The sequence below is a fragment of the Neorhizobium sp. JUb45 genome (assembly GCF_004343585.1).
Lineage (GTDB): Bacteria > Pseudomonadota > Alphaproteobacteria > Rhizobiales > Rhizobiaceae > Neorhizobium.
The window spans coordinates 1-56,181 of sequence record NZ_SLYW01000011.1 but is presented as its reverse complement, the minus strand read 5'-3'; the positions used below and the strand labels follow the sequence as shown (position 1 = coordinate 56,181).

At 59.8% G+C, this 56,181-nt stretch carries 55 protein-coding genes, 1 tRNA gene, 3 pseudogenes and 1 riboswitch (1 of these 60 only partly in view); of the genes and pseudogenes, 25 read left to right on the top strand and 34 right to left on the bottom strand.

Features of this window, described 5'->3' with window-relative positions:
• The 8 genes from ugpC to EDF70_RS26105 all read left to right on the top strand — a co-directional run.
• Nucleotides 1-664, top strand: the 3' portion of a protein-coding gene (gene ugpC, locus EDF70_RS26140; protein ID WP_132279963.1) for a sn-glycerol-3-phosphate ABC transporter ATP-binding protein UgpC. It extends 407 nt beyond the left edge of the window; 664 of the gene's 1,071 nt are visible here — the last part of the coding sequence; the start codon falls outside the window, past its left edge; the stop codon is at nt 662-664.
• Between the two features lie 429 nt (nt 665-1,093).
• Nucleotides 1,094-1,978 carry an AraC family transcriptional regulator gene (locus EDF70_RS26135; protein ID WP_132279960.1) on the top strand — a complete coding sequence of 295 codons (885 nt, stop codon included), beginning with the start codon at nt 1,094-1,096 and terminating at the stop codon, nt 1,976-1,978.
• Between the two features lie 108 nt (nt 1,979-2,086).
• Nucleotides 2,087-2,998: an ABC transporter substrate-binding protein gene (locus tag EDF70_RS26130; RefSeq protein WP_132279957.1), complete on the top strand. Its 912-nt coding sequence runs from the start codon at nt 2,087-2,089 to the stop codon at nt 2,996-2,998.
• Nucleotides 2,999-3,065: 67 nt separating this feature from the next.
• On the top strand, nt 3,066-4,568 hold the full coding sequence (locus EDF70_RS26125; protein WP_132279954.1) for a sugar ABC transporter ATP-binding protein: 1,503 nt from the start codon (nt 3,066-3,068) through the stop codon (nt 4,566-4,568).
• Nucleotides 4,558-5,544 (top strand): ribose ABC transporter permease, encoded by a 987-nt coding sequence (locus EDF70_RS26120; protein ID WP_132279951.1) that lies wholly within the window; start codon nt 4,558-4,560, stop codon nt 5,542-5,544. The genes EDF70_RS26125 and EDF70_RS26120 overlap by 11 nt, the downstream gene beginning before the upstream one ends.
• Nucleotides 5,545-5,585: 41 nt before the next feature.
• Nucleotides 5,586-6,317, top strand: a complete 732-nt coding sequence (locus EDF70_RS26115) for an SDR family oxidoreductase (protein WP_132279948.1) — start codon at nt 5,586-5,588, stop codon at nt 6,315-6,317.
• A 72-nt stretch (nt 6,318-6,389) separates the two neighbouring features.
• Nucleotides 6,390-8,024 (top strand): FGGY-family carbohydrate kinase, encoded by a 1,635-nt coding sequence (locus tag EDF70_RS26110; protein WP_132279945.1) that lies wholly within the window; start codon nt 6,390-6,392, stop codon nt 8,022-8,024.
• 30 nt (nt 8,025-8,054) lie between these two features.
• Nucleotides 8,055-8,780: an SDR family oxidoreductase gene (locus tag EDF70_RS26105; protein ID WP_132279942.1), complete on the top strand. Its 726-nt coding sequence runs from the start codon at nt 8,055-8,057 to the stop codon at nt 8,778-8,780.
• Between the two features lie 75 nt (nt 8,781-8,855).
• Here EDF70_RS26105 and EDF70_RS26100 read toward each other — a convergent pair whose 3' ends face one another.
• Genes EDF70_RS26100 through EDF70_RS26080 form a run of 5 tightly spaced genes read right to left on the bottom strand, consistent with a single transcriptional unit; the run spans nt 8,856 to nt 13,391 of the window.
• Nucleotides 8,856-9,809 carry an aliphatic sulfonate ABC transporter substrate-binding protein gene (locus EDF70_RS26100; protein WP_132279939.1) on the bottom strand — a complete coding sequence of 318 codons (954 nt, stop codon included), beginning with the start codon at nt 9,807-9,809 and terminating at the stop codon, nt 8,856-8,858.
• Nucleotides 9,810-9,858: 49 nt separating this feature from the next.
• Nucleotides 9,859-10,563 (bottom strand): ABC transporter ATP-binding protein, encoded by a 705-nt coding sequence (locus EDF70_RS26095; RefSeq protein ID WP_132279936.1) that lies wholly within the window; start codon nt 10,561-10,563, stop codon nt 9,859-9,861.
• Nucleotides 10,560-11,399 carry an ABC transporter permease subunit gene (locus EDF70_RS26090; protein WP_245519370.1) on the bottom strand — a complete coding sequence of 280 codons (840 nt, stop codon included), beginning with the start codon at nt 11,397-11,399 and terminating at the stop codon, nt 10,560-10,562. The genes EDF70_RS26095 and EDF70_RS26090 overlap by 4 nt, the downstream gene beginning before the upstream one ends.
• Complete coding sequence (locus EDF70_RS26085) at nt 11,392-12,525, bottom strand: LLM class flavin-dependent oxidoreductase (RefSeq protein WP_132279933.1); 1,134 nt, start codon at nt 12,523-12,525, stop codon at nt 11,392-11,394. Before EDF70_RS26085 ends, EDF70_RS26090 begins: the two co-directional genes overlap by 8 nt.
• A 2-nt stretch (nt 12,526-12,527) precedes the next feature.
• Nucleotides 12,528-13,391 carry an ABC transporter substrate-binding protein gene (locus EDF70_RS26080; protein WP_348639738.1) on the bottom strand — a complete coding sequence of 288 codons (864 nt, stop codon included), beginning with the start codon at nt 13,389-13,391 and terminating at the stop codon, nt 12,528-12,530.
• A 124-nt stretch (nt 13,392-13,515) separates the two neighbouring features.
• On the opposite strand from EDF70_RS26080, the gene EDF70_RS26075 reads away from it, so the two are divergent.
• Complete coding sequence (locus EDF70_RS26075) at nt 13,516-13,917, top strand: metalloregulator ArsR/SmtB family transcription factor (RefSeq protein WP_245519369.1); 402 nt, start codon at nt 13,516-13,518, stop codon at nt 13,915-13,917.
• Between the two features lie 21 nt (nt 13,918-13,938).
• On the opposite strand, the gene thiD is transcribed toward EDF70_RS26075, so the two are convergent.
• The 8 genes and pseudogenes from thiD to EDF70_RS26035 form a co-directional block, all read right to left on the bottom strand.
• The gene (thiD, locus tag EDF70_RS26070) at nt 13,939-14,739 is read right to left on the bottom strand and encodes a bifunctional hydroxymethylpyrimidine kinase/phosphomethylpyrimidine kinase (RefSeq protein ID WP_132279927.1); all 801 of its coding nucleotides are present in this window, start codon (nt 14,737-14,739) and stop codon (nt 13,939-13,941) included.
• The gene (gene thiE / locus EDF70_RS26065) at nt 14,736-15,395 is read right to left on the bottom strand and encodes a thiamine phosphate synthase (RefSeq protein ID WP_132279924.1); all 660 of its coding nucleotides are present in this window, start codon (nt 15,393-15,395) and stop codon (nt 14,736-14,738) included. Before thiE ends, thiD begins: the two co-directional genes overlap by 4 nt.
• Nucleotides 15,385-16,122: a hydroxyethylthiazole kinase gene (locus EDF70_RS26060; RefSeq protein ID WP_132279921.1), complete on the bottom strand. Its 738-nt coding sequence runs from the start codon at nt 16,120-16,122 to the stop codon at nt 15,385-15,387. Before EDF70_RS26060 ends, thiE begins: the two co-directional genes overlap by 11 nt.
• A 2-nt stretch (nt 16,123-16,124) precedes the next feature.
• Nucleotides 16,125-17,069: an ABC transporter substrate-binding protein gene (locus EDF70_RS26055; protein ID WP_132279918.1), complete on the bottom strand. Its 945-nt coding sequence runs from the start codon at nt 17,067-17,069 to the stop codon at nt 16,125-16,127.
• Between the two features lie 16 nt (nt 17,070-17,085).
• On the bottom strand, nt 17,086-17,850 hold the full coding sequence (locus tag EDF70_RS26050; RefSeq protein ID WP_132279915.1) for an ABC transporter permease: 765 nt from the start codon (nt 17,848-17,850) through the stop codon (nt 17,086-17,088).
• Nucleotides 17,851-17,986: 136 nt separating this feature from the next.
• Nucleotides 17,987-18,089: riboswitch (TPP riboswitch) on the bottom strand.
• Nucleotides 18,090-18,226: 137 nt separating this feature from the next.
• Nucleotides 18,227-19,336: pseudogene (locus tag EDF70_RS26045) on the bottom strand (glycosyltransferase family 4 protein).
• A 72-nt stretch (nt 19,337-19,408) separates the two neighbouring features.
• Nucleotides 19,409-20,836 (bottom strand): mannose-1-phosphate guanylyltransferase/mannose-6-phosphate isomerase, encoded by a 1,428-nt coding sequence (locus EDF70_RS26040; protein ID WP_132279912.1) that lies wholly within the window; start codon nt 20,834-20,836, stop codon nt 19,409-19,411.
• Nucleotides 20,837-20,899: 63 nt separating this feature from the next.
• The gene (locus EDF70_RS26035) at nt 20,900-22,318 is read right to left on the bottom strand and encodes a phosphomannomutase (RefSeq protein ID WP_132279908.1); all 1,419 of its coding nucleotides are present in this window, start codon (nt 22,316-22,318) and stop codon (nt 20,900-20,902) included.
• Between EDF70_RS26035 and EDF70_RS26030 the strand changes: the two genes are divergently transcribed.
• On the top strand, nt 22,317-22,592 hold the full coding sequence (locus EDF70_RS26030) for a hypothetical protein (protein ID WP_132279905.1): 276 nt from the start codon (nt 22,317-22,319) through the stop codon (nt 22,590-22,592). The genes EDF70_RS26035 and EDF70_RS26030 overlap by 2 nt on opposite strands.
• Nucleotides 22,589-23,602: an NADP-dependent oxidoreductase gene (locus EDF70_RS26025; protein ID WP_132279902.1), complete on the top strand. Its 1,014-nt coding sequence runs from the start codon at nt 22,589-22,591 to the stop codon at nt 23,600-23,602. Before EDF70_RS26030 ends, EDF70_RS26025 begins: the two co-directional genes overlap by 4 nt.
• 67 nt (nt 23,603-23,669) lie before the next feature.
• Here the strand turns inward: EDF70_RS26025 and EDF70_RS26020 are convergent, their stop codons facing one another.
• From EDF70_RS26020 to EDF70_RS26010, 3 genes are all read right to left on the bottom strand, one after another.
• Nucleotides 23,670-24,083 (bottom strand): carboxymuconolactone decarboxylase family protein, encoded by a 414-nt coding sequence (locus EDF70_RS26020; protein ID WP_132279899.1) that lies wholly within the window; start codon nt 24,081-24,083, stop codon nt 23,670-23,672.
• Complete coding sequence (locus EDF70_RS26015; RefSeq protein ID WP_132279896.1) at nt 24,083-24,892, bottom strand: cyclase family protein; 810 nt, start codon at nt 24,890-24,892, stop codon at nt 24,083-24,085. The genes EDF70_RS26020 and EDF70_RS26015 overlap by 1 nt, the downstream gene beginning before the upstream one ends.
• Before the next feature lie 468 nt (nt 24,893-25,360).
• Nucleotides 25,361-25,546, bottom strand: coding sequence for a hypothetical protein (locus tag EDF70_RS26010; protein ID WP_132279893.1), 186 nt, complete (start codon nt 25,544-25,546; stop codon nt 25,361-25,363).
• 291 nt (nt 25,547-25,837) lie between these two features.
• On the opposite strand from EDF70_RS26010, the gene EDF70_RS30095 reads away from it, so the two are divergent.
• The 4 genes from EDF70_RS30095 (at nt 25,838) to EDF70_RS30090 (ending at nt 29,325) form a co-directional block, all read left to right on the top strand.
• The gene (locus EDF70_RS30095; RefSeq protein ID WP_165932140.1) at nt 25,838-26,014 is read left to right on the top strand and encodes a hypothetical protein; all 177 of its coding nucleotides are present in this window, start codon (nt 25,838-25,840) and stop codon (nt 26,012-26,014) included.
• Nucleotides 26,011-26,340, top strand: a complete 330-nt coding sequence (locus EDF70_RS26005; protein WP_245519368.1) for a hypothetical protein — start codon at nt 26,011-26,013, stop codon at nt 26,338-26,340. Before EDF70_RS30095 ends, EDF70_RS26005 begins: the two co-directional genes overlap by 4 nt.
• A gap of 690 nt (nt 26,341-27,030) precedes the next feature.
• Complete coding sequence (locus EDF70_RS25995) at nt 27,031-29,076, top strand: response regulator (protein ID WP_245519367.1); 2,046 nt, start codon at nt 27,031-27,033, stop codon at nt 29,074-29,076.
• A gap of 81 nt (nt 29,077-29,157) precedes the next feature.
• Nucleotides 29,158-29,325, top strand: a complete 168-nt coding sequence (locus EDF70_RS30090; RefSeq protein ID WP_165932139.1) for a hypothetical protein — start codon at nt 29,158-29,160, stop codon at nt 29,323-29,325.
• Between the two features lie 403 nt (nt 29,326-29,728).
• Here EDF70_RS30090 and EDF70_RS25990 read toward each other — a convergent pair whose 3' ends face one another.
• A complete protein-coding gene (locus EDF70_RS25990) occupies nt 29,729-30,532 on the bottom strand; it encodes an AraC family transcriptional regulator (protein WP_245519366.1) in 804 nt (267 codons plus the stop codon).
• Between the two features lie 241 nt (nt 30,533-30,773).
• On the opposite strand from EDF70_RS25990, the gene EDF70_RS25985 reads away from it, so the two are divergent.
• Nucleotides 30,774-31,373 (top strand): hypothetical protein, encoded by a 600-nt coding sequence (locus tag EDF70_RS25985; RefSeq protein ID WP_132279887.1) that lies wholly within the window; start codon nt 30,774-30,776, stop codon nt 31,371-31,373.
• 8 nt (nt 31,374-31,381) lie between these two features.
• Here the strand turns inward: EDF70_RS25985 and EDF70_RS25980 are convergent, their stop codons facing one another.
• From EDF70_RS25980 to EDF70_RS25950, 7 genes and pseudogenes are all read right to left on the bottom strand, one after another.
• A complete protein-coding gene (locus EDF70_RS25980) occupies nt 31,382-32,362 on the bottom strand; it encodes an alpha/beta hydrolase (protein WP_132279884.1) in 981 nt (326 codons plus the stop codon).
• 167 nt (nt 32,363-32,529) lie between these two features.
• Nucleotides 32,530-34,128, bottom strand: a complete 1,599-nt coding sequence (locus EDF70_RS25975; protein WP_132279881.1) for an MFS transporter — start codon at nt 34,126-34,128, stop codon at nt 32,530-32,532.
• Nucleotides 34,125-34,568, bottom strand: coding sequence for a DoxX family protein (locus tag EDF70_RS25970; RefSeq protein ID WP_132279878.1), 444 nt, complete (start codon nt 34,566-34,568; stop codon nt 34,125-34,127). Before EDF70_RS25970 ends, EDF70_RS25975 begins: the two co-directional genes overlap by 4 nt.
• Nucleotides 34,569-34,753: 185 nt before the next feature.
• On the bottom strand, nt 34,754-36,736 hold the full coding sequence (locus EDF70_RS25965) for an amidohydrolase (RefSeq protein WP_132279875.1): 1,983 nt from the start codon (nt 36,734-36,736) through the stop codon (nt 34,754-34,756).
• Complete coding sequence (locus EDF70_RS25960; RefSeq protein WP_132279872.1) at nt 36,736-37,026, bottom strand: XapX domain-containing protein; 291 nt, start codon at nt 37,024-37,026, stop codon at nt 36,736-36,738. The genes EDF70_RS25965 and EDF70_RS25960 overlap by 1 nt, the downstream gene beginning before the upstream one ends.
• Nucleotides 37,027-37,090: 64 nt before the next feature.
• Nucleotides 37,091-37,783, bottom strand: coding sequence for a hydrolase (locus tag EDF70_RS25955; protein ID WP_132279869.1), 693 nt, complete (start codon nt 37,781-37,783; stop codon nt 37,091-37,093).
• 126 nt (nt 37,784-37,909) lie between these two features.
• Nucleotides 37,910-38,074, bottom strand: a pseudogene (locus EDF70_RS25950) (ring-cleaving dioxygenase); the annotation flags it as partial.
• A 215-nt stretch (nt 38,075-38,289) separates the two neighbouring features.
• Here EDF70_RS25950 and EDF70_RS30745 point away from each other — a divergent pair.
• Nucleotides 38,290-38,514 (top strand): annotated as a pseudogene (locus EDF70_RS30745) (LysR family transcriptional regulator); the annotation flags it as partial.
• A gap of 41 nt (nt 38,515-38,555) precedes the next feature.
• Here the strand turns inward: EDF70_RS30745 and EDF70_RS25945 are convergent.
• Nucleotides 38,556-39,176: a TetR/AcrR family transcriptional regulator gene (locus EDF70_RS25945; protein WP_245519375.1), complete on the bottom strand. Its 621-nt coding sequence runs from the start codon at nt 39,174-39,176 to the stop codon at nt 38,556-38,558.
• Here EDF70_RS25945 and EDF70_RS30460 point away from each other — a divergent pair.
• The gene (locus tag EDF70_RS30460; protein WP_245519377.1) at nt 39,084-39,344 is read left to right on the top strand and encodes a hypothetical protein; all 261 of its coding nucleotides are present in this window, start codon (nt 39,084-39,086) and stop codon (nt 39,342-39,344) included. The genes EDF70_RS25945 and EDF70_RS30460 overlap by 93 nt on opposite strands.
• 9 nt (nt 39,345-39,353) lie before the next feature.
• Here EDF70_RS30460 and EDF70_RS25940 read toward each other — a convergent pair whose 3' ends face one another.
• The 9 genes from EDF70_RS25940 to EDF70_RS25900 form a co-directional block, all read right to left on the bottom strand.
• Nucleotides 39,354-39,941 (bottom strand): metallophosphoesterase family protein, encoded by a 588-nt coding sequence (locus EDF70_RS25940; protein WP_245519365.1) that lies wholly within the window; start codon nt 39,939-39,941, stop codon nt 39,354-39,356.
• Nucleotides 39,942-39,972: 31 nt separating this feature from the next.
• The gene (locus tag EDF70_RS25935) at nt 39,973-40,461 is read right to left on the bottom strand and encodes an ATP-grasp domain-containing protein (protein ID WP_132279857.1); all 489 of its coding nucleotides are present in this window, start codon (nt 40,459-40,461) and stop codon (nt 39,973-39,975) included.
• Between the two features lie 136 nt (nt 40,462-40,597).
• A tRNA-Lys gene (locus EDF70_RS25930) sits at nt 40,598-40,673 on the bottom strand.
• 138 nt (nt 40,674-40,811) lie between these two features.
• On the bottom strand, nt 40,812-41,522 hold the full coding sequence (fhuF, locus tag EDF70_RS25925) for a siderophore-iron reductase FhuF (protein ID WP_165932138.1): 711 nt from the start codon (nt 41,520-41,522) through the stop codon (nt 40,812-40,814).
• Nucleotides 41,519-43,504, bottom strand: a complete 1,986-nt coding sequence (gene fhuB, locus EDF70_RS25920) for a Fe(3+)-hydroxamate ABC transporter permease FhuB (protein ID WP_132279851.1) — start codon at nt 43,502-43,504, stop codon at nt 41,519-41,521. Before fhuB ends, fhuF begins: the two co-directional genes overlap by 4 nt.
• Nucleotides 43,497-44,402, bottom strand: a complete 906-nt coding sequence (locus tag EDF70_RS25915; protein WP_132279848.1) for an ABC transporter substrate-binding protein — start codon at nt 44,400-44,402, stop codon at nt 43,497-43,499. Before EDF70_RS25915 ends, fhuB begins: the two co-directional genes overlap by 8 nt.
• A 5-nt stretch (nt 44,403-44,407) precedes the next feature.
• Entirely contained in the window at nt 44,408-46,846 is a 2,439-nt protein-coding gene (locus EDF70_RS25910) for a TonB-dependent siderophore receptor (protein WP_132279845.1), read from the bottom strand.
• A 114-nt stretch (nt 46,847-46,960) separates the two neighbouring features.
• Nucleotides 46,961-47,944, bottom strand: a complete 984-nt coding sequence (locus EDF70_RS25905; protein WP_132279842.1) for a DUF4880 domain-containing protein — start codon at nt 47,942-47,944, stop codon at nt 46,961-46,963.
• Nucleotides 47,945-48,031: 87 nt separating this feature from the next.
• Nucleotides 48,032-48,544, bottom strand: a complete 513-nt coding sequence (locus EDF70_RS25900) for a sigma-70 family RNA polymerase sigma factor (protein WP_165932137.1) — start codon at nt 48,542-48,544, stop codon at nt 48,032-48,034.
• A 515-nt stretch (nt 48,545-49,059) separates the two neighbouring features.
• On the opposite strand from EDF70_RS25900, the gene EDF70_RS25895 reads away from it, so the two are divergent.
• The 7 genes from EDF70_RS25895 (at nt 49,060) to EDF70_RS25865 (ending at nt 55,840) form a co-directional block, all read left to right on the top strand.
• Nucleotides 49,060-50,073: a substrate-binding domain-containing protein gene (locus EDF70_RS25895; RefSeq protein WP_132279836.1), complete on the top strand. Its 1,014-nt coding sequence runs from the start codon at nt 49,060-49,062 to the stop codon at nt 50,071-50,073.
• A gap of 220 nt (nt 50,074-50,293) precedes the next feature.
• Nucleotides 50,294-51,445: an extracellular solute-binding protein gene (locus EDF70_RS25890; protein WP_132279833.1), complete on the top strand. Its 1,152-nt coding sequence runs from the start codon at nt 50,294-50,296 to the stop codon at nt 51,443-51,445.
• 59 nt (nt 51,446-51,504) lie between these two features.
• Nucleotides 51,505-52,326 (top strand): ABC transporter permease subunit, encoded by an 822-nt coding sequence (locus EDF70_RS25885; protein ID WP_245519374.1) that lies wholly within the window; start codon nt 51,505-51,507, stop codon nt 52,324-52,326.
• Nucleotide 52,327: 1 nt separating this feature from the next.
• Nucleotides 52,328-53,152 carry an ABC transporter permease subunit gene (locus EDF70_RS25880; RefSeq protein ID WP_132279827.1) on the top strand — a complete coding sequence of 275 codons (825 nt, stop codon included), beginning with the start codon at nt 52,328-52,330 and terminating at the stop codon, nt 53,150-53,152.
• 8 nt (nt 53,153-53,160) lie between these two features.
• Nucleotides 53,161-54,201 (top strand): ABC transporter ATP-binding protein, encoded by a 1,041-nt coding sequence (locus tag EDF70_RS25875; RefSeq protein ID WP_132279824.1) that lies wholly within the window; start codon nt 53,161-53,163, stop codon nt 54,199-54,201.
• The gene (locus tag EDF70_RS25870; RefSeq protein ID WP_132279821.1) at nt 54,198-55,034 is read left to right on the top strand and encodes a glycerophosphodiester phosphodiesterase family protein; all 837 of its coding nucleotides are present in this window, start codon (nt 54,198-54,200) and stop codon (nt 55,032-55,034) included. The genes EDF70_RS25875 and EDF70_RS25870 overlap by 4 nt, the downstream gene beginning before the upstream one ends.
• Nucleotides 55,031-55,840, top strand: coding sequence for an inositol monophosphatase (locus EDF70_RS25865; protein ID WP_132279818.1), 810 nt, complete (start codon nt 55,031-55,033; stop codon nt 55,838-55,840). Before EDF70_RS25870 ends, EDF70_RS25865 begins: the two co-directional genes overlap by 4 nt.
• The last annotated feature ends 341 nt before the right edge of the window (nt 55,841-56,181 follow it).

Genomic DNA, 56,181 nt, shown 5'->3' with positions numbered 1-56,181 from the left:
CGGCCAGCGCCAGCGCGTGGCAATGGGACGGGCGATCGTTCGTAACCCCGCCGTTTTCCTGTTCGACGAACCGCTGTCGAACCTCGATGCCAAGCTGCGCGTGCAGATGCGATCCGAGATCAAGACCCTGCACCAGAAGGTCAAAACCACGTCCATCTACGTCACCCACGACCAGATCGAGGCGATGACGCTGGCAGATCGTATCGTGGTGCTCAATCAGGGAAGGGTGGAGCAACAGGGCACGCCGATGGACCTTTACAAGAACCCTGCCAATCTTTTCGTGGCAGCTTTCATCGGCTCGCCCGCCATGAACCTGCTTGATGGCACGATCGATGCCGAGGGTGGGGAGGCCGCCGCACGACTGTCGGACGGCACGGCAATTCGCATTGCTCAGGATCGCAAGGTGCAGCGTGGTCAGTCGATCAAGATCGGCCTGCGGCCTGAACATCTGGCTCCAGGAAAAACCGGCACGGCACTGACGGGCCAAACCCTGCTTGTCGAACCGACAGGCGCCCAGACACACGTGATCTTCGACCTTGCCGGCCAGCCGGTCACCGCGATCGTCGATGGAGAATATCCGCAGCGTTATGGTTCGCTGTTCAAGGCAAGCATTGCTGCCGAACAGGTGCATGTGTTCGATCGGGAAACTGGAATAGCTCTGTAATTCGTTTGATCGAACCGGATTGTCGATTGAAGTCGGCGGGCTGTCGCGTCTGCCGGCGCATGTTTGACATACACTGTCGGCAGGACAGCACTGCCCCCAATTTATCGCATCGCAACGCGCTTCTCGTGCCGTCGGATCGTGTTCCGACGCATCCACCTTCGCGATGAAATCCCTCGTTTTTTAACCTGATCTACCGTCGATTTCGTTTGGCCACATGGCACGCGGACCCGTCAACGGGTGCGCCGCAGCATCGGATAAAGATGTGCAATGATAGCTGCGAGAGCGTCAAAAAAGTATCATCTTAATTTGCGCACTGATGTAGAGATGCCGGTGTTTCAGTGCTTATGATCCTGGCAACGATCAAATTTGCAAAATCGGAGGTTTGCAGATTTCGGTCGCTAATGTGTGCGCTCGGTAGGAGGAGACGCTGTGCAACCCGATCTGGAACTCGTCCATATCCGCAAAGGCGAATCCTTCGCCGCGTGGACGCACGGCTATCCTTTTCGGACGGTTCGCTGGCACTATCATCCTGAATATGAAATTCACCTCGTCGTCGCGACCTCCGGCCGCTTTTATATCGGCGACCATATCGGTCGCTTCGAACCCGGCCAGTTGATCGTCACCGGCCCAAATTTGCCGCAGAATTGGATTTCCGAAATCGAGCCGGATGAGATTGTGCCGGCCCGCTCGCTTGTCATCCAGTTTCCGCAGAAGTTCATAGACGACAGCATTGCCGGCATGGTGGAAATGGAGGCTATGGTTCCGCTTCTCGAGCGCAGCCATCGTGGCCTGCTGTTCGACAAGGCGACCAGCAACACAGTGCGTCCTATAATCGAGCGGTTGATCGAAACGCGGGGCATAAGGCGGCTGGCGCTGTTTTGGGAAATCCTCGACGTGCTGGCGACCGCGCCGGAGCCGGAGGTGCTGGCAAGCCTCAGCTATGAACTGGATCTGTCCAACATCAACGAGAGCGGCATCAACCGCGCCATCGCCCATCTGCGCGAACATCTGACCGACGAGGTCGATGAGCGTGATCTGGCGGATATGGTCGGCCATAGTCCGAGCTCGTTTTCGCGGGCCTTCAAGCGCCATACGGGCACGACGCTGGTCCGCTACAGAAACCAGTTGCGTATCGATCTCGCCTGCCTGGCGCTGCTGACACGGCCCGAAGTGAAGACTGCCGAGATCTGCTACGAAATCGGCTTCTCCAATCTTTCGAATTTCAACCGGCATTTCCAGAAGACCAAGGGAATGTCGCCCTCGCAATTCCGCGCGACCTTTGCGGCCAACGGAGCGTTCAAAGCCGCGGAATAGAGCAGTCAACTGAATCCCCCGTTTCGGGGAAATGCAATTCGGAAAGCGTGGTGCTTTCCGGAAACGGCCGGGCTGTGCCTGATGTCGTCCAAAGGGAGGAATACTGGGATGAAAAAGACTCTGACCATGCTGTCGATTGCCGTCGCCACGCTTGCTGCAAGTTCGGCGCTTGCGCAGGATGCGAAACTCAAGATCGGCATGACCTTTCAGGAAATGAACAACCCTTATTTCGTGTCGATGAAGGAAGCGCTCGACGAGGCCGCCAAGTCGCTCGGCGCCGAAGTCGTCGTCACCGATGCCGCCCATGACGTTGCCAAGCAGATCTCCGACGTCGAGGACATGCTGCAGCAGAAGATCGATATCCTGCTTCTCAACCCGACGGATTCCGCCGGTGTCGAGGCTGCCGTCAATGCCGCCAAGGCTCAGAATGTCATCGTCGTTGCCGTCGATGCCAATGCCAATGGCCCGGTCGATACGTTTGTCGGCTCCAAGAACAAGGATGCCGGTTACCAGTCGTGCCAGGCGCTCGGCAAGGCCCTGAACGGCGAAGGCGAAGTCGCCATCCTCGATGGCATTCCCGTCGTTCCGATCCTGCAGCGTGTCGAAGGTTGCAAGGAAGCGCTTGCCGAATTCAAGGGCATCAAGCTGGTCGATACCCAGAACGGCCGGCAGGACCGCTCCGTCGCTCTCGGCGTCGTCGAAAACATGCTGCAGTCGCGCCCCAACCTGAAGGGCATCTTCTCGGTCAACGACGGTGGCGCGATGGGCGCTCTCGCCGCAATCCAGGGCTCCGGTCGCGATGTGAAACTGACGTCTGTCGACGGTGCGCCGGAAGCGGTGAAGGCAATCGCCGACGGTACGCCGTTCATCCAGACGACGGCGCAGTTCCCGCGCGACCAGGTGCGCGTCGGTCTTGCCATGGCACTTGCCCAGAAGTGGGGCGCCCGCGTCGTGCCGAAGGAAGTGCCGATCGACGTTCGCCCGGTTACCAAGGAAAACGCTGCCGAATTCAGCTGGTAAGCGCCTCCCGAGCGCCCTCGCCAATTTGGCGAGGGCGACTTTTCCAATTCGAACATGGGAGGAAGCGATGCTGGAATTGAGTGGTATCAAGAAGAGCTTTGGCAAGATCGAGGTTCTGCATGGCGTCGATCTGTCGGTGCGGGCAGGCGAGGTGCATGCGCTTCTCGGCGAAAACGGCGCCGGCAAATCGACACTGATGAAGATCCTGTGCGGGCTTATCAAGCCGAGCGAGGGAGACGTCCGGATCGATGGCGAGGTTCGTCATTTCAGCGATTACAACGAAGCCATCGATGCCGGCATCGGCGTCGTGTTTCAGGAGTTTTCGCTGGTTCCTTATCTTAACGCCGTCGAAAACATGTTTCTGGCGCGAGAACTCAGCAGCCGTCTGGGTTTCATAAAACGCGCGGCGATGCATCGCCGCGCCGCCGAGATCATGACGCAGCTGGGCATCAAAATCCCTCTCGATGTGCCGATCCGCAATCTCTCCGTGGCTGAGCAGCAGTTTGTCGAAATCGCCAAGGCTTTGGCGCTGGACGCGCGTATTCTCGTGCTGGACGAACCGACCGCGACGCTGACACCGGCGGAAGTGGAACACCTGTTCCGCGTCATGCGCAGCCTGCGCGCCCAGGGTGTCGCGATCATCTTCATCTCGCATCACCTCGAAGAGATTTTCGAGATCTGCGACCGCATCACCATTTTGCGTGATGGTGAATATGTCGCCTCCTGCGTCGTCAGCGAGGTCGATCAGGCACGGCTTGTCGAAATGATGGTCGGTCGCCGGATCGAGAACAGCTTTCCGCCGAAGCCGGACATTCCTTCCGATGCAAAGACAGTGCTCGAGGTTGAGGAGGTCCAGCTTGCCAAGGGTGGGCCGGTTTCCAGCTTCGCCCTGAGAGCGGGGGAAATTCTGGGCTTCGCCGGGCTTGTCGGCTCGGGGCGCACGGAAACGGTGCTGGCCATGCTGGGCGCCTATTCCGCCGCGCGCTGCAAGCTGCGGATGAATGGTATCGAGATCCGCTTTGCCGATCCTTCCGAAGCGCTTGCCGCCGGCATCGGCCTTCTGCCGGAAAGTCGCAAGGAACAGGGGCTGATCACCAGCTTCCCCATCTTGCACAACGTCTCGCTCAACAATTATGGCAAGTATCTGCTCGGCCACTTCTTCATTAACCGTACGCGTGAGCTGGATGATACGCGAAGGGCCATGCAGCAGGTGCGCGTGAAAGCGCCGAGCCCGCATGCCCGCGTCGATACCTTGTCGGGCGGCAACCAGCAAAAGGTCGTGATCGCCCGCTGGATCAACCACACCATGAAGGTGCTGATCTTCGATGAGCCGACACGCGGCATCGATGTCGGCGCCAAGACCGAGATCTACCAGCTCATGCGCGATTTCACCGCCAAGGGCTATTCCATCATCATGATTTCGTCGGAACTGCCGGAAGTCATCGGCATGTCCGACCGGGTCTGCGTCTTCCGCTCCGGAGGCATCGTCGCGACCGTCGAAGGCGACGCGATCACCTCCGAGCAGATCATGACCCATGCAACAACCGGGAGAACACACCATGTCGCATGATGCGAACGCGATTACCGGCGGGCAGGCGGAAACCTCCGCCACACCGTTCTGGAAATCGATGATCCATTCTCCATTGGCTCTGCCACTGGCGGGTCTGATCGTCGTCTCCGTCCTGATGGGCTTTGCTTCGGATAATTTCTTTTCCGTATCGAACATCCTGAACGTTCTGAGGCAGGTATCGATCGTTGCAATTCTCGCTGTCGGCATGACGTTTGTCATCCTCACGGGCGGTATCGATCTGTCCGTCGGCGCGGTCATGGCGCTGGCCGGCACGATGGCGGCCGGGGTGATGGTGCATTTCGGTCTGCCCGGCTGGGCCGGTCTTCTGGCCGGTGTCGGCATTGCCACCGGGCTTGGTCTGTTCAACGGACTGTTGGTTTCGTTCGGGCGCATGCCGGCGATCATCGTCACGCTTGCCACGATGGGCATCGCCCGCGGTGCCGGCCTCATCTATTCCGGCGGTTATCCGATCTCGGGCCTGCCCTCATGGATTTCCTGGTTCGGCGTCGGTCGCATCGGCATCATTCCGGTCCCCGTCATCGCCATGGTGATCGTGTATGCGCTCGCCTGGGTCCTTCTGGAGCGCACCGCTTTCGGACGACATGTCTATGCGATCGGCGGCAACGAGACGGCGGCCAAACTTTCAGGCGTCAAGACGGGTCGGATCAAGATTGCCGTCTATGTCATCTCGGGCCTGACGGCAGGCCTTGCCGCCATCATTCTCACCGGTCGGCTGATGTCGGGTCAGCCGAATGCCGGTGTCGGTTTCGAACTGGATGCCATTGCCGCCGTGGTTCTTGGCGGCACGGCGATCGCGGGTGGCCGTGGCCTCATCCTCGGTACGCTGATCGGCGCCGTGCTGCTCGGCATTCTCAACAACGGCCTGAACCTGATGGGCATCAATCCATACCTGCAGGACATCATCCGCGGTTTCATCATCCTGCTTGCCATCTACATCGCCCGCGAATGGCGCTGACGCAACCAACCAATCCATCTTCAAAGCCACAGGAGAAAGACATGGCTCAATCACTCGAAGGCAAGATTGCCGTCATCACCGGTGCCGCTTCCGGCATCGGCCTCGCCACCACCGAAAAGCTTTTGGAAAACGGCTGCACGGTCGTCATGGTCGACTGGAACGAGAAGGCGCTGAACGAACTCGTCGCCAGGCTCGGGAGCAAGGCGATCCCGCAGGTAACCAACCTGCTCGATGCCGACAGCTGCGCCGCGATGATCCCGGAAATCCTCAAGAAGGTCGATCATATCGACATTCTCTACTGCAATGCCGGCACCTATATCGGCGGCGACCTGACCGAAACGACGGCCGAAGAAATCGACCGCATGCTCAACCTCAACATCAATGCCGTGATGAAGAACGTTCATGCCGTCGTGCCGCATATGAGCGAGCGCAAGACCGGCGATATCATCGTCACCAGCTCGATCGCCGGGCATTACCCGACCCATTGGGAGCCGGTTTATGCGGGTTCCAAATGGGCGATCACCTGCTTCGTGCAGACCATGCGCCGCCAGATGATCCCGCACGGCGTGCGCGTTTCGCAGGTGTCTCCCGGCCCGGTTCTTTCCGCGCTGCTGGCGGATTGGCCGGAAGAGAACCTGCGCAAGGCCAAGGAATCCGGCAGCATCATCGAACCGGCCGAAGTGGCCGATGCCGTCGAATACATTCTCACCCGCAACCGCAACGTCACGATCCGCGACATGCTGGTCCTGCCGACCAATTTCGATCGCGTCTGAGATCGTTTCGATATCCGGTCGCGCCGCAGCCTGAAGGCACGGCGCGACCATTGCAGCCGAATGGAGGATGGTATGATGAGTTATTTTATCGGGGTCGATGTCGGTACGGGCTCGGCGCGCGCCGGCGTTTTCGATGCGGCCGGCACCATGCTGGCATCGGCGAAACATGACATCACCATTTTCCGCGACGACCACGGTCATGTGGAGCAATCCAGTGCCCAGATCTGGGATGCTGTCTGCGCCTCCATCCGCGCTGCCGTCGCAGATGCGGCCGTTGATCCTTCAGCGGTTGCCGGTATTGGTTTCGATGCCACCTGCTCTCTGGTCGTTGAGGGTGCGTCCGGTGGCGTGGGCGATCCCGCACATCCGGAGCGTGATATTATCGTCTGGATGGATCATCGCGCGCTCGATCAGGCGCGACGCATCAATGCCATGGGCCATGCTGTGCTTTCCTATGTCGGCGGCGTCATTTCGCCGGAGATGGAAACCCCAAAACTGCTGTGGCTCAAGGAAAACCGCCCGGAAGTTTATGCCAGCGCGGAAAACTTCTTTGACCTGACTGATTTCCTCACCTGGAAATCCACCGGTGCGCTGGAGCGCTCATCCTGCACGGTCACCTGTAAATGGACCTATCTCGCCCACGAGGATCGCTGGGACGAAAGCTACTTTCGTGCGATTGGCCTTGAGGATCTCGCCGCGGATGGTTTTCGCAAGATCGGGGAGAAAATTGTCCATCCGGGCACGGCGCTTGGTCACGGCTTGAGCGCAGATGCCGCCGAAGCCATGGGCTTGCGCCCCGGTATCGCCGTCGCCGCAGGTTTGATCGATGCGCATGCCGGTGGCATTGGAACGGTCGCGGCAAGCGGTGGCGCGCAGGATGCTTCCGCCTGCCTGGGCTACGTTTTCGGCACCTCCTCCTGCACCATGACAACGACAGTCGAACCGAAGTTCGTACCGGGCGTCTGGGGGCCGTATTTTTCTGCGATGGTCCCCGGCATGTGGTTGAACGAAGGTGGACAATCGGCCGCCGGTGCCGCCATCGACCAGTTGCTCAGCCTGCATCCCCATGCGGAAAAGGCGACGGAGATTGCGAGGGGCGAAGGTTTGGGGCTGCCGCAATGGCTGGCCAAAAGAGCCTTGGCGACCGTCAGCCATCCTTCTCGTGCTGTCCGGCTTGCGGGGCAGATGCAGGTCCTGCCGGAATTTCTTGGCAACCGCGCGCCATTCGCCGATCCGTCGGCGCGGGCCGTCGTGATGGGCCTTGGCATGGAAAATGGCCCCGAAAGTCTCGTCGCACTGTATGTCGCCGGACTGTGCGGCCTCGGTTATGGCCTGCGCCAGATCATCGATACACAGGCGCAAAACGGCGTTTCCGTCTCGACGATCTCGGTGTCCGGCGGCGCGGGCACTCATCCGCTCACCCGCCAGATCCTTGCCGATGCGACCGGCCTTCCGGTTGAGGTCACGGCCTGCCCGGAGCCGGTTCTGCTCGGCTCTGCCATGCTGGCAGCGGTGGCCGCCAAAACCTACGTCGATCTGCAGACCGCGATGCCCGCCATGTCTTCGGTTGCGGGGCGTAGCGAACCTGCTGACGGGGCCGTCCGGGCGCTGCACGAGGCGCGTTACCGGGCATTTTTGAAAACACAGACACTCGCTCGCGAGATGCGCGACGAGATCGAACCATTGCTGACCGCGGTTTCGAACTAGCGCGTCACCATTCATATCAGGGAGGACATCATGCAGTTTTCAGGACAATCCGTCATCATCACCGGCGCCGGCAAGGGCATCGGCCGCGCCTGTGCCAGGATCATGGCGCAACGGGGCGCCGAAGTCATTGCACTCAGCCGCACCGTCTCCGATCTGGACAGTCTGCGCGAGGAAATCGGTGGCCGCTCGATTGCCGTGGACCTCGCCGATCCGGCTGCTACACGCAGGGCGATGGCGCAGGCTGGCACCGCCGATTTCCTCATCAACAGCGCCGGCATCAACGTGCTGGAATCGAGCTTCGATATGACGGAAGCGGGTTATGAGGCCGTGATGGGCATCAATCTGCGGGCAGCGCTTATCACCTGCCAAGAATTTGGCCGTGCTCGCGTGGCTGCCGGGGGGGGCGGCGCCATCGTCAACATTACCTCGATTGCCGGGCATCGCGGTTTTACCGAGCATCTTTGTTATGCTGCCTCGAAAGCCGGTCTCGAAGGTGCGACCCGCGTTCTGGCCAAGGAGTTCGGCCCGCACGGTATTCGCGTCAATGCCGTCGCGCCGACCATCACGCTGACCGAACTTGCACTTGCGGCCTGGAGCGATCCGGCAAAATCGGCCCCCATGATGGTGCGTCACCCGATCGGGCGTTTCGCGGAAGTGGAGGATGTGGCGCGCACGATTGCGACACTGCTGTCACCGGATACGGCGATGGTCAATGGCGCTGTGCTCAGTGTGGATGGTGGCTTTCTCGCCGTCTGATCTGCAGCTGTCGCGATTGCCTGCGGTGTTTGCGCCATGGATGCATGGCGCAAACATCGAGACTTGGGCAGTGTTCTACTTCAGCGACACGACGCCGGCAGCGACATCCGGCAGGGCCGGAATGATGCCGCTCTTGGCATACCATTCGGCCACGGCGGTGATCTGCTTCACATTGGCTTCCGAAACGCCGGTGGTCGGAACGGCATTGTTTTCGCCGATCTTGGCGCCGAGATCTGCCGGAACGTTCATTTCCTTGGCCCAGATGGCGCCGGCTTCCGTCTTGTTGGCCACGGCCCAGGCGTTTTCCGACTTGATGACGTCGAAAACGAGCTGAAGCTGATCGGCCTTTTCCTTGGCGAAGGCGCTGCTTGCGACCAGAACCACGGCATTGTCGGACTTGATGGCAGCACCATCGGCAACGACCTTGCCGTCATAGGCTTTTTCCGCGATCGTCAGGAAGGGGTCCCAGGTTGCCCAGGCGTCGACATGGCCCTGGGTAAAGCTCGGGCCACTGTCGCTGGGGCTGAGATAAACGCGTTCGACGCTTTTCGGATCGACGCCATTGGTTTCAAGGCCCTGCATCAGCAGATATTCGCCGGTGCCGCCACGGTTGACCGCGACCTTCTTGCCGGCGAGGTCCTTGATCGAGGCGATGCCGGAATCCTTTTTCACCACGATGCCTTCGGAACCGGGCGCCATCTTCTGGTAGGCGAAAACGACGAGCGGGATTTTGGCCGAAAGCGCTGCGATTGCCGATGTCGAGCTGCCGGCCGTGATGTCGATGCTGCCGGCATTGAGCGCCTCGAAGGCGGGGGCGGCGGCCGGGAAGGGGCCGGCCCATTCCACCTTGATGCCCTTTTCGGACAGCGCCTTTTCCAGCGTGCCGCGGGATTTGGCGAGCGTGATGTCGTTGGGACCGCGCAGCCAGCCGATCCGCACGACATCGTCGGCGGCCTGAACGGAGGGTGCGAAGGTGGCGGCGGCGGTGACGAAGGCCGCGGCTGCAAGGAATGTGCGCTTGGTGATCATCAATGTGTCCAATCTGCCATTCTGGCGTGGGGTTCGGGCATGCGGGTGTTCAAGCATGAAGGGGTTCGACGCCGAGTTCCCTGAGAAGCTCGGCTTCGATACGGCTGGTTCGGGGATCGTCGCGGCGGCGCGGGTGATCGATATCGACGCGGATTTCTTTGATGAAACGACCCTGGTCGAGCACCAGTATACGGTCGGCAAGCGCCACCGCCTCCCAAACGTCATGGGTGACGAGCAGCACCGCCGGGTGATGTTTGCGCCAGAGTTCGAACACCAGATCATGCATGCGCAGCCGGGTAAGGGCGTCGAGTGCGGCAAAGGGTTCGTCCAAAAGCAGCAGTTCCGGTTCGCGAACCAGAGCCCGTGCGAGAGCCGAGCGTTGCGCCTCGCCGCCCGAAAGCGTCAGCGGCCAGGCATCGACCCGGTGCGACAGGCCAACGTCAGCCAGCGCCTGCGTCGCCAAGGATCGCGCATCCGCGCGGCGTACGCCGAGCGCGACGTTGTCGATCACGCTTTTCCAGGGCAGAAGGCGCGGCTCCTGAAAAACCACCGAACGGCGGGAGGGAAGTTCCAGCTTCTGCGCCGGTGCGGTGTCGAGACCGGCGAGAACACGCAGCAGGGTGGATTTCCCAGAGCCGCTGCGGCCGAGCAGGGCAACGAATTCGCCGGGCGCCATGGTCAGATCGATGCCATCGAGAACGGCCGGGCCGCCGAACGAGCGGTGCAGTTTGCGGATATCGACAAGAGTGCTCATGCGATCACCTCCGGGCGCCAGCGCAGCGCATAGGCTTCGATCATGCGCACCAGACCATCGGTCAGCAGGCCCATGATGGCGTAGACGAGAAGGCAGACGACGATAACGTCCGTCTGCAGGAAATCGCGGGCATAGGTGATGATGTAGCCGATGCCGCTGGAGGCGTTGATCTGTTCGCCGACGACAAGGCTCAACCACGCGACACTGAGGCCATAACGCACGCCGACGAGAAGCGATGGCAGCGCGCCGGGAATGACGATATGGCGGATGATGCCGAATGTGCCGAGCTCCAGCGTCTGCCCAGCCTCGATCAACTTCTTGTCGATACCGCGAATGCCGCCATGCAGGGTGAGGTAGATCGGAAAGACGGTGCCGAAGGCGACAAGCCCGATCTTTGGCGCTTCGCCGATGCCGAACCACAGGATGAACAGCGGCAAGAGGCCGAGGAACGGCATGGCCTTCAGCATCTGGATCGGTGGGTCGATGATCGTTTCACCCAGCCGCGACAGGCCCGAGACCAAGGCCAGAAGAATGCCGAGGATCAGCGCGATCGAGAAACCTGCCAGTACGCGCAGGAAGGACACGATCAGGCCGTTGATCAGCTCGCCGGACGCAACGAGGCGTCCGGCAGTCGCGATGATGTCGCTTGGCCCGGCAAGGATGCGCGGCGACAGCAGGCCAGTCATGCTGGCGAGTTGCCAGACAAGGATGATGGCAAGCGGTGAGGCCAGCCGCATGGCGGTGTTGGCCAGTTTGCGGCCGCTACGTCGGCCCGGTGCCGGGCCAGCCACCGGGTTAGTCGCGTTGGTCTGACCGGCCGTGCTGGTATCAGCCATTGGCGGGTTTCCCGGACAGATCGCGATCGAACAGCGTCGACCATGTAAACTGCTTGCGTTCCGGCACCAGCCGTTCGACCGGCAGTTTGGGCAGCACGAGTTCGCCGAAACGATAGGCTTCCTCCAGAAGCGGCATGCCGGACAGGATGAACGTATCGACGCCGACCTTGCGGTAGGCCTCCAGCGTGCGGATCACGGTGTCGGGGGAACCGACAATGGCGGTGCCGGGGCCGGGGCGCACGAGGCCGATGCCCGCCCACAGGTTGGGGGCGATTTCGAGGTCGCGGAGATTGGTCGGCTTGATGCCGCCATGCATGGCGCTCATCCGCTGCTGGCCGATCGAATCCGTGTTGGACACGAAACGCTTGTTGCCGGCAATCGCCGTCTCGTCCATCTGGTCGTAGAGATCGGCGGCCGCTTCCCAGGCCTTGGCGTCGGTCTGGCGGACGATGACGTAAAGGCGGATGCCATAGGTGAGTTCGCGGCCATGTTCGGCCGCGCGGGCTTTTACCTGCTTGACCTTCTCGCCCATCTGCTCCGGCGTTTCGCCCCATGAGAGATAGGTTTCCACATGCTTGGCGGCCACTTCGATGGCGCTGTCCGACGAACCACCGAACCAGAGCGGCGGCGGCTGGATGTCGGTGCCGGCCGGCAGCGCCAGCTTTGCGCCTTCGGTCTGGAAATATTTGCCCTTGTGGGTGACGCTTTCCCCCGCCATCAGCCGGTGCCAGATGGTCAGGTATTCATCGGCCATGACGTAACGTTCGTCATGGGGGAGCATCATGCCATAGGCGCCGAGCATCTTTGCGTCGCCGGAAACGACGTTCAGCATCAGGCGGCCATTGGAAAATTCCTGAAACGTCGCCGCCATCTTGGCCAGAAGCGTCGGGGCAATCAGGCCGGGATGGAAGGCGATCAGGAATTTCATCCGTTCCGTATAGGGCAGCAACGCGCCGGCCAGCGGCCAGACATCGTGCGCACCGGTGGCAAACAGGGCGCCGGTATAACCGAGATGGTCATAGGCCTGGGCAAGCTGCTTGTAATAACCGTAATCGATGGTGCGGGAGCCTTCCGGCTTCCACGGATAGGCACCATCGGGAGCGCACATGTACCAGAGAACGTTCATGGTCAGATCTCCTTGCCGTTGTTCGTGTCGGCAGTATTGGTATCGATGGTGAGTTTGGCGGCGAGGTCGCCATGGGCAAACAGCGTGTCGGCCTCCGCCTGCTGTTCACGCAACAGCCGCGTATCGGCAGTAATCACGTCCCAGTTCCGCTCGGAGACGATGCGTGTCCAGGCGCGGCGCTCCGCCTCGTTGCCATCGACAGACAGCAATGCCGCAGCCTTTTCCGGATCAGCAGCGATCTGCTGGCCAAGGTGTTGCAACTCGCCTGCGAAGGCGTCGAGCGTCTCGGCCGACAGGCCACGATCCTTGATCGTCCAGAAGGTCGAGCGATTGGGAATGAGATCGCCGCAATGGGCCAGAACACGGAACTCGCCGCTGACGAGGGACTGTTCGAGATGCGGTGCCATGGCGATCCAGGCGGCAACCGTTCCCTCCTGCAAAGCCTCGCGGGAGGGCACGGGCGCGATATCCCTGCGCTCGACATCGTTCAGCGTGAGCCCCGCCTCTTCAAGGCGCTTGGCGAGGAGATAGGTCAGGAAAGAACCGTCCACCAGGGCGATCGGCTTGCCCTTCAGGTCGGCGATGGTTTCGATGTCGGCGGTTTTGGCAACAAAGATGGCACCGTTCGTCGGGCGCGGCGCCGATGCGCCGGCATAGGCAACCGACAGGCCGGATGCGGCGGCCAGAATGGGCGGCGTGGAGCCGGTGCCGCCGATATCGAATTCATCTGCCTGAAGCCGTGTTGCCGTCTCGCGGCCCTCGACGTAACTGACGAATTCCGGCTTGAACGATGCGAAGGCGCCGGGCCATAAAGACGCCAGCCGAAGGTGCAGATTGTTGGGGTGGTGGCCAATCCTCAAAACCAAAACGTTCACCTCATTGAATGTTGTTATATAAATTTATATAATGAAGGTAACAGGCTCGGCGAGAAATGCGACGCTGAAATTGCCTGATGAGGAAGAAAAATATTCCAGCGTTGGAGGACGCAGAATGACGAAAGACCAAAACGGCGCGGATGAACGAAATCGCAAGCCGCATGTGCCGAAAATTAGATGCCAGGCGATCGGCGAGGCGTCCGATTTCATGAAATCGATGTCGAACCCGGTTCGCCTGTCGATCCTGTGCGTGCTGATGGAGGGCGCGCGGACGGTGGGTGAGCTGGAAAAGATCCTCGACGTGCACCAGCCGACCCTGTCGCAGCAGATCGGCGAACTGCGCGAGGCGGGCATCATTGCCGGCGAACGTGCCGCCAAAGCGGTCGTCTACCGGCTGGCCGATCCCCGCGCAGGCCAGATCATCGGCCATTTGCGTCTTCTGTTTGCCAACCCGCAGGCTTCGGCGATCTGGCGCGGTGCGCAGTTCGGCGAAACGCTGCCGGGCGAGATGGGTTGATCCTGCGGGAGATGGCGGGCATCATGCGCGCCACCATTGATGGAAATGATGAACCGGGCCGTGCCCGCCGCCGATTTTCAAGGTCTTTCCCTCGATAAGGGCCTGCTGGAGATAGGTTTTGGCGTGATCCACCGCATCGCCGAGCGCCATACCACTGGCGAGACCAGCGGTCACTGCCGCTGCCAGCGTGCAGCCGGTGCCGTGGTCATTGTTCGTATCCACGCGGGGTGCCGAAAATTCCCTGACACCCGCATGATCGACAAGAAGATCGACGCTGTCATCGCCGCCGGCATGACCGCCCTTGATCAGCACGGAAGCGGCACCGGCGGTCAGGATGATTTCCGCCTGACGGATCATCTGCGCCCGCGTTTCGGCGATGGGCGTGGCGGTGAGCAGGGCGGCTTCCGGCAGGTTTGGCGTGACGATCGTCGCCTTCGGCACGAGGCCGGCGATCAGGGCCTCGATCGCATCCTCGCGCAACAGCCGGTCGCCCGATGTCGCGACCATGACCGGATCGAGAACAACCGGACCTTGATAGCCTTCCAGTTCCTGCGCAATTGCGAGGATGGTTTCGCTGCGTGACACCATGCCGATCTTGATGGCATGCACATCGATATCGGCAAGCACCGACCGGATCTGCGCTCGGATCGTCTGTGACGAGATATCCTCCACCGCGGTTACGCCAAGCGTGTTTTGCGCGGTCACGGCGGTGATCACACTGGTGGCGTAGACACCCAGCGCCGAGAACGTCTTGATATCAGCCTGGATGCCGGCGCCACCGCCGCTGTCGGATCCGGCAATCGTCATGGCGGTGGCTGTCATTGCGGCACTCCCTTCAAGGCGTGATCGACGGCGTGTCGAAAATCACGGCAGGCGGTGGCAATGTCGGGTGCGCGAAAGATCGCCGAAATGACGGCGACGCCATCGGCACCGGCGGCGATCACATCCGGCACTTGCCGCAGGCCGATACCGGCGATGGCGCCGACCGGCAGGCCGGGATCGAGTGTACGCAATTGCGCCCGCAGCCGGCGAAAGCCATCCAGCCCGACCGGCGGATCGGGATTGTGCTTCGACAACGTCTCGAACACGCCGCCGATGCAGGCATAGCTTGCCGCCGCCCGTCCGGCCCGTTCGGCATCGGCAGGTGTCTTGACGGTGAGGCCGATGATGGCCGCAGGGCCAAGCAGCCGACGCGCGGTTGCGGCATCCATGTCGTCGGCGCCCAGATGCACACCGTCTGCGCCGGCCGCCAGTGCCACATCGACGCGGTCGTTCACCACCAGCGGCACGCCGGTTCCCCGCAGCGCTTCGAGAATGGCCTTGGCGCGCTCGATCATGGCGCCGGTCGAGCCGGTCTTGTCGCGGTACTGGATCAGCGTCGCGCCATTTTTTGCGGCGATAGCGGCGAGTTCCGGCAGGTTGCCGATATCGGCAAGGCCGGCATCGACGATCGGGTTCAGTCGGTAATCAATGGTCATGGTCGATCCTTGCAGCCTTGCGCAGTGCTTCCGGGGTGAGCGCCGAGAGCGTGTCCAGAAAGGCGACGCCGAAACTGCCGGGGCCGCGTGCGAGTTCGGCAGCCTGTTCGGCCGCCACGCCGGTTGCTGCCAGTGCCGCGGTGGCGGCGGCAAGCGCATCCGGCTCGACGGTCAGGAAGGCGGCAATCACCCCGCCGGACAGGCAGCCCGTGCCGGTGACTTCCGCCATCCAGCGATGGCCGTTGCGCACGGTGACGCTGCGTCTGCCATCCGTTAGCCGGTCTGCCGCGCCGGTCTCGATGTTCAGAATGGCGCCGGTATCGCCGATCAGTGCCATCTCCGCCCTGTTGCCGCGAACGACGGTGGGCCGGTGCGCAATCAGCGTCCGGGCAAAGGCCAGACGTGACGGCGAATAGTCGCAATGGACCGGATCGAGGATCCAGGGTTTTCCCGCATCATTGGCGATCTCGACCGCCCGTTCGATGACGTTGCGGCGTTCGGCATCCAGCGTGCCGAGATTGACGGTGAGCACATCCGCCTTGGATACGAAATCGGCGATCTCGTCCGGTGAAGATGTCATCGACGGGATGGCGCCGATCACGGTAATTCCGTCGGCGGTGAATTTCTGCACCACCGTGTTCATCAGGCAATGCACCCTCGGGCGCCGCGCGCGTACGCGCTGTAGTAGGTCGGCGGCTTGTTCTGCTGTCGGGAATGTCTGCGTCATGGTCAGCGGATCTCCAGTGCGATGTCTTCGACGGGCGGCGCTTTTTGGATCAGCCCGCTTGCCTGCATGAAATCGCCAAATCGCTGGTACCGGCCGCGATCGAGCGCCGCCGGCCGTTTGGCAAACCGCGGCAGCGTATCGGTGAAGGCCTGACGGTTCAGCGCATCGTCGAGATTGGGATAGGCGGCGATGAACAGTTTCCAGGCGTCGTCGGGATGATTGGTCAGGAAGATTGCGGCCTTCTCGACAGCTTCGAGAAAACGCGGCAGGCGCGGATCGGCCGTCAGCCTGTCGTTCGCGACGAAAATCAGTTCGTCATAAACGGGCACGCCGTGTTCTTCGGGAAAGAACGATCGGCCTTCATGGCCTTCGATACGCATCTGGGTCAGCTCGAAATTGCGAAAGCCGCCAAGCGTGGCATCGACCTTGCCGCCGATCAGCGAAGGCGACAGCGCAAAATTGACGTTGATGAGCTCTACATCCTCAAGGCTCAGCCCTTCGCCCTCCAGCATGCGTTTCAGCATGGCGTCTTCGAACCCGGTGACGGAAAAGCCGATCTTCTTGCCGCGCAGATCCTTCAGGCTTTTGATCGGACCATCGGCGAGTACGGTGACGGTGTTCAGCGGTGTTTCGACCAGTGTGCCGATGCGCTTGAGCGGCAGGCCGGCGGCGCGGTCGAGATAGAGGTTCGGCTGGTAATGAATGCCGATATCGGCCTGACCCGCCGCGACAAGACGCGGCACCGTCGATGGATCGGCCGGCGGCACCAGCTCGACGTCGAGGCCGGCGGCTTCGAAATAGCCGTTGCGTGCAGCAATGACGAGCGGGGCATGATCCGGGTTGACGAACCATTCGAGCATGACCGTCAGTTTGTCGGCGGCATGGGCAGCGGAGGCATTGAGGCTGGTGAACATGGCAATGGCGATTGCCAGCAGGGTTCGTTTCATTGTTTGTCGTCTCTCCTCAGGATGAAAACAGTGTGTCGGGATCGGTCTCTGCCGCCCAATGCGGATGTCCGCGTGTCAGGCGGTCGAAGATCATCCGCAGGCTGACGCTGGTCAGCGCCAGAATGGCCATGGCGGCAAACACGATGTCGGTCTGCATGCGGGCATTGGCCTGAACCATGACGAAACCCAGCCCGGCCGAAGCCCCCACCCATTCGCCGATGACGGCGCCAAGCGGCGCAAGCGGCACGGCGACTCGCAGGCCCGATATCAGCGCGGGCAGGGCAAGCGGCACCCTCAGCCGCACCAGCACCTGCCACGGCGTCGCCTTCGTCAGTGCGGCCGATTCCATCAGCACCGGTTCGGTGCGCCTCAGTCCATCTGCGAAGGACGAGGCGACGGGGAAGAAGATGACGATCGTCGTCATCGCCACTTTCGAGGCCATGCCGAAACCCAGCCAGAGAACCAGAAGCGGCGCGAGCACGAAGACGGGAAAGGTCTGCAGGACAAGCACCATTGGCCAGACAAGCCTGCCGGTGCGCGGCAGCGCCATCACCAGAAACGCCACCGCTATGCCGAAGACGCTGCCGAAAAGCAGGCCCGCGAAAATTTCCCCGAGCGTGACTAACGTGTGATGGGCAAGGAAATCGCTTTGACGCGCCAAGGCCTGCACCACCGCGAACGGTGATGGCAGGAGATAGCGTGGTGGTGAAAACAGCTCCACGGCTGCCAGCCAGATTGCCAGCAGCAGAAAAAGCCCGAAGGCCGCGAACCGGAACTGCATGTCAGTGACGTGACATGCAGCCACCGGACCGCGATGGTCGACGGGCTCGAAAATCTCTCAAAACGTGTGGCATGGCTGATCTCCTGACAGCGATATCATGGAGATCCAGGCGAGCGGAGAATAAGAAAGAGGTGCACAAACGCGCCGTTTCCGTTCCTACGCCGGAATGACCCGGATCAGGTTCAAGGGTCCGGCTCACCGCCATCTCAGCACCGTTCGGTGCTCCCCTCGGAATGGCGATGAAGCTGGACCGGGAAACTGCCTTTGTCAATCCGGTGCAAGCATTCTGTGTCAGGTCCTGTGCGATTTCATGATTTACAGACGCATCCAGCCCATATCGGCGTGGCGGCAAAATGTTTGCGAAAAGCTGCTTCGTCTAACGTGTCAAAGACCGATAGAGCTGGCAGTACCTGTCCACCATCACTTCGGCTCTCAGCTCCTGATTGTATCTCTGTCGCGCGTTCGCCGAGAATACGGCCACTGTTCGCGGCTCTGACTGCAAGCGCCTCATGGCGTCAGCGAGACCTGTCGGGCTATTGGGCGGCACGACGATGCCTGTTTCGCCATCCCTGTTGACGAAACTCGTTCCCGTGCCGATTTCGCAGCTGATCATCGGCTTGCCGAACATGGCTGCTTCAACGAGCGAAAGGCCAAAGGCCTCGGAGCGCAGGTGCGAGGGAAACACAAAAGCGGTGCAAAGCTGCAGCAACGCCGCCTTGTCGAGATCGCTGATCGGACCAAGAAAATGCACATTGGACAGGCCGGCGCGGGCCGCCTGGTTTTTCAGGTCGCCTTCCACAGGTCCTTCGCCGGCGATCAGGATGTCGGCATCGACATGCTTTGCCGCCTCGATCAGCGTGTGGAGGCCTTTGTAATAACGCAGCACACCGATGAACAGAAAGAACGGTCTTGGGAAGCGTGCCTTCCACCCGTCTTTCAGTTGCGCAGATGCATGCGGATAATCCGCCTCGTCGAGGCCCAGCGGAATGACCTCGGTCTTGTCCCGGTAGCGCTGCAGTACTTCGCTGCTCGCCAGATAGTTCGGCGAGGTCGCGACGATGCGATCGACACGCGACAGGAAGCGGTGCATCAGCGGCCGATAGAGCTGCAACAGCGTCTTCTGTTTGACGATATCGGAATGCTAGGTGACCACCGTCGGCTTTCCCGGCGGATGCAGCACATGCAGAAGGTCCATGAACGGCCAGGGGAAATGGTAGTGGACGATGTCGGAACCAGCGCTGAGCTGTTTGAATTTGGTGACCGCGGCGCGTGAAAAGCCGGTAGAGGCAAACTCGAAATCGAGTTTTGCCTTGTGCGCCATATGGTCGTCGAATTCCACGCTGTTGGCGATCGGCTCACGGCTGAGCGACAGCACATCGGACTGTATGTCGTGCAGACCTGCGCCCTTGGCGATCGCATGGATCGTCCGCTCGACGCCGCCGAAAGTATCCGGATAATACGTCTTGAAGACGTGGAGAACGCGCATTTCAAAGCCTCGAATGCATCGTTGCCCGACGCCGTTCACCAGAACGACGGCGCCGAGCCTTGATTTCGGGCTTTACCCGCGACCGAATTCGTCGGAGACGCGAACGATGTCGTCTTCGCCGAGATAGGAGCCGGTCTGCACCTCGATCATTTCCAGCATGATCTTGCCGGGATTATAGAGGCGATGAAGGTCGCCCTGCGGAATGTAAACTGACTCGTTTTCACGCACAAAGGTAACCTTGTCGCCGACGGTCACTTCTGCCGTGCCCTTGACGCAGATCCAGTGTTCCGAACGATGGAAATGTTTCTGCAGCGACAGCTTCTTGCCCGGCAACACGAACAGACGCTTCACTTGGAAACGGTCGCCGTTGAGAAGCGACGTGTAGCCGCCCCAGGGGCGATAGGAGGTCGGGTGGGTTTCCGTCAGGCTCGATGTCGCTTTGGCTTTGGCGAGGTACTTCACCAGCTTGCCGACTTCCTGCGCTTCATCGAGGCGACCGACGTAAACCGCGTCCTCGCTGGCGATAACCGCGACGTCCTTGAGGCCCTGCACCGCAAGGTGCGAGGCGCGTGACAGAACCAGAGAATTTTCGGTGTTCATGACTGTGGCATTGCCGATGACGACATTACCCTTGTCATCCTTTTCTCCGAGCTTCCACACCGCATCCCAGCTGCCGAGATCCGACCACGCAAAGGCCGAGGTGACGACGGCGGCATTGGAGGTCTTTTCCATGACCGCATAGTCGATGGAAATGTCCGGGCTCGCTGCAAAGCTTGCCTCGTCGAGGCGGACGAAATCGAGATCGACGACCGCCTTGTCGACGGCAGCGCTGGCGGCTTCATGAACGGCGGGCGCAAACGCCTCGAGTTCGCTCAGGAGCAGATCGGCGCGGGACATGAATATGCCGGAGTTCCAGAAGAATCCGCCTGCTGCCAGCATCTGTTCGGCTGCAGCAAGCTGTGGCTTCTCAACGAAGCGCTTGACCTTGTGAGCGCCGGACGCGAACGATTCGCCCTGCTCGATGTAACCGTAACCGGTGGCCGGTTCGGTCGGCTTGATGCCGAAGGTGACGATTTTGCCCGAGGCGGCCGTCTGACGCGCAGTCGCGATCGCCTCGTTCCAGTCCTTGCCAGCGTCGATCTCGTGATCGGAGGCGAGAAGCTGGAGAATGGCGTCTTCGCCAAACGTCTTCTTCAGGTGGAATGCAGCTGCAGCGATGGCGGCTGCGGTGTTGCGGGCGACGGGTTCGAGCAGGATGGCGGAAAGTTCGACGCCGACTTCGCGGGCCTGCTCGGCGACCGTGAAGCGAAAGTCCTGATTGGTGATGACGACCGGTGCTTCATAGACAGCGCTGTCTGCGACGCGCTCCAAGGTTTCCTGAAACAGCGTCTTTTCATCAACGACCTGGATGAACTGTTTCGGTGCGCTCGAACGCGACAACGGCCAGAGACGGGTGCCTTTGCCGCCGGCCATGATGACGGGAATGATCTTCTGGGTCATAAAATATCTCCGAGGGTCGGGCGGATTGTTTTGTAGAGCGGCAACCGGGAATAGGCAATCAGTTCAATGTGCTTTGGCCCAGTCGCGGACGCGCAAAAGGCTTTTTTCGAGAAGCGCCAAGGCCGCGGCTTCGTTTTCTGCTTCGACATAACAGCGCATTTCCGGTGCGTTGCCGGATGGGCGCAGATGAACGATGGAGTGATCGAGTAGCGTTACCCGCAGGCCATCGATATCGCTGATGGAGCCGACGTCACCAAGCGGTGCAAGGAAAGCTGCAAGATTTTCGGGCGATTCTCGCAGATGCGCCATCAGCGCCGCACTGGTTTCGACAGCAAAATTCTCCAATCGGTCGGCGGCGGCGACAGGCAGATTGAAATCGGCAGCGATGCTGGACAACGGCTTGCCCTCGCGTCGTGTCAGAAGCAACGTAGCGAGGACCGGCAGAAAACTGTCTCGGGTCGGAAGGGCGGTCAGTGTCGTGCCCGCAACGGCAAAATCCGACTGTGTCAGTACGCCGCCATTGGCCTCGAACCCCATCACCGCCGTCTCGCCTGCCGCACTGGCCGCGTTCATGCCGTCGATGACGAAAGGGGAGCCGACTTTCGTGCGGGTCACGCGAAAGCCACCGGCCGCTTCGATGCCGGAATTGGAGGTAACGGGTGTCACGACAACCTCGGCATCGAGAAACCGGGCGACGATGAGCCCGAGCAGGTCGCCACGCAAAGGCGTTCCCGTTTCGTCGGCCACCAGCGGCCGGTCGCCATCGCCGTCGGCGGATACGATCGCGTCGAGATGATGTTCCTTTGCCCAGCCGCGCAGGAGTTCGATTGTCTGCGCCGATACGGCTTCGGTGTCGACCGGTATGAAATGATCGGATCGTCCGAGTGCTACGGTCGTTGCGCCATAGCCAGTGATCACATCGATCAAACCATCGCGGGCGACAGTGCTATGCTGGTAGACGCCGATCTTCAGCCCGGACAGGGCATCAGCCGGAAGCAGGCGCGAATTGCGTGCCGCGAAAAGCGCCAGCGCCTCTTTTTCCTCGCTCCGTGCGGAGCCGGGCGTCAGGTCGAAAATGCTGTCGCTGATCTCTGCGGCGATGTGTGTGATTTCGAGTTCGTCCGCCTTGTCAATTTCACCATCAGGTCGATAGAATTTTATGCCATTGCGGTCTGCCGGAATATGAGATCCCGTGACCATCAGTGAGGCGCAGCCTTGCGTCATCGCATAAAGCGCGAGCGCCGGCGTCGGGAGTGACCCGCAATCGACAGCTGTCAGGCCGGCGCGCTGAAGTGCTCCGATGCAGGTCGCAGCGATATCCGGGCTGGAGGGGCGGTAATCACCTGCAACAAAGATGCGATCCCCGGTCTTCGCGTGCCCGGCAGCGAGCAGATGCTGTGCGAAGGCAGTGGCATACAAAGCCGATGCGTGACCTTGAAGGTCCGTAACAAGGCCGCGAAGTCCACTGGTGCCGAATTTCATGAAAGTTCCTCAGCTGGAAATAGTTGCTGTTACTCTGGGTAAGCTGTCACGCGCGCGAGTCAATATCCAAACGATGAAACTCGTCCTTCAGCAACTGCAAGTAGGTGTTCTATCGGCGGCCGGTCTGTCAGGGGAAGACCCGGGCTATGGTCGCAAGCCGACGGTGGCGCTGTCATCAACATTGGAACCCGGGCTTGGCTCATCCGTTCCGATGGGTAACACTGTCCCCGAAATTTCCAAATCCCACCCAGCCAATCGCAAGGGTTCGACATGATCACTGCCAAGCGAATCGTCCTCGCCAGCCGTCCGACAGGGGCGCCGAAGCCCGAGAATTTCCGCGTCGAGGATGCCGAGTTGCCGGAGGCCGATGAAGGCGAGGTGACTGTCCGCATTTTGTATCTGTCCCTTGATCCGTACATGCGCGGGCGCATGAGCGAGGCCAAGTCCTATGCGGCGCCGGTTCCGGTCGATGGCGTGATGGAAGGCGAAACCATCGGCGAGGTGCTCAAGTCGCGGCACAACGATTTTGCGCCGGGCGATATCGTTCGCGGTCGCACCGGCTGGGTTACGCATGCGGTCATCCGTGGTGACCGGCTCCGGCATGTGGAAACGCATGGCGCACCGCTGACAACCGCAATCGGTGTTCTCGGCATGCCGGGCTTTACCGCATGGAGCGGGTTAAAATTCATCGGCAAGCCAAAACCCGGTGAAACCGTTGCCGTAGCTGCCGCATCCGGCCCTGTGGGGTCCATGGTTGGACAGCTTGCAAAACTCTGGGGAGCGAGGGCAGTCGGTATTGCCGGCGGCGCGGACAAATGCGCTTTCGTGAAGGACGAACTCGGCTTTCATGCCGCCATCGACCATCGTAGCGAAAACCTTCCATCCGAACTTAAAACGGTCTGCGCCGACGGTATCGACGTGTATTTCGAGAATGTCGGCGGCCATGTCTGGGATGCTGTTCTGCCACTGCTGAACACCTATGGCCGCGTTCCCGTATGCGGGCTCGTGGCCCATTACAACGGAACATCGACGTCGGAGAGCGATCGTCTGCCGGAAACCATGTCGGCGATCTTGCGGCAAAGCCTGCTTGTCCGGGGTTTTATCCAGACCGAATTCGCGCCGGACCATTTCGATGAATTCCTGAGCGACATCGGTCCGCGTGTTGCATCCGGCGAGATCAAATACCGCGAGGATATTGTCGACGGTTTCGAGAATGCTCCGGAAGCATTCATATCGATGCTCACGGGCGGCAATTTCGGCAAACTGATCGTCCAGCTGTCGTAAGGGGCAAAGAGGAGATGCCCTTTCCGTCAGCCGCGGTCGTAGCCAAAATTGTCCGCCCCTGACGGCTTCACTTTGAACTTTTGCTCGAAACGTCAAACCGATCATCGACAGGCACGGCCAGCCCGGTCGCCAAGGCGTTGGTCTGGCTGGCAAGTGCGATGACCTGCAAAAGCTCGGCGTGCATGGAAGGCGTCATGCCTTTCGCCCGCGCGGCTGCGGTGTGGGAGTGTATGCAGTAGCCGCAATTATTGGCTGTCGATACGGCAATGTAGATCAGTTCCTTGACCAGGGGATCGATTTCTCCCGGCGCCATGACTGTCGGCACCTTTTCCCAGATTGCCTTCAGGTGATCGGCATCATGCGCGAGAGCACGCCAGAAGTTGTTGACATAATCGGTGCCGCGGCGCTCGCGGATTTCGTTGAAGACGGCAAGCGCTTCCGCGCTTGCATCCTCATCCGTTAACAATGGAACCACCGCCATCAGATAAGCGCCAGAATGCGGGCAGGGCCACCTGTGCCGCCGCGATGTGTCGGCGCCCCCACGATGATCGTTGCTCCCTTGACCGGCAGCGCTTCAAGATTGTTCAAGCCCTCGATACCGTAGCGACCCGCCGGCAACCAGGAGTTATGGACCGCGAAATCGGCGGAGTTGCCCGGATCCAGCGAAAGTGTGTCGACGCCGATGGCCACCGTGTCTCGTTGCAGCAAAAGATCGGTTGCCGATTTCCCGAAACCGGGAAAGGCGAATTTTCCAGCGTCGTCGGTCCGGAAGGACGGGCTTTTCACCTTGGTCGCCCATCCCGAGCGCAAAGCCACGACTGCGCCTGCGGGAAGATCGCCGTTTGCGCTGATCCAGCGCTCGATATCGGCGGCTTCGATTGACGTATTGGCTTCTTCCCTGGCGCGATCCGTTACGTCGATGATGACAAGTGGTGCGACCAGCTTTTGCGGTTCCAGCCGGTCAACGCTGGCGCCATCGGCACTGAAGTGGAAAGGCGCATCGATATGGGTGCCGGTATGCTCGAAAATCGTCAGCTTATGCAATTGATAGCCGTCCTTGGCGATTTCGGCAGCCCATTCGAACTCTATTCCCGGTTGTCCATCGAATGTCGGAAATGTTGAATCGTAGACATGGGTGAGATCGACAACTTGCCTGGCTGTCTGCGCAAGCACAGGTGTCGGCAGGCTTGCGGCCGCCATCGCCGCACCCGCGAGTGCTGCGCCTTTGAACAGCAGGCGCCGCGACAGCATGTTTCGCTTCACGTCTTCAATCACGCATTGATTGCACATCCAACTCGTCCCTCCGTTGAAACACCTCGTCATGACGGTACTCCAAACACGGAATGGAGCAAGAAAAGATCGTTCGCAGGTTGCGTTGTGGTAAGAACACAGGACGACCATGGCCCAGTCATCGTGTCGGGAAGCAATCTCTACCTCGGCAAGCCGATGTGCATCAGGCTGAACCGCTGATTCATATGGCAAGGCTGTTCTGAATGCCGTCGGTGAGAGACCTGCCGCTTGAACTCACGGGGTTCATCGGCATTCTCGTCGTCAACACGTTTGCAGCGGAAGCGCTGTTCTGTGCGGAGTTCCATACGCATGGCGGCGCAATTGCTGCCGGGGGAGCGTGTAAAGACAAATCTGTCTGCTGCCAAACAGGACGCTGCGATCCTTCTGCGTTCGCAGCGCTAATTTTTAATGTGATCAGGAACGACGTCCTGCCCGAAATCGGTTCTTTACCGCCTATATCCCCGCCTATCAAAAACGCGGCGGCGGCGGAGTGGCCTTCTTCGGCAGGGAGTTTGCATAGGCCGCAGCCTCGCCGGAATAGGGAAAGTCCTCCCCGAGTTGCCGGTCACCGTCGTAAACCTTGAAGGTGGGGCCGTCGAGTTCAACAATCTTATAGCCGTTGACGTATTCGAACTGAGGTGTTTTCCAACCCATTGTGCGTTTCCTGTTAAAAGTCCGGTATCTTTCGGATGTAAGGCGGTGCGCCGATCCAAGGCGCTTGTCTTATTATAATTTCCCTGCGCCGTATCTTGTGCAGCCGGTCTATCAGGTGCGTGACCGGAAGGCTATTTTTCTCGCAAACAGAGTTCGATCACAGCTCAAGGTCAGAGGGCCTGCTTATCTGATTGCCGCGACCTGGCAAGTGGTGGATCGCCGACCAATCGCCCGACCCTTGCTGCTCGCCGGCAGGCATCCCATCTCATATTCCATGTACGGAGTTTTGAAATGGATGCCAAAACCAACAAACATACACCTGAAAAGCTGATCGAAATCATTCCGCCGGAACCACAGGTTCGGTGCAGAGCTGGCGCGAAGATCTGTATCTGTTGCGAGCAAAGCCGGCCCGCATCTGCTATGGACGATGATGGCTGCGGCATATGCGAAGAGTGCCTGTCGCCATGAGCATCACGCCGGATGATTTGAGGGCGTTCGAAATGGCGCTTGAAACGTATGCCACTGGCTATAGCGAAGGAGAATTTTCCGGCCGGCGATGGGGGATGACGATCAATCGCTCGGTCGACAGTCGCCGTATCTGGCTGTTTGCCGAGGATCTTGCCGGAAGCGACATTGTCTCGTTCAACCTATATCGCCTCGCCGATGGACGTCCTGTCCTCAAGCCATGCGAAATGTCCTCGGACAAGGTCATCGATTTCGTCCTGAAGTTCCAACCGGATCGATGTGAGTTTGTTGATAATCGATCTCTTGGGAAACACGCGGCGTCGATTTAGGCAGTTGGGTCAAGAGGGATGCGTTAAGTGCATGGCTGTGCTGCAAACTGCGGTCTTATCTATGTCAAAAAAACACGGTATCTATCTTTTCAACGAAGCGATGCACCTCCTCCCGCAAAGCTTCGTGTTTCGGGCGACCCACTCCTCCTCCCAAGGGAAGCCTGAGGGAACAGCGGCACTCCTCCTCCCAGTCGCTGTTCGGTTCTTTTGGAAAAGCCTGCCGCACCTCCTCCCGCGGCAGGCTTTTTCGTTTGGACCAAACAAACATCATTCCGGTTTTTTATTGCCAGCATTGTAATCCGAATATGCGTGTAAATTGCGCAAGGTTCGGCCGAAGGCGTGCGTGAGTCGGGCATTTCAGGGTCGCGTCGCTCAGCGCCTGAAGTGCATCTGCATCGCGTAGCAGCAGCTGATCGTCGTCATGGATGCCACATAGCGAAGAACTTCGTAGGGCAATCCGGTTCGTATCGCTCTTGACCGCTTGCCCGAAGGCAAACGGAAGCAGATAGTGGAAATTATGACACACCTTATCCAAAGGAAAACTTGACCGAGCAGGATCTGCGCACTGCACGCGGGCTTTCGATGCTATAGAGTGCAGGCGGCTGAGCCTGAAAGGCTTGATGCGAACGCGTCAGTTCCTTTAGAGACAACCATGAAAATTTTACTGCTGCGATTTTCTGAGGAATGAACTTGAACAACGCAAGGCCGGCGCTTCTTCTCGTGACTGCCTCACTTCTGCCTGCTCTGGTTCTGGCCAGCGTGATGGGGTGGTTCTTCATCAACGAGCAGCAACAGGGGCTCGATGCCGATCTGCGCGACCGCGCCGCCATTCTGGCCGGCGCCCTTGACCGCGAGCTTAATACCCAGATCCAGCTTCTTTCGATCGTTGCCGATTCACCACGCCTGGACCTGCCGGTTTCCCGCACCAGCTTTGCCGAAACCGCGCGCAGGCTCAAGGATCAGGTTGCCGCGTGGCAACAGATTCGCGTTTCGAATGACGAGGGCGAGGTCGTTTTGGCCTATCCGCCGCTGTCGGTGTCCGCTTCTCGCGAGGTTGTCGATCTCGAAAGCCATAAACGTGTGATCGAGACCGGCATGCCGGTCGTCGGCAATATTGCCATCGGCAAGGGTGGCAAGGCGGCCTTTGCCGTTCGCGTTCCTGTCCGTCGAAAGGATCGCCTGCGGGCCGTGCTGTCGGTGGTTATAAGGCCGGAAACGATTACGCAGATGCTTTACGCGAGCGGTTTGCCAAACGACTGGTCTGCCTGGGTGGTGGACAGCCAGGAGCGGCTGGTGGCGACCACCAGTTCGCCGGAACTTGCCGCCATGGCGGCGACGGAATTTGCGCGGCCGCAGGATGATCTCTTCATGCTGTCAAACGGCAACGCTGTGCGTGTGGCCGAAGCGCAGATCGGTGCGACGACATGGCGGGTCAAGATTGGATTGCCGGCGTCTCAATACAATCGACCAGCCATGCATGCGGTGATCTTTCTCGTCGGCGCCGGCCTGATAACGATCCTGCTATCCGGCATTGTCGCGGTGCTGCTCTATCGGGAAATGCGCTCGCGTGCCGCCGAACGGGAAAGCCTTGCCAATTGGCAGCGCATGGATGCGCTCGGAAAACTGACGGGTCAGGCTGCCCACGATTTCAACAACCTTCTGATGGTGTTTCAGGCGGGTGTTGATGGCATCGAACGTCGCCGCGGCGATGAAGAGCGCGTGACGCGTCTTCTCGGCAATATGCGGCAGGGCGTAAACCGCGGCAAAACCATTACCCGGCGTCTTCTATCCTTTGCCAGACGTTCAAACCAGGGTGCGGAACATCTGGATCTGGAAGCCAAGATCGCTGAAATGACGCCGCTCCTGCAGCAGGCGCTGAACGACAGCGTTTTGCTGGATATTCGGATCCCCAACGATGTCTGGGGCGTCCATGCCGATCCGGTCGGCCTTGAGATTTCGCTGATCAATCTGCTTACCAATGCCCGAGAAGCGATGGCAGACGGCGGTAATGTGGTGATCAGCGCCCGCAACGTCGACGACGGGGTGGTCGAGGATAAGCGGCTCAAGGGGCCAGTCGTGGCGCTGACAGTCACGGACACCGGCAGAGGCGTGGCTGCGGCGGAACTCACGCGAATATTCGAGCCTTTCTATTCGACCAAGGACAATGGAGGTCCGGGTCTGGGCCTGACGCAGGTTCTCGGCTTTGCTGAGGGCAATGGTGGTACGGCGAGGGCGACGAGCCTGGCCGGTCAGGGCAGCGCGGTCACGCTCTACCTGCCAAAATCTTTGGTCGAACGTGCACCGAAAGTTGCAGAAGCCAACATTCCCGGCATGCCTGCCCACATACTGATCGTCGATGACACACCGGCTTCGCTGGAGGCGGCAAGGACCGCTCTCGAGGATGCCGTGACGTCCATCCGCACCGCGAAGGACGGAACGGAAGCGCTTGCGCTGATTGAAAAGCATCCGCAGATCGATGCCGTTCTCAGCGATATCATGATGCCCGGCATGTCGGGAATAGAGCTTGCGGACAGGATTGGTCAGCTCCGCCCACGTCTTCCGGTCGTCTTGATGACCGGATACAGCGACAAGCTGGAGGCCGGAGCGAAAATCGTGTGGCCGATCGTGATGAAACCATTCGAGCAGTCGGAGATCGTCAAGGCGCTGACGTCTGCCCATCTATCCGCACCCGATCTTACCAACATCATCAAGCTGGACGTTCATTCAAAAAGCTGAAGGCCTCTGTGGCATCGATGGCCGATTGATTGTCGGAACATCTGAGAGGCCGTCGCATTGTCCAGAAAAGGAGATGCGACAATGAAACAGATCACCCGACCCCGTTACAGCCTGGAAGCGCTTCAGCAGGCCTACACGCTCAATCTTTCCCAGGCCTCCGACCTTTTGAAACGGTTCGGTTCGGATAAGGCTTCGATCGACAAGATCATGAAACGGTGCCAGCCTCGCGTCGACAATGATCGCCGGTAAAGGTGGGCGGAAATCCAGCAGGCAGATCGAAAATCGTAATGGGCGTCGAAAGAAGATTTGCGTTTTCGGAGGTTTTGCTTAGGCAATTGCGGTGATATGTTTCCTGAACCCAAGAACAGGATGGTAATGCGTATGGGCCTGGTAAGCATGATACTGGAACTGCGGGACAGCAAGACCGCTGAGATCGATCAGGATCAGTCTTCTCGTGAAAGCCGGTTGGCAAGCATGGAGACAAAGCCATCCTCTCAGTCTGGAATTCGCACGCAGGAGGCGATTTCACTAAGGACGTTTGCTCTCAGGCTCGATACGGCAAAAAGACGTAATCAGAGACTGGGATGAACCCGCTGTCGGCTGCACATCGTCCACACCGGAAGCTGCAAAACGGATACTCTAGGGTCAAAACTCAGCTCGAGCTTCGACGCCAGGATCCAGGGGATACGCCCTTGATCCTCGAAAAAAAACGCGTGAAGTGGCTTTGGTCTGAAAAACCACAAGCGATCGCCACTTCCGCAAGGTTCAACTCGGAACGTCGCAGCAGGTCGCAGGCGCGGGCTAACCGTTCGCCGATCAGCCATTGGTGAGGTGTTACCCCTGTCGTCTCGCGGAACATGCGGGTGAAATGTCCGCGGGACAGGTTGCAGGCGTGCGCGACGTCCGCAATAGAAACCTCACCGCCAAGATTTTCCGACAGCAGTTCCTTGGCCAGCCGCTCGTGCGCAGGTGAGAGCTTCAGTCTACGCTGGACGACGGTCACCGGCTGACCGCCATACCACTGCACCAGATGGGTGCCGATCGCGGCGCTCAAGTGTTCAATATAAAGCGGGCTTGCCAAGGCAGGATTTTCGAGAGCGGGAAGCAGGGCACGGCCGAGGTTGGCGAGAACCTTGTCCTCGACAGCGGTTCGAGGGCTTAGAGAGCGAACCGAGGGCACGCTTGCATGCTCGGAGAAGGATGCAAGGGCGGCGGCGGACATCTCGAACAGCATGAATTCGAAGGGACCACCCAGATCGGCCTTGTAGTCGCAGGATAGATCCCGGATGTAGATGGAGCTGTCGGAGAAAGCATGAGCCGTCGAATGGTGCTCGTGGAAAATGCGTCGGCTGTGTCCACCCATGAGAGACAGGCCGACGACGAACCCACGGTCGCTGCCCTCCATCTCGACCTGGTCAAGGTCGATGCCGGGGGTCCCCTTGCGCAGAATGGCCATGCCGGGAGCCCTGAGAGCCTGGTTGATGGACAGCCTGTTAAGAGTGCAACCAAACCCGTCGGTCTTGATCTCCGTCTTGTGTTGGTCACGAGTGGGGGACGCTGGGATCACGTGGTTTCTCTCATTGCGACCTCAAGTTTATGTCGGCGGCATCGTTATTGTGCAAGATCGCGCTGATGAAGACGGTTAGAAACTTTATTCGGGTCAAACGCGTTACCACCCTTTAAAGCCTTTGAGTAAGATGAACGAAACACAACTGGGTGAAGTTCTGCCGGTATCTGCAACAATCGCAGCCTGCTTCGGGATCAGCAACCCGAAGTCTTTGGCCGTTCGCCCGTTTCGTGACGCGGAGATTTCCATCGTATATCTCCATGCGACTGCGCCGGCCAACCAGCGAAGGTTGGTCAGGTTTGCGCCGGACGATGCCTATCTGATCACGCTCTATCTCGTGGATGTTGAACACCGGGATGTTTATCAGGGAGGTGCTGCGACCGCGTTCAGGATCTATCAGAAAAGATCGATCTGTCTCATCGACCTCAGGCCCGGTGCCGCGATCGAGATCCGGGGATCATTCGAAGCCTTGGCGTTTCATATTCCCCGCCGTTATCTCGACGAGTTGTCGGCGCATGCCGGCGAGGCGCCTGTTGGCGAACTTCGTACCTGCCGCGGGGCCGATGACGAGGTGGTTGAAAGCTTGGGTGCCGCCTTCGCCGACATGTTCGACATGCCGGCTGAGACAGAGCCGCAGGCCTTGACGCATATCGTCATCGCGTTCGGCGCTCATCTGATGCATCGCTATGGACGACCGACGATCTCAGACGGACCGTCGGTCATGCCCTAGGGTCTGTGCTATTCCTGAATGAACTTCAGGAGGTCGGCGTTCAGAACGTCGGCATGGGTGGTAAGCATACCATGCGGGTAGCCCGCATAGACCTTCAACGTGCCATTCTTCACCAGTTTGACGGACAGTCTGCCTGCATTGTCGATCGGCACCACCTGGTCGTCGTCACCATGCATGACGAGAACGGGAACGGTGATTGCCTTGAGATCTTCCGTCTGGTCGGTCTCGGAAAAGGCCTTGATTCCTTCGTAATGCGCCTTGGCACTGCCCATCATGCCTTGGCGCCACCAATTCTGGATCACGCCGGGATATACCTTCGCGCCTTCGCGGTTGAATCCGTAGAACGGGCCGGTCGGGAAATCGAGGAAAAGCTGCGCACGGTTTTCGGCCACCCCCTTGCGGATCCCGTCGAACACTTCCATCGGCAAGCCGCCCGGATTGGTAGCAGTCTTGAGCATCAGCGGCGGCACGGCGGACACGAGGACGGCCTTTGCAACGCGGCCGGCAGGCTGGCCGTGCTTGGCAACATAGCGGGCCACTTCACCGCCGCCGGTGGAGTGTCCGATATGGATGGCATTCTTCAGATCGAGATGCTCGACAACGGCAAAGGCGTCGGCGGCGTAATGGTCCATGTCGTGGCCTTCGGAGACCTGAGCCGAGCGACCATGGCCACGGCGGTCATGGGCAACGACGCGAAAACCTTTCGAGAGGAAGAACAGCATCTGTGCGTCCCAGTCGTCGGACGACAGCGGCCAGCCGTGATGGAAAACGATCGGCTGTGCGTCCTTCGGACCCCAGTCCTTGTAGAAGATTTCAACGCCGTCTCTGGTGGTTACGTAAGCCATTGTCTTGTTTCCTTTGGTTGGATGCGGGGTGGATGATGTCTCGGCTGCGAGGGTAAACGAGGCGGGAACTGCAAAGCTGGCGGCGATGGCAGCTCCGGAGAGCAAAGTACTGCGGCGCGTGATGGGGAAATCGTTGTTTTTCATTTTTAGTTCCCTGGAACTTTGCACGTCTCGTAAAAGAGACGCTTGATATCGTTTGTTGGAGGCATACTGGCCGCAAAAAATGGTGGATACAATTGCATTAATGCTGTCGATATAATTGCGGAAAATGGAATTATTGCAGGAGGCGGAGGTTGCCGCCTCCTCTGTTTTCAGGCTTTTCCCGGCCGGTTGATCGTCAGGAAGTGACGAACCACTGGCTTTTCCGGGCCGGAGTGATAGGCGAGCACCTTTCCCTGCAGATCCGCATCGGCATTGGAGACGCGCTTGTGCTGGCGTAGATGCTCGGCCCAGGATTCAACCATGAACCATTCGACCATCTTCTCCGGGTCGCCTGAATCTTCGGTCACACCCCAGCCATAGGCACCGTCACGGCGGCGTTCCTGGGAAAGTCGATCGAGCGCATGCAGGAAGGCACGACGGTTATGCTTTTCGACATGGTATTCGATCAGGATGAGAACTGGTCCGCGATCGTGGGCAACGGGTTCGGCAACAAGCGGCTCGGGCCAATGGTTGGAAGGAACCATGTCCGCATCGCCGGCAGGAAGCTTGATGCGGTGCATGATGAAGCCTGCAACAAGAAGGCCTGCGGCTCCGATCAAAAGCGTACCCTGTATGCCGACAGCCTCGCCGATGGCACCCCATCCCAGACTGCCGGCCGTCATGGCGCCGTTGAATACGGTGAGGTAAACGGCGAGGCCGCGGCCACGCACCCAATTGGGCAGGATGGATTGCGCCGCGCCATTGAGCGTTGTCAGCGCAGTGATCCATGCTGCACCAAGGAACAGAAGGGCGATGATGGCAACGGCCTTCGGCGGTGCAAGGGACAGAATGCCCATGACAATAGCGGTGATCAGTGCGGCGCCGAGAAGCAGACCATCGGCACTCAGGCGTTCACGCAGCTTTGGCATGATCAGCGCACCACCGATCGCACCGGCACCCACGGCACCCAGCAGGATGCCGTAGAAGCTGGCATCTCCGCCGAGCAACTGACGGGCAACGAGCGGAAGCAGTGCCCAGACCGCGCTGGCGAACGCGAAGAAGATCGCAGCCCGCAGCAACACGACATGCAGCGGCTTGCTGGCGCGGGTGTAGCGAAGGCCGGCCCGAAATGCGCCGAAGAAATTCTCCTGCAGGGCATCATTGGCATTCTTGGCGCGCGGCCACCAGACGAGAGCCGCGATGACGACGATATAGCTCGCGACATCGGCGCCGTAGGTTATGCCCGCCCCGAAGGCGGCGAGCAGCAGGCCGCCAGCGGCCGGTCCGATCGACCGAGCGATATTGATGCCAAGCGAGTTGAGAGCGACGGCGCTTTTCACATCCTCGCGCTTGACCAGTTCAGGCACGATCGCCTGCCAGGTCGGCCCCATCAAGGCTGCGCCGATGCCGCCGAGGAAGGTAAGCCCGATCAACGCGCTGACGGAGAGCATTCCTGTCTGGGAAAGGACCATCAACGAGATGCTGACGGAGGCGAGCAGAAACTGGACTGCAATCAGAAACTTGCGACGATCCAGAATGTCGGTGAGCACGCCGGCCGGAATGGCGAGAAGGAAGATCGGCAGGGTGCCGGCGGCCTGAACCATGGCAACAGCGGCGGGAGAGGCGGAAAGATCCGTCATCAACCAGGAGCTCGCGACGTCGCGCATGAAGCTGCCGGTATTCCCTAGAACGGTGGCGATCCAGAGGACGGCGAAGACGGGCTGTGCAAGGGGTGCGAAAGTGCCCCCGGATGTTTTCGTGGGGCTCATTTGGCTGCTCCCTTGGCAAGATCGACAGCAGCGACGAAGACGAACGCACCTGCGAGGCCGAGATGTTCGAAGAAGGCATTGGTCGCCATCATGCGGTCCATGCCTGGCGCCATTTCCCAAAAGCGGAGCGCGATGAATGTGGCCATGAGCGTAAAGCCCGCAAGCGAGAGAGCTGCGGCCCAACGAAGGAAGCCGGACACCACCATGGCGGAAGCCGTCAGTTCGAAGGCGATGACGGCAACTGCAAAGAGTCCGGCCGGATGAAGACCGAAATGCTCCATCTCGGCGATCGCGCCATTGAAGTCGGCAATCTTTGTCAGCGGGCCCTGGATATAGGCTGAGCAAAGGGCCAGAAGCGCAACAGTACGGGTCGCCGGCGCGGTGACGATACTTTTCAGCAAAGCGCTCCGGCGAGTTTGGGATTGAGAACGGGTGGTCATGTCTGCACCTCTAGATCTGGCCGGTCGAACCGAGCGGCGCCGTTGTGGTCTGATGGAGCGATATTGACCGGAAAGATTGCCGCCAACAATTGCACCAATCATTTCTATTTAATTGCGATAATCGAAATTATTGAGGTATTGCGGGCGGCGATTATCGCCCGCAATACAAAGCGTGGTGGGATGCCTCACACGGCCCAGCAGGAGCAGCCAAGCGCGCCGAAAAAGCCTTTCAGGTCCGCGATCGGCAGTTTCGATGTCCAGGCGCCGGCGTGATCATGGCCATGGACGCCGCAATCGCTGGCGCAGCCGCATGTGGAAATGGCCGTACGGCGTAACGAGCGTGCGCCCGCACCTTCCGGCTCTCCCCACGCGGCATAACCGCCGAACTTGCGCACCGGCGACCAATCGGGCATGGCCGGCGGAATGTTGCTTTCATCGAGAGCCGAAAAATCGCCGGCACCGTAGACGATCTTGCCGCCAACCATGGTCAGGTCCGAGGTCAGGAACGAGATTTCGTCCTCGGCGCAGGCAAAGAAATCCTTGTCCGGCACGACAAGATCGGCGAACTGGCCCTTTTCTATCCGGCCCTTCTTGCCTTCCTCGTTGGAGAACCAGGTGACCTTTTCGGTCCACATGCGAAGTGCGGTTTCACGATCGAGGCAATTGGCGCGGGGATAAAGCTGCATGCCGCCCACCGTCTTGCCGGTCACCATCCATGACAGAGACACCCACGGGTTGTAGGAGGCGACGCGGGTGGCATCGGTGCCGGCCGACACGTTGACGCCTTTGTCGAGCATACGCTTGATCGGCGGCGTGGCTTCGGCAACGCCATGGCCGTAGCGCTCAACGAAATACTCGCCCTGATAGGCCATGCGGTGCTGGGTGGCGATGCCGCCGCCGAGTGCGGCGATGCGGTCGATCGAGCGTTCCGAGATGGTTTCTGCGTGGTCGAAGAACCAGTTGAGGCCTTCAAGCGGAATATCCTTGTTGACCTTCTCGAAAACGTCGAGCGAGCGCGAGATGGTCTCGTCATAGGTCGCATGCATGCGCCACGGCCAGCGGTTCTCGGCCAGAACGCGGACGACCTCCTCGAGCTCGCCTTCCATTTCCGGCGCCATTTCCGGGCGCGGCTGGCGAAAATCCTCGAAATCGGCGGCGGAAAAGACGAGCATCTCACCGGCGCCGTTGTGGCGGAAATAGTCGTTGCCCTGCTTGTATTTGACCGACGACGTCCAGTCGAGAAAGTCCTGCTTCTCTTCCTTCGGCTTCTGGGTGAAGAGATTGTAGGCAAGCCGCACGGTGAGCTGGTTCTCGTCCGACAGTTTCTGAATGACCTGGTAGTCGTCGGGGTAGTTCTGATTGCCGCCGCCGGCATCGATGACACCGGTAATGCCCAGCCGGTTCAGCTCGCGCATGAAATGACGGGTGGAATTGACCTGGTAGTCGAAAGGCAGTTTCGGGCCCTTCGAAAGTGTCGAGTAAAGGATGCCGGCATTCGGCTTGGCGAGCAGCATGCCTGTCGGATTGCCGTTGGCATCGCGGGTGATCTCGCCGCCCGGCGGGTTCGGCGTGTCGCGGGTGTAACCGACGGCGCGAACGGCTGCGCCATTCAGCAGCGCACGATCATAAAGATGCAGGAGGAAGACCGGCGTGTCGGGCGCGACCGCATTGATCTCCTCGATGGTCGGCAGACGCTTCTCGGCAAACTGGTGCTCGGTAAAACCGCCGACGACGCGAACCCATTGCGGCGCGGGCGTGATCGCCACCTGGCGCTTGAGCATGTCCATCGCATCGGCCAGAGAACGAACACCATCCCAGCGCAGTTCCATATTGTAGTTGAGGCCGCCGCGCACCACGTGGGTGTGGTTGTCGATCAGGCCGGGCAGCACACGCTTGCCCTTGAGATCGACGATTTTCGTGTCCGGGCCGGCATGGGCCATGACTTCGGTATCCGTGCCGACTGCGAGGAATTTTCCATCCTTGATGGCGACGGCGCTGGCATTCGGATTGGTGCGATCAAGCGTGGTGATCAGGCCATGATGAAGAATGAGATCGGCGTGCATGGTGGCGGCTCCGGTCTGAACGGGATCGGCGGCATTGGCCGGCGAAAAGAGATTGGAGAATGCGAGGCTGGACGCCCCGCCGAGAAAGGTACGTCGCGTCGTCATCAGCCACGCTCCCCTGTCTGGCTCTGATCACTGGTGGCGATATCGACCGGCTTGGCACTACCCTTCGGCATATGGCCGAACATGTGCGGCTTGATCTGGTGCAGCCATGACATCGCTGCCGGCTCCTTGCTCCAGAGCGTTTTTGCCAGCGGGATGATCTGTTCACCGACAAGGATACCGAGCAGACCGACCAGAGCGATGACCGGCGGTGCCGGTGAGCGAACGTTCAAAAGGCTATAGACAATACCGACCAGAAGACCGGCGCCGAGAGACAGAAGATAGATTTTCATGGAAACCTCCTCGATGAACGGGGGCCGCTCCGACATTGGGGGCATCGGAGCGGCCTATCGGGCCTTACCTTGCGGGGTTAGGGCCGATACGCTTGCCATGGCTGACGCGCTCGGCGCCGCCATGAACGTGAGTGACGGCATAATCGATGCCCATGCCGTAGGCGCCGGAATGTTCCTTCACCAGCGAGGTGACGGCGTCATAGGTTTCCTTGCGCGCCCAGTCGCGCTGCCACTCGAGCAGGACCTGCTGCCATGTGACGGGAATGACGCCAGCCTGCACCATGCGGTCCATCGCGTATTTGTGGGCATCCGACGAGGTTCCGCCAGAAGCATCGGCCACCATGTAGATCTCGTAATCCGGCACATCGTGCAGGGCGGAAAGCGCGAACGTGGTGTTGCAGACTTCGGTCCACAGACCCGAAACGACGATCTTCTTGCGGCCTTCGGCGGCGTTCTTTGCAAGCGCGTCGCGAACGTTCTGGTCGTCCCAGGAATTCATCGAGGTGCGCTCGAGGATGTCGTTTTCCGGGTAAACGGCAAGGAGTTCCGGGAAGGTGTTGCCGGAGAAGCTGTCGGTTTCGACCGTGGTGATCGTCGTCGGAACGTTGAAGATCTTGGCCGCCTTGGCGAGACCGACGACATTGTTCTTCAGCGTCTGGCGGTCCATCGACTGAACACCGAAGGCCATCTGCGGCTGCTGGTCGATGAAGATGAGCTGGCTGTTCTTCGGGGTCAGGACTTCGAGCTTGCTGAACATCTGGAATTTTCCTTTTGAATTGGATTGGTTCGGGAATGGGGCAGGGAAGGCGGCAAGTCTTGAACGTTAGGGTGCCGCCTTGTCTGAAAGTGATATTGGACCGCGTCAGGCCGCGAGCGGCGTCAGGCCGGTTTCATTGCCGTAATGAAGGGGAAGGACGTTGGGATCGTTGAAATTCATCGTCTGCTTGACGTGGCGCAACCCCAACGCTTCGGTGAAGAAGCTGTTGTTTTTCCGAGCGTCGGAAGACATGGAGGTGATGTGGTGGAGGCCCCTGATGTCCTTGATCATGATCTGCATCCTTGCTGCCTTGCGGTGTGTCGTTTCGTCTGAAATGAAACTACCGCCTTCGCAGACGCTTAAGAATTGCAATAAAGATTTCGAATGAATTGCGTCGTACGCAATAATCCATGAGCGATCGTAGGGGCCTGATGACTTTTTGCCCGCGAGGGGCAAGCGCAAATTTGCGCAGGTGGCGCGAGAACTCGACATGCCCCGGCGGCGGGCTGGCCGATGTGGCAGCGAGCGTGCAGGCATCGCCATATTGCCGAAGGTTCACCTCGCGAATATCTGAGATCCGGCAGGCTCGTTAATGTTCTCAAGGACTGCCGCCGCCCGATCCGTGGTTTAGGCTTTACTGTCGGCCATATCAGGCTTTCCCACCGAGGATTGCCACCTTCTCAAGGTTTTTCGGGCAACAGGTGCCGTTTTTCATGACGACAATGGGATGAGTGTGGTTTCCCGCTTTCGGCCACCCGAAATACGGGTCAATTCACGGCTTTACCTGCTCTGAGCTCGTAATCTTTTCTTCAATGAACGCAAATCCGGCATTCGAAGGCTTGCCAGAAACTTCACTGGTTGCGCGAAAGAGTTCCGGTTTGACGACATCCGGATCGCGGTTCGGATGTGCTCCACGAACAAACAAATCGATGCAGCGGCGTAAATGTCGCCGACGATCGTTCCGGTTTTCCCAATCGTGACTGGCTGGTCCCATACCGCCAAACAGCAGATCCATCAGCATGCGGGCGCCGCTCATCGTATCATCCAGGGCAAGTTTCCTGTCTGCGACCTGCCGGTCCAGCCAATCCGCCAACATGCGCCGGGATTGGTCTATGCCCTCGCGTCGCAGGATATCCGTCAGTTCCGGCACATGCGCCGATTCCTGAATGACGAAGGAGATGAAGGCTTCGCGTTCCTGTTCGGCTGCCTCATCGATGTCGATCATGAAGATCTCTTCGAGTACGTCTGCTGGCGGCCTGTCTTCGCCGACCGGTCGCGGTAGCGCCAGCATCATCTGCCGGTGCTCACCCACAACGGCAAGAAAAAGATCCGTCTTGCTGACAAAGACCCTGTAGATCGTCTGCTTGGAGATACGACAACGGGTTGCGACGATACCTGTTGTGGTGCCGCGATAACCCAGCTCGATGAAAGTCCGCCGCGCCTCATCGACAATCGTCTTGCGGCGTTCTTCGTCGCTTTGCATTTTCGGACGCCCTCTTGGGCGCTTCGTTTCCGGCGCGGATGCCATTTTTCCGTCCATGCCTTTCGTCCCGAGGATTGAAGTCTCCTGCTATGCCATATGCCCGCCGGCGCACAGAGTGTAGCGGTCCTGGATCAACTTATTGCAAGAATGCAGAACATGACGAGTGTGGGAGAAAAGAATGAGCGAGAACGCCGTGCCGTCGAAGGTGGCGAATGCCGCTCTGGGATCGCCATCGCGCGGCTGTCCGACCGAACCCGGATTGCAATAGGTTTTCTCGCCGAATTGATGCAGGACCTGCAGATGATTATGGCCCGACAGAAACAGCTTTCCCTCGATCCGATCGAAATAATCCGATGTTGGCTCCAGATACTCGTCGATCGGATCAGACCACCCCCCATGCACGCCATCCACATACATCTGGACCGGGAAGGTGCGAAGCCAGTTCAGATTGTCGGCAGTAATGATCCTGCGCAAATGCACTAGGCAGTCGTTCACGCTGCGGGAGCGGGCGCAAAACCCGCCACCGGCCATATACCAGTCGTGATTGCCCATCACCGTCGGGATGTTGCGGCGGCGCAATTCCCCACAGCATTCGTTGACCTGAGCGTAGTAGCCGACAACGTCGCCGGCGCAATAGATGCGAGAAATGCCCATCGCATCGATGCGGGCAAGCACGGCCTTCAGCGCTTCGTAATTGACGTGAATGTCAGAAATGAATGCTATCATCGTAAAAGACCAGATCATCCGTGTAGCGGATTGCCTTTCCGCCGCGGATGCGCGGTTGGGAAGGCGTCTTGTGAAAAAGAAAATCGTCCACCGCCATGACGCATTCATTGTAGCGGAAGGCGGTGCGCAATGAGGTTGAGGAAGAAATGCGCGGATTGATTTCCAGCAGTCTTACCGCATCCCCTTCCGTGCGGAACTGAAAGTTGGTCGGTCCGACGGGCCGGAGCAATCGGCAAAGTGCCTGCACGGTTTGCGAAAACGCATCCATGGCCACGACCTCCGCCATGCCTGTAAAGCCCTCGCTCGACAGGCTGCGGCGCATGGCCATGGCCGCATGGAAACCACCATCGCCATCTCCGAAAGCGGCAATCGTGAACTCTTCGTGGTCCGTGCCGACCAAACGCTGCGCCATCAAGGTTACCCCGATGTCCGCGCGGCACTCCTCGAACGCATCGGCCCGATCGCCCATACTCGGCGCTTCATTTATCTTTCAGACACCGGTGCAAGACACGAATTGCATGACGCCACGGATATCGTTCAGGCAAGGGCGCGTTTCAGCCGCCGTCCATCCATGCATCACTAAATCTGAAATATGAGCGGTGTTTTGGTGGGTGATGTAGGGCTCGAACCTACGACCCGCTGATTAAGAGTCAGCTGCTCTACCAACTGAGCTAATCACCCACGCTGCCATGCTTGCGGCAAGGGGCGTATAGCCCGGGCGCGGCTGCTTGTCCAGATGAGTTTGAAAATACTCACACGCGATGCGGATGACGGAAAATAGGATTGGTATCAGCCCTTTAATTCCCTCCCGCATGCCGGTCATATGTCCGGTTTCGGGCAGGATTTGCAGTATCCCAATTCCGGCGTGAAATACCTCAGACAACAAATTCGCCGCTGTCTTATGCGTTCATTGCCATTGTCGATATAACGGACGGGCTGAAAAAGCGGATTGGCGCGACCGGTGGCGTCGCGGCGGTCTGCCATGATCTCCATGCCCTCCTGCACCGCCGGATGATCGTTCCCGAGCATTGCGGATGCTCGTCCGACAACGGTTTCGAAGACGTTTCCGGCATTGCTCCACAACACCTTTGCGGGCAATGGCGTCGCCGCCGTCAACATTTCCACGACGGGCCGCAGATGACCTTCCACGAGAAAATCGAAGAGCCGCGGGGTTCCTCTCGATATGTCGCAACGGCCACCTGGCGAGGAAAACACGAACCCCGCGACAGCGCAGGTTGGCGACAGCTGAAGGCCCATCGTGTCCGTGCCGAGTGGCAGATGCCAGTTGCACAACATGGCCGGCAACAGGACCGCAGGCAGGAGGGTCGAAAAATAGGTTTTCGACCACTGCGTCGCCACCACCCTTGGATCCGGCGCCGACCATCGCCGCGAAAATATATCGAGTGTCTCGTGCAACTGCCCGCAGGTGAAGAAAGCGTCTATGGTTATGTTCGGCGCGGGGTTTACACTCAACGTTTCGCCGAGCGCGGCAAACGGGCCTTTGAATATATGGGCAAGTTCAGGGATCATCTGCTGCTGCGGCCCGCAGTGATGCCGTAGGCCACCGCACCGATGACGCTTGCCACGAGACCCGCCGGGATGTCCCATGGAAAGGCGATGGCCCTCCCGAGCCAGTCGGACACGATCATCAGGGTTGCGCCGGCAATCACGCAGCCAACGGTTTGCGCCAGAGGCTTGCGCAAACCGATCAACCGGACGAGATGTGGAACGAGGAGCCCGATAAAGGTTACAGGTCCGGTCATGACCGTGGCAATGCCGGTCAGGACAGCAACGAGAATGATCATGCCGAGGCGTGCGAGCCTGATTTCGAGGCCAAGGGAGGCGGCGACCGGTTCGCCGAGTGGCATCAGGCCCAGCCAGCGCTGTATCAGTGGCAGGACGGCCACAGATGTCGCGAGCAGGCAAAGCGCGACCAGCGCGTCGGCCTCGGTCACCGCATAGGTCGAGCCGGATAGCCAGCCGATCAGACGCGTTAGCCGGATATCGCCGAAATAGACCGCAGAGGAGAGAAGCGAGCCGCTGAGTGCTGTGATCGCCAAGCCGGTGAGCAGCAGCTTTTCAGGAGCATATTGCGAGCGCCGCGCCAAGCGCAGCGCGATGAGCAAGAAAAGCAAGGCGCCGACGGCGGCGACCATCATGGTCTGGCTGCGGCTGAGCGGCGGCAGGAAAAAGATCACCGGCAGCATGACCAGCGTCGCGCCGGACGAGACACCGATGAGTTCGGGGCTGGCGAGATGGTTGCCGGTCATGCGCTGCATCAGGCAGCCAGCCAGTGCGATCATGCCGCCGGCGGCCAGCGCTCCGGCCACGCGCGGCCAGCGCCATGGCAGCAGTCGCGGCAACTCGTTCACAGTCGCCCATGTAAAACCTTCCGGCATCCGGCCGACCGCGAGCGCGATCAGGATGGCGACGACGGACAGCGCCGTAAGGGCAATCAGGATTTTCCGGCCAGGAGCCAGCCTGTGTGGTACGTGAAGATCGAAACCGCGTGCGGTTCGCGGCTGCGTGCGCCCGGAATGCAGAAGATACAAAAGAAGTGGTGCGGCAAACAACGCCGTTACCGTGCCCGCGGGAATTGCCATGACCATCTCGGCCATTTGCATGGTCTGGTCTGTCAACAACAGTAGCGCGGCAGACAGAAGTGCCGAGAAAATCGCGCGGTCGGCAAACCGGCGTGCGCCGCATAACCGGGCGAGGGCGGCACCGGCCAGTCCGACAAAGGCAAGCAGGCCGACATGGGCGGTGACTGCGGCCGCGGCGATTGCCGCAAGCCCGATCGCTGCAATCCTTGCCATCATCGGCGAAAGGCCGAGGCTTCTGGCGGCGGCATCATCAAGATCAAGCAGCGACAATGGTTTGCGCAAAACGAAAACGATGATCACCGTGGCAACAAGGCATGCGCTCAACAGGCGTGCGACCTGCCAATTGTCCTGTACCAGCGATCCCGATTGCCACAAAAGCAGATCGGCAATCTCTTCGTAATGGGTGAGGATGAGCATCGAGGTGACGGCATCGCAGACAAGGCCGAGCACCAGCCCGTTCAAGATGAGAAAAAGCGGCGACAGTTTTCGGCGCAAAGACAGGCCGAGCAGGATAACAAGCCCGATGAGCGAGCCCGCCAGAACCGGCAGGACAAAACCACCCGCAAAGGCGGGAAGCCAGATTAGTGCAGCAGCCACGGTCAGGCGGCTCGTCGATAAAAGGCCGATCGTTCCGGGTTCGGCGAGAGGATTGCCAAGCCCCTGCTGCATGAGTGTGGTGGCCAAGCCGAGCAGCCCGCCGGCCGCCAATGCGACGATAAAGCGGGGCAAGACCCCATAAAAAAGCTGCACCGATGCGAGAGAGGCGTCCGGCGTGTCGAAAAGCGGCAGTGCTGCGGCAAGTCCGGCGTTGCGCAGGTGAACGGCAAACAATAGCGCCGCTGCCACCATCAGGCTCAAGGGCAGAAGCAGGCGACGCCGCGTAGACGCGAGAGATATGGTTTCAGCCATCGGCAAGCTTCGCCAGTTGTTTGCCGATCTGTGTGGCAAAACGGTCTGCCGAGCGCAGACCGCCGCTCGGATAGATCACCGGCATGCGCACGACACGGCCTTTGCGCACAGCGGGCAGGGCATGCCAAAGGGCGCTTTCCTCCAGCCGCGCCAAGGCGACATCGGTTTCCGCACCACGATCGAAATGAACGATGACGGCGTCGGGTTCGTCCGCCAGGCGCGACAGCGGCGCATTGGTCACGCCGGCGCCATTCACCCGGCCTTTGTAGGCGTTGCGCAGGTTCAGCCGGCCGGCCACATCTCCCAGCATGCCATTGCCACCGAACAATGCGATATTGCGGCCATCGCGGTTGAAACGACAGATATAGACCGGCCGGGAAAACCCACTCAGCTGCGTTCGCGCCGCATCGATAGCCGCCGCCGTCGCTGCAATGGCTGTAGCGGCCTCCGCCTGACGGCCCGTCAGTTCGGCCAGGTCGGATAGCAGGGTTTCGCAATGGTCGAGTGCGGGCGTCCGTCCGGCAAACACCCTGATCGGCAGCACCGGTGCGATACGTGTCAGGGGCATGAGGCCAGGGGCCTGCCAATCGGCGACCAGCACGCGTGTCGGTGCAAGCCGTTGCAGAAATTCCAGATTGGGTTCGTTGAGGGGCCCGAGATCCTCGACGCTGTCCGGCAGGGCAGGGCTGGCGACCAGCCGTCTGTACAGCGGTATGTTGGCGACAGCGATCGGGACCTCGCCCAATGTCAGCAACAGCTCGGTGATCAGCAGATCGAGGCTGACGAGGCGCTGCCGTGATGCCGGGAGAGAGGATTGTGCATGCGACCGTGGTTGCGACAGCATGGCAATGGGAGCGGCAAGGGCCGCTCCCAGCATATTGCGTCTGGTGATCCGCACTCGGATTACCACTTGTAGGAAAGGGTCGCCGAAACCGTCATGGGTTCGCCGAAACGGCAACCGTCGGACGAAACGCAGGTGTAATACTTGCGGTCGAACAGGTTGCGGGCATTGACCTTGAAGTCCAGACCATCGAGATCGGCATTGAGCTTGCCGAGATCGACACTGGCCATGGCATCGAACAGAACGTAGCTCGGGCCATTGATCACATTGTCCGTCAGGTTCGTCTTGCCGACATAACGCATGCCACCGCCGAACCGCACGCCTTCCAGTCCGAGGTCATCGAGACCGTAGTCAGCCCAGAGCGAGAAGCTGTGCCGCGGAACGAGTGCCACCTGCTGCCCGATCTCGGTCGCTTTTGCGCTCTGGAGAATTTCCGCATCGGTGAAGGTATAAGCTGCAACGAGGCCCAGATTGCCGATTTCGCCGCGTGCTTCCAGTTCGAGGCCGCGGGAATGGACCTCGCCAAATTGGGAAGCGACACCCGATGCGTTGTAGGAAACAACATTCTTCTGATTGAGGTCGTAAACGGCAGCGCTGAATTGAAGGTTGGTGCCGACCGGCTGGTAGCGGACACCGGCTTCGTATTGCAGGCCTTCATTGGGCTTGAGAGGGTTGCCTTTGTCATCTTCGCCGACCTGCGGCAGAAATGACTGGCTGACGCTGACATATGGCGCAAAGCCGTTATCGAAGAGATAGACAAGGCCGGCGCGTCCGGTGAAGGCATTGTCGCGCTGGGGAGTAATCTTGCCGGTCTGATAGCTCTTCGTGCTGCTGTCGGCCCAGTCGTGGCGGCCGCCAAGCAGCAGGATCCAGTGATCGTCGAACTTGATCTGGTCTTGAAAATAGATCCCGTATTGATCACCGATACTGTCGGAGCCGCGATCGACCGCATAGTTGACATTCGGGCCGCCGGTGTTGACGCCGGTGTTGAGGTTGAGCGTGCTGGCAGTGCCACGGTAACGGTGGCTATCGTAGGAGCGCCGGTAGAAATCGAGACCGGCCAGCAAGGTGTGCTCCGCCCCGAATGCATCGAACGTATATTCCAGCGAATTGTCGGAGGTGATGCCGTAGGAGGTTTCGGCACGCTCCGATGCCAGGCGTGTCATGACGCCGCCGGCGCTGATCGGCACCACGTTGGGCATCATGTAGTTCCACTGGATATCGGCATGGAAATAACGGGCAGAGTTGCGCAGCTTCAGGCCGTTATCGAACTCGTGCTCGAAAATGCCGCCGATCGTGTAGGTGTCGGACTGGTAGGTGTCGAAGTTGTCGATACCGGTAAATGTGTCTCGCGACAGCTTGCCGGAGGTGATGTCCGATAGAAAATAGGGCGGTGCAAAACCTGTATCGACATTCTGGTAGCTGCCGAGCAGCGTCAGAGAGGTCGTTTCCTCCGGTTTCCAGGTGAGCGCTGGCGCGATATAGGCTTTGTTGTCCTGCGTGTTGTCGACCCAGTTGTCCGCGTCGCGGTAAAGGCCGGTGAGACGGTAGGACAGAACCCCTTCGGCATCGATCGGGCCGCCAAAATCGGCTGAAATCTGCTTCCTGTCATAGCTGCCGTATTCGACATTGACCTCGTGCAGCGGCGTCGCCGTCGGGCGCTTGGAAATGGCGTTGACGATACCACCCGGTGCGACCTGGCCGTAAAGGACGGAAGAGGCGCCGCGCAGAACCTCGACACGTTCCAGCCCGTAAGGCTCCTGGCCGCCGTCATAGACGCTCGACTGGAACTTCATGCCGTCCCGCAGCGTGCCGGTATTGCCGCTGGCGGTGTTGAAACCGCGGATCATGAAATCGTCGACCATGCGGCTGAAGCCGCCGGACTGAGTCGCGATGCCGGGCGTGTAAGCGAGTGTCTCGGACAGCGAGGTCGCACGCTGGTTGGCGATCTGATCCGCCGTCACAACGCTGATCGACTGCGGCGTTTCGATGATCGGCGTGTCGGTCTTCGCGCCGGAAGACGAACTGTCGGCACGATAGCCGTCAACGCGATCGAAGGCGCCGCCGGCACCCGCAACGACGATGGTATTGAGAACAGTCGATCCCGAACTGTCGTTGGAACCGGCTGCAGAATCCGCCGCAAGGATGGTGACGGCGCCGCTGCCGGTGAAGCTGTATCGCAGCCCGGAATTGGCGAGCAAAGTCGAAAGCGCCTGCTGTGGCGTCACTTGTCCCTTCACGGACGGTGCGGTGGCATTGGCTGCAATTGCCGTCCTGTAGGCGACCTGGATGCCAGACTGCTGTGAAAACTGGCGCAGTGCCCGCGATAGCGAGGTGGACTGGATGTCGAAGCTGACGGTCTGGCTCGTCTGCGCCATGGCCGGCGTGCTGATGCCGGCAGTTGTCATGGCTGCAACGGTGATCGCCACACCCGCCATCAGCGTCTGCAGCATCCTGGCCCCAACCGCCTGATGCTGTCTGCCGTTATTATAGTCCCTCATTCCGTCGCCCCTACGCACAGATCATCATTCCGACACCGGCTTTTTTGCCGCTTTCGAATTCTTGACGATTGACGGAAGGTTTCACCTAAACAGGTTTGCAGAAATTTTTCGATTTCAGGCAAGAATGATCGCGATGCCGGGAATACGGCGGACCGACAGCGCCTGCGTCTTGGCAAGCGACTGCAATGCCGCGAGAGGCTGGGCGGTGGAGAAGATGCCGCTGACGGCAAGATCGCGATCGATGCCGGGCCGCAAAATGACCGGTTCCGCAACATAACGGCCGATGTCGGAAATGGCGGCGGCAAAAGGTTTTCCTTCGAAGATGATCTTTCCCTGCCGCCAGGCAAGCAGCATTTCGAGATCGGCAGCACCGGGCTGGCCGGGATTGGCCCCGGACAGATATGTCGTTTGCTGGGATGACGCGAGATCGACATAGGGCCTTTGCGACAGGACGGTTTCATCCGGCGCAAGTGGACTGTAGACGGCGGCGTGCCCGGCAACGACGGCGACGGTCGTCAGATCGTCGGCATTGCCGATCGTCAGATGACCATCCGACATATCCGTGTTGCCGCCACCTGCGGCGACCCGGAATGGGCTGCCATCGGCGGCAGGTGGGATGCGAAACTCCGCTTCGCCGCGCAGGAGATGGACAAGACGCAAGCCCACCCGAAAATCGACCTTGATTGCTCCGCCGGTATTCACCGCGGCGATCGTGCCGTCCGGCAGTGGCAATTCGCGCTGGCTTCCGGCTGGCACGATAAAATCGGCCTGCCACCAGATCGAGACGCGCGGAGCAGCAACAAAGCCAGCGGACGCAGCGGCAATGGCTGCCCCGCCACCAAGCAAGGACCGGCGCGTCATCCCCGAACTCTGCTGTCGCGCGACATTGCCGGCCGGCTGCGCCAGACGGTCGAGCTGTTTCCAGAACCGCTTCTCGTGCTCGAACGCCGCGCGATGTTCGGGGCGACAGTCCCGCCAGAGCTTGAACTGTTCAAGCTCGCCAGCGCTCAGCGAGCCGGATGTCAGGCGCACGAGCCAGTCACGCGCATCGTGTGACGCGCGATTGTTGTCCGGTCGATCGTGGTCGGTATCGCTCATGCTCAGATATCGAAACGTTTTTTGAAAGGGTCTGAATATCGATGGTCTTATCACACGGGTAACAAAGGTCGATCCGCCGAAGCGATCTTATGCATCCATCTCGCCGCGCAAGACGGCCAGACGTTCTAAAACCCGCCTGATATGATAATAGACGGCCTCCTCCGTGATATTCTCGAGTTCCGCTATTCGCCTGTGGCTGAGGCCATCCATCCGGTTCATCAGGAATATCCGGCGGGAGCGTTCCGGCATGGCCTCAAGAGTTTCCGTGACGGCATCGAGGGTCTGCCGCGCCATGATGGCACGTTCCGGTGACCGGTCTTCCATCTCCTCGCTGAGGATATCCTGAACCTCGGCATCGATTTCCCGCCGACGTCTTTCCCGGCGCAGGTGGTCTATCGTCGTGTTGGAAACCGTTCGGTGAATGTAGCCGGCAAGATTCTCGATACGGTGTTCCGGCATCGCAGTCTGAACCTTGATCCAGGCATCCTGGATGAGATCTTCCGCCAGCGCCTGATCGATCCGGCGCTGACGCGCGGTGGCGATCAGCTGGGGTTTCAGATTAACAAAGGAATTCAGCAGTCGAGCGATTTTAGTCGTCATCGGGATCAAGCCGGCCATTTCCGTTGCTGGCGAAAGTCGCCAACGTGCGCATGAGATCGCTAAAGCATGGTCAAAGTCGGTGCTAGCCCGACGCCAATATTTAAATTGAGTGAATTTGTCTTCTTTTGTGGCCGTTGCAAACCTGCATCATCGAAGTGTTCGGATTTTTCAATGTCACCAAATGCGCTAGCGGACTTGCAAAAAGTTATGATTTACGGCCGGCAGCGAAATGAGAGATTGGCCCCGCGTATGCCATCGGGCAGGGCTGGAATGCTGTAGATGCCGGCCAGCCGATTGCGAAAGCAACGGTGACGAAACTCTGGTCACCGCCGCTCTCGATCGGGATCAGAACGGACTTGCGGACGCTCTTGCCGGCACCCGCAATATTCATGTCGAAAGAACAAACCCTGACCGCTTTCGCAAGGCCGTCGGCTGCGCGTCTCTATAACCTTCTCTTGACCCGCATCCCGTCATGGTGACTATCGCGCGAAACCTCGAAACGAGCGGGACCAATCATGAGCGAGCAGGAACGCCGTCTTTTCGTCAACGCGCGTATGGTTGCCGAACGGGCAGGCGTATCTCGTTCGGCCGTGTCACGGACTTTTACCGATGGCGCAAGCGTTTCGGACGAAACACGGAAAAAGGTGCTCGAAGCGGCGCGCACACTTGGCTACCACGTGAACCATCTGGCCCGCGGGCTGCGCGAGCGCAGCAATATCGTTTGCCTTGTGGTCGCCGACATCACTACGCCGATCCGCGCCAAGTTGGTCGATGAGTTGACCCGCAAGCTGCAGGCTGCTGGCAAGATCACCATGGTGATCAATAGCGAAACCGACACGGAAAGCGTGTCAGCAGCACTCGGCATGACACTCAACTACCGGGCCGATGCAACAGTGGTCCTGTCCGGTACGCCGTCTGCCTCCCTGATCGAGACATGCCTTGCCAATGGCCAGCAGGTTGTGCTGATCAATCGCGATGATCGGCTGTCCGGCGGTCACAATCTCGGTGTGGATAATGCGATGGCCGGGCGTGAGGCGTTTTTTCTACTGCAACGGGCCGGCTGCAAGCGCCTTGGCATCGTGACCTCGACTGCTCGTACCGCAAGCCTGATCGAGCGCGAGCGCGTTTTTGTCGAAGCGGCGCAAGAGGCCGGCATTCCGGTGTCGGTCACGGCGGCGGGGCCGACCAGCTATGGTTCCGGGCTGGAGGCGGCGCGGCGCCTGTTCGGCCGGTCGCAAGCGCCCGACGGGGTGTTCTGCGTCACGGATCTCCTCGCCCTTGGCTTCATGGATGGCGCCAGAGACGAGTTCCGCCTCGATATTCCGGGTGATCTTTGCGTCATCGGCTTTGACGATATCGCCGAGGCGGACTGGCGCTCTTATCGTCTGACCACCTTCTCTCAGCCGCTGGCAGAGATGGCTGAACATGTGGTTGCACTGATCGCCAACCCGGCACTTGCGGGAGAGGGAAGGCGCGTTTTCGAACCAATGCCGGTGTGGCGGAATTCCGTAAGACCTGCAGGGCGATAACGGCTATCGCGCATAAGGGAGCGTCGCTGTGCATTGCCTTGCACACGTGCCCATTCTCTTTCTTGTCATGAAAGCGTTACGTACCGATACTAGAAACACCGCCAACCCTGCAGATGAATGCACACGTGTGTATCGCCAGGGCTGGCGTCGACCCTTCGTCTTTTCGCGATCGGGTCCGCGCTTCAGCCAATTCAACGCGCCGACCGAATCGGAGACAAAGATGAAACGCCGTACTTTTATGATGTCCGCTGCCGGCGCCGCCGCCGGTCTCGCGCTTGCGCCCCGCATGAGCTTTGCAGCCAAGGGCACGATCGACTGGTACACCAGCTCGGATACCAACATTCTCGATTTCTGGACCAATACGGTCAAGCCGGCCTTTGAGGCAGCACATGCCGGCCTGAAGCTTAATCTCGTGGACGCAGGCGATGGTGCCGGCATCATCGCCATCGGTGAGCGCGCCATTGCAGCAAAGCAGACCAAGGCTGATCCGCAGGCAGATTATTTCGAATCCGCCGATGCCCTGCTGCCGGCCGGCGCCATCAAGGCCGGCGTTTACACCAATATCAAGGCCGCCGGCCTTTCCAACTATTCCAAGGTCAACCCGCTTGCCATCGAAAGCGAGTACAGCCTGCCTTATCGTGGTTCGCAGGTGCTGCTCGCTTATGACACGACCAAGCTGAAGCCGGCCGATGCGCCAAAAACCTGGGACGCGCTCGTCACCTGGATCAAGGCCAATCCGGGCCAGTTCGTCTATAACCGTCCCGACAAGGGCGGTTCCGGCGGCAATTTCGTGCGTCGTGCCATTCATCAGGCGAACGGCCTCGATCCGAAGGCCTTCAAGGTCGACAACTACACCCAGGAATTCGGTGATGAAGCGCTCGGCAAGGCCTGGAAGCTTCTGGCCGATATCGCCCCGCATCTCTATGACAAGGGCGCCTATTCCTCCGGAAACACCCAGTCACTGCAGCTTCTCTCCCAGGGCGTCGTCACCATGATCCCGGTCTGGTCCGACCAGGTTCTGCAGGCGATCGAGCAGGGCGTTCTACCGGCTGAAACCGGTCTGGTGCAGCTGCAGGATCTGGCGCTTTGCGGCGGCTTCACCCGTTCCGTCGTCATCGAGAACGGTGCCAACCGCGAAGCTTCGCTGAAACTGGCGGACTTCATGCTTTCGGAAGAAATGCAGAGCGCCATCCTCACCGAACTCGGCGGCTTCCCGGGCGTTTCCTGGGACCATGTTTCGGAAGATCTGCGCAAGAAGTTCGCCGACATCATCCCGAAGTCGATCCCGACCTTCCCGGGCGGCAAGTGGGAAGCGGCCATCAACGACGGCTGGTATCGCCACGTGGCTCCGAACGTCGATCGCAAAGCGTGAGCGAATTCGTCGAAAGATCGGTTTCAGCGCCCGCTGAAACCGCAGCAAGCAGGAGGCCGATCGGCCTCCTGCTTGTCGCCCTGCCTGTTTTTCTGGTGATCTGGCTGGTTATCTGGCCGGCGATCAACGCAATCAGCCGCACGATCTGGCGCACGGACACCGACGGCAATTCCAGCTTCGATCTGTCGAGCTACGCATTCTTCTTTTCGGATCGTTACAGCCTCGACAATCTTGCCGTGACGCTCTGGACGACGCTGATCTGCGCGGTGCTGCTTCTGGTCATCTGCCTGCCGATCGCGCTGTACCTGCGTTTTGCTCATGGCCGTCTGCCGGCCTATGTTCAGGCGCTCGCCATTCTGCCGATGTTCGTGCCGTCCATCATTCTGGCCTTCGCCTTCATTCGCGTGCTCGGTCCGAACGGTATGGTCGATATCCTGCTGAATGCCGTGGGGCTGCCAAAAATCCGCACGCCCTATCTCACCCCCTGGGGGCCGGTGATCGGTCTCGTCTGGGACAATATCCCGCTGACCGTTTTGATCCTGCTTTCGGGTCTCGGCAGTGTCGCCAACCAGTCCATCGAGGCTGCGCGCGATGTCGGCGCCAACGCGTTTCGCGTTTTCTGGCACATCATCCTGCCGCGCATTTCCAATTCCATCCTCGTGGCGCTTTCCTTTTCGGTGCTCGGTATCTTTTCTTCCTTCACGCTTCCCTACCTGCTCGGACCGGCTTCGCCGGAAATGCTCGGCCCCTTCATGCAGCGCACGCTACGCGATCTTCAGGATCCTATCGGTGCCATGACCCAGGCCGTCGTCGCCTTCGGCTTCTGCATCCTGTTCGGGCTCTTTTATGTGCGTTCGGTCGCCAGAAGCCGGGGGAAATGACATGACTTCGCTTCCCCTCAAACGCGCGCGCCTCGACTGGTCGGGCATTGCCTTCGCAATCGTTCTGACACTCCTTATCGTCGGGCCGCTCGTTGTTGTCGCCACATGGGCCTTTACCGAGGTCTGGCGTTATCCCAACATCATTCCGCAGAAATTCGGCTTTCGTTTCTGGGGGCAGACGCTCGGGCGACCGGATGTCTGGAACGCGCTGATGCTGAGCCTGAAACTGTCTACAGTGGTGACGCTTCTGTCGGCACTGATATGCCTTCCGGCAGCCTACGCCTTCGCGCGCATGAAATTTCCGGGTCGGGATATCCTATTCTTCTCCTTCCTGGCCGGCCACGCCTTTCCGAAATTTGGCCTGCTGGTGGCGATTGCCGCGATCTTCCTGCAGCTCAATCTCATCGGAACCTTCTGGGGCGTCGTGCTGATCCAGCTCGTCGGTACGCTGATGTTCATGATCTGGATTCCGGTCGCAGCCTTTCAGGCGGTCGATCGCCGCATGGAAGAGGCGGCACGCGATGTCGGCGCCAGCCCTTTGCGGGTCTTCTGGTCAATCACCCTGCCGCAGGCGGGGCCGACGATTTTCGCCGCCGTCCTGCTGAGCTTTGTCGGCACCTTTTATGAAACCGAAGGCGCGTGGCTGATCGGAGCGCCCGGCATCCGAACCATGCCGGTGCTGATGATCAGCTACATCAACAACCAGATGGTCATCCAGTACGGTGCCGTTCTCTCTGTCCTTCTCTGGGTGCCCTCGTTCATCGCCCTCATGTTCGCACGCCGTGTCATCGGTGGCGGCGCATTTGCCCGCGGTTTCGGCGGTTAGGAATTATCATGTCCGTTCTTCATATCTCCGAGGTCACCAAGACCTTTTCCGGCGGCACCCACGCCGTAAACAGCTTCTCTCTCGATATCGCCGATGGCGAACTCGTCTGCCTTCTCGGCCCTTCCGGTTCCGGCAAGTCCACGCTTTTGCGCATGGTCGGCGGCTTTGAACAGCCGACCAGCGGCCGCATCACCATCGATGGCGAAGACGTCACGCATCTGCCGCCGGAGCGCCGGCCGACCGGCATGGTGTTCCAGAGCCACGCGCTCTGGACCCATATGAACGTCTTCAAGAACCTCGCCTTCGGCCTGAAACTGCGCCGCATGCCGGCGGCAGAGATCAAGGAAAAGGTCGAGGCCGTGCTCGAACTCGTCGGTCTCGCCGGTTATGGTGACCGCATGACCACGCAGCTTTCCGGCGGCCAGCAGCAGCGCGTGGCGCTCGCCCGTTCGCTGGTGCTGGAGCCAAAGATCCTGCTGCTCGACGAACCCTTTGCCAGCCTCGACCAGCACTTGCGTGAGCGCCTGCGCGAAGAGGTGCGCGATATCCAGCAGCGTCTCGGCATCACCACCCTGTTCGTGACGCATGGTCAGGACGAGGCGCTTTCGATGGCAGACCGCATCGTCGTGATGGCCAACGGCAAGACCGAGCAGATCGGCCGCCCCGATGTCGTGTATCGCGATCCGAAGACACCTTTCGTCGCCGGCTTCATCGGCACGATGAATCTGATCGAAGGCGAGGTGCAAAACGGCCAATTCGTGCGTTCGGATTTCACCTTCGCGCTGCCCATCATCGACGGACCGGCAACCCTTGCCATTCGGCCTGAAGCGCTCGAACTGACGGTCTCGGATACCCCGAAAGCACAGGTGCACCGCGTCACCGATTACGGCTCGCATGGGCTTGTCGATCTTGATCTCGCCGATGGCACCAGGCTGAAATCGATGGTAGCCCATCCGGATCTGTTTCGGGCAGGGCAGGGCGTCGATCTTCTGCCAAAAGCCGTGGCCGCCTATCGTGACAACCAGCAGATATTCCGGAGCGGAATGTGAGTGCACCCATCCATGTCGATCGCGACGGCCATCGTACCGCCATCAAGTGGCATCGCGGCCGTCGGCGTGTCACCGATCCGGTTTTTACCGGAGAGCTTATTCTCGAAGCGATGCGCCTCGGCGCAAGTGTCGAAGTCGATCTGGTTGTCCATGGCGATGACGGCTTTGCGGTTCTGCATGACCTGACGCTGGAACGGGAAACCACCGGTGGCGGCAAAGTGCGCGAGACGTCTGCCGCCGCATTGCGCGATCTTCATCTGCGCGGCAATGACGGCAACCCCATCGCCGACCGGGTACTGTTGCTGGAAGATCTCTGCGCCCTTCTCGTTGGGCAAGGCGTGCATCCCGATGCTCTGCTGCAGCTAGATTACAAGGAAGATCTTTCGGCGCTCACTCCGCAGGTAATTACCAATTTCGGGAAGCGTGCCACTTCGATCGCCGGTTCATTGATCCTGTCGGGCGGCGATTTCAGTGCCATCGATGCTTTGGCGAAGGCTGCTCCCGGCATCGCGACGGGTTATGATCCTTGTTACGGAGAAAGCCTGGCGAGACTGAACGCGACGGGCGACTATCGTACCTTCATCGAACAGGCGCTCGTTACGGCACCAAATGCTGCGATGATCTATCTGGATTACCGTATCGTTCTTGCGGCTGATGACGCCGGCATCGACATCATCGCACCCGTCCACGCCGCCGGCCGCCGGGTCGATGCCTGGACGATCAATCACATTACTCCCGAAAGCATTCTCCAGATCGAGCGCCTTCTGGCGCTCAAGGTCGACCAGATCACCACAGATGACCCGGAAGGGTTAGCCAGGGCATTCAGTTCATGACAGTCAACTACAGCAGCATCCTCGACCACATGGTGGCCACCGCCCGTGAGGCCGGCGCCCTGACACTCGAGCATTTTGCACGGTTTCGCGATATCGAGATCGGCATCAAGGGGCCGGGCGATTTCGTGTCCGACGCGGACAAGGATTCCGAGACGCTGATCCGCGACCGCCTGCTGAGCCAGTATCCGTGGGGGTTGACCGGTGAGGAATTCGCCCCCGTCGAAGGCGCCGACGATGAGCATCGCTGGCTGGTGGATCCGATCGATGGCACCACCAATTTCATCTACGGCCAGCATTACACCATCACCATCTCGCTGCGTCGCGGCAATGAAACGATGTGCGGGCTGGTCTACAATCCCGTATCCGACGAGATGTTCACCGCTATCAAGGGCGAGGGCGCTTATCTCAATGGCACACGCCTGAACGTCAGCGCATCGACTGATGTCGCGCTGATGTGCGTCGGCACGGGCCTCCCCACGCCGAACCTGTCACTGCATACGGGCGCCTATCAGCGCCTCGATGCCATCCGCGCGCCCATCGGCGCTGTGCGCATTGTCGGCAGTGCCGCCAATTCCTGTGCCTATGTCGCCTGCGGAAGGCTCACCGGCTATTACGAAGAAACCGGCTTTATCGATACGGCGGCCGGCATTCTTCTCGTGCAGGAAGCGGGCGGCATCGTGACTGACTGGTGGGGCCGCGGGCCGGAAGTTTATGAAAAAACCGGTACGCTGATCGTGGCAAACCCCGCGACACACGCCTACCTGATGGAACATCTGCGCAGCGCGCCACCCAAAAATGCAGGTTAAAACACTTCGGGTTGTTCATCGTTAAACGGAACTGCTCTAACAGAACATCCGGCGAAACGGCATGACAGCCGCACCCATTGCGGCGGCGTCGCTCGTTATCTCCGAAATATTAAGATCAGGCCCGCCACATTGAAGATCCTAGGACGCTCGATCAGCATGGATGCCAGCGCGGTGGGAACCAGTATTGAACATGCGATAAGGATTTAATTGTTCCATAATATATATTATCAATTTTGTATCCGGTAGGGGGTGGGTTCAAGGATGAAGTGCGACTTGCGAATGATACCAATGGGTTGTCACTCGCAAGGAAGCTGCAATGAAACGCACCTACTCCCATATCG

Excerpts from the sequence above, each read along its gene's own strand:
- EDF70_RS26130 (WP_132279957.1), top strand. The coding sequence starts at position 2,087 with ATGAAAAAGACTCTGACCATGCTGTCGATTGCCGTCGCCACGCTTGCT.
- EDF70_RS26125 (WP_132279954.1), top strand. The coding sequence starts at position 3,066 with ATGCTGGAATTGAGTGGTATCAAGAAGAGCTTTGGCAAGATCGAGGTT.
- EDF70_RS26120 (WP_132279951.1), top strand. The coding sequence starts at position 4,558 with ATGTCGCATGATGCGAACGCGATTACCGGCGGGCAGGCGGAAACCTCC.
- EDF70_RS26115 (WP_132279948.1), top strand. The coding sequence starts at position 5,586 with ATGGCTCAATCACTCGAAGGCAAGATTGCCGTCATCACCGGTGCCGCT.
- EDF70_RS26110 (WP_132279945.1), top strand. The coding sequence starts at position 6,390 with ATGATGAGTTATTTTATCGGGGTCGATGTCGGTACGGGCTCGGCGCGC.
- EDF70_RS26105 (WP_132279942.1), top strand. The coding sequence starts at position 8,055 with ATGCAGTTTTCAGGACAATCCGTCATCATCACCGGCGCCGGCAAGGGC.
- EDF70_RS26100 (WP_132279939.1), bottom strand. The coding sequence starts at position 9,809 with ATGATCACCAAGCGCACATTCCTTGCAGCCGCGGCCTTCGTCACCGCC.
- EDF70_RS26095 (WP_132279936.1), bottom strand. The coding sequence starts at position 10,563 with ATGAGCACTCTTGTCGATATCCGCAAACTGCACCGCTCGTTCGGCGGC.
- EDF70_RS26090 (WP_245519370.1), bottom strand. The coding sequence starts at position 11,399 with ATGGCTGATACCAGCACGGCCGGTCAGACCAACGCGACTAACCCGGTG.
- EDF70_RS26085 (WP_132279933.1), bottom strand. The coding sequence starts at position 12,525 with ATGAACGTTCTCTGGTACATGTGCGCTCCCGATGGTGCCTATCCGTGG.
- EDF70_RS26075 (WP_245519369.1), top strand. The coding sequence starts at position 13,516 with ATGACGAAAGACCAAAACGGCGCGGATGAACGAAATCGCAAGCCGCAT.
- thiD (WP_132279927.1), bottom strand. The coding sequence starts at position 14,739 with ATGACAGCCACCGCCATGACGATTGCCGGATCCGACAGCGGCGGTGGC.
- thiE (WP_132279924.1), bottom strand. The coding sequence starts at position 15,395 with ATGACCATTGATTACCGACTGAACCCGATCGTCGATGCCGGCCTTGCC.
- EDF70_RS26060 (WP_132279921.1), bottom strand. The coding sequence starts at position 16,122 with ATGACGCAGACATTCCCGACAGCAGAACAAGCCGCCGACCTACTACAG.
- EDF70_RS26055 (WP_132279918.1), bottom strand. The coding sequence starts at position 17,069 with ATGAAACGAACCCTGCTGGCAATCGCCATTGCCATGTTCACCAGCCTC.
- EDF70_RS26050 (WP_132279915.1), bottom strand. The coding sequence starts at position 17,850 with ATGCAGTTCCGGTTCGCGGCCTTCGGGCTTTTTCTGCTGCTGGCAATC.
- EDF70_RS26040 (WP_132279912.1), bottom strand. The coding sequence starts at position 20,836 with ATGACCCAGAAGATCATTCCCGTCATCATGGCCGGCGGCAAAGGCACC.
- EDF70_RS26030 (WP_132279905.1), top strand. The coding sequence starts at position 22,317 with ATGAAAGTTCCTCAGCTGGAAATAGTTGCTGTTACTCTGGGTAAGCTG.
- EDF70_RS26035 (WP_132279908.1), bottom strand. The coding sequence starts at position 22,318 with ATGAAATTCGGCACCAGTGGACTTCGCGGCCTTGTTACGGACCTTCAA.
- EDF70_RS26025 (WP_132279902.1), top strand. The coding sequence starts at position 22,589 with ATGATCACTGCCAAGCGAATCGTCCTCGCCAGCCGTCCGACAGGGGCG.
- EDF70_RS26020 (WP_132279899.1), bottom strand. The coding sequence starts at position 24,083 with ATGGCGGTGGTTCCATTGTTAACGGATGAGGATGCAAGCGCGGAAGCG.
- EDF70_RS26015 (WP_132279896.1), bottom strand. The coding sequence starts at position 24,892 with ATGTGCAATCAATGCGTGATTGAAGACGTGAAGCGAAACATGCTGTCG.
- EDF70_RS26010 (WP_132279893.1), bottom strand. The coding sequence starts at position 25,546 with ATGGGTTGGAAAACACCTCAGTTCGAATACGTCAACGGCTATAAGATT.
- EDF70_RS30095 (WP_165932140.1), top strand. The coding sequence starts at position 25,838 with ATGGATGCCAAAACCAACAAACATACACCTGAAAAGCTGATCGAAATC.
- EDF70_RS26005 (WP_245519368.1), top strand. The coding sequence starts at position 26,011 with ATGAGCATCACGCCGGATGATTTGAGGGCGTTCGAAATGGCGCTTGAA.
- EDF70_RS30090 (WP_165932139.1), top strand. The coding sequence starts at position 29,158 with ATGAAACAGATCACCCGACCCCGTTACAGCCTGGAAGCGCTTCAGCAG.
- EDF70_RS25990 (WP_245519366.1), bottom strand. The coding sequence starts at position 30,532 with ATGGCCATTCTGCGCAAGGGGACCCCCGGCATCGACCTTGACCAGGTC.
- EDF70_RS25985 (WP_132279887.1), top strand. The coding sequence starts at position 30,774 with ATGAACGAAACACAACTGGGTGAAGTTCTGCCGGTATCTGCAACAATC.
- EDF70_RS25980 (WP_132279884.1), bottom strand. The coding sequence starts at position 32,362 with ATGAAAAACAACGATTTCCCCATCACGCGCCGCAGTACTTTGCTCTCC.
- EDF70_RS25975 (WP_132279881.1), bottom strand. The coding sequence starts at position 34,128 with ATGAGCCCCACGAAAACATCCGGGGGCACTTTCGCACCCCTTGCACAG.
- EDF70_RS25970 (WP_132279878.1), bottom strand. The coding sequence starts at position 34,568 with ATGACCACCCGTTCTCAATCCCAAACTCGCCGGAGCGCTTTGCTGAAA.
- EDF70_RS25965 (WP_132279875.1), bottom strand. The coding sequence starts at position 36,736 with ATGACGACGCGACGTACCTTTCTCGGCGGGGCGTCCAGCCTCGCATTC.
- EDF70_RS25960 (WP_132279872.1), bottom strand. The coding sequence starts at position 37,026 with ATGAAAATCTATCTTCTGTCTCTCGGCGCCGGTCTTCTGGTCGGTATT.
- EDF70_RS25955 (WP_132279869.1), bottom strand. The coding sequence starts at position 37,783 with ATGTTCAGCAAGCTCGAAGTCCTGACCCCGAAGAACAGCCAGCTCATC.
- EDF70_RS25935 (WP_132279857.1), bottom strand. The coding sequence starts at position 40,461 with ATGGGCGATCGGGCCGATGCGTTCGAGGAGTGCCGCGCGGACATCGGG.
- fhuF (WP_165932138.1), bottom strand. The coding sequence starts at position 41,522 with ATGATCCCTGAACTTGCCCATATATTCAAAGGCCCGTTTGCCGCGCTC.
- fhuB (WP_132279851.1), bottom strand. The coding sequence starts at position 43,504 with ATGGCTGAAACCATATCTCTCGCGTCTACGCGGCGTCGCCTGCTTCTG.
- EDF70_RS25910 (WP_132279845.1), bottom strand. The coding sequence starts at position 46,846 with ATGAGGGACTATAATAACGGCAGACAGCATCAGGCGGTTGGGGCCAGG.
- EDF70_RS25905 (WP_132279842.1), bottom strand. The coding sequence starts at position 47,944 with ATGAGCGATACCGACCACGATCGACCGGACAACAATCGCGCGTCACAC.
- EDF70_RS25900 (WP_165932137.1), bottom strand. The coding sequence starts at position 48,544 with ATGACGACTAAAATCGCTCGACTGCTGAATTCCTTTGTTAATCTGAAA.
- EDF70_RS25895 (WP_132279836.1), top strand. The coding sequence starts at position 49,060 with ATGAGCGAGCAGGAACGCCGTCTTTTCGTCAACGCGCGTATGGTTGCC.
- EDF70_RS25890 (WP_132279833.1), top strand. The coding sequence starts at position 50,294 with ATGAAACGCCGTACTTTTATGATGTCCGCTGCCGGCGCCGCCGCCGGT.
- EDF70_RS25880 (WP_132279827.1), top strand. The coding sequence starts at position 52,328 with ATGACTTCGCTTCCCCTCAAACGCGCGCGCCTCGACTGGTCGGGCATT.
- EDF70_RS25875 (WP_132279824.1), top strand. The coding sequence starts at position 53,161 with ATGTCCGTTCTTCATATCTCCGAGGTCACCAAGACCTTTTCCGGCGGC.
- EDF70_RS25865 (WP_132279818.1), top strand. The coding sequence starts at position 55,031 with ATGACAGTCAACTACAGCAGCATCCTCGACCACATGGTGGCCACCGCC.